The sequence below is a fragment of the Parabacteroides caeci genome (assembly GCF_023656795.1).
Taxonomy (GTDB): Bacteria; Bacteroidota; Bacteroidia; order Bacteroidales; family Tannerellaceae; genus Parabacteroides; species Parabacteroides segnis.
On the sequence record NZ_JAMOKT010000042.1, the window covers coordinates 1 to 57,671 of the forward strand.

46 protein-coding genes and 5 tRNA genes (1 of these 51 running past the window's edge) are annotated in these 57,671 nt (G+C 42.4%); 7 read left to right on the top strand and 44 right to left on the bottom strand.

What is annotated here, in order from left to right; genetic code table 11:
- Positions 1-1,237 precede the first annotated feature (1,237 nt).
- The 4 genes from NBH15_RS18990 to NBH15_RS19005 all read right to left on the bottom strand — a co-directional run bounded on the left by NBH15_RS18990 (position 1,238) and on the right by NBH15_RS19005 (position 6,685).
- Positions 1,238-3,295, bottom strand: a complete 2,058-nt coding sequence (locus tag NBH15_RS18990; protein ID WP_250823315.1) for an outer membrane beta-barrel family protein — start codon at positions 3,293-3,295, stop codon at positions 1,238-1,240.
- Positions 3,296-3,370: 75 nt separating this feature from the next.
- Positions 3,371-3,595, bottom strand: coding sequence for a hypothetical protein (locus NBH15_RS18995; protein ID WP_007654122.1), 225 nt, complete (start codon positions 3,593-3,595; stop codon positions 3,371-3,373).
- A gap of 158 nt (positions 3,596-3,753) precedes the next feature.
- Positions 3,754-5,418, bottom strand: a complete 1,665-nt coding sequence (locus NBH15_RS19000; RefSeq protein ID WP_007654123.1) for an AMP-binding protein — start codon at positions 5,416-5,418, stop codon at positions 3,754-3,756.
- 109 nt (positions 5,419-5,527) lie between these two features.
- Positions 5,528-6,685 carry a 6-bladed beta-propeller gene (locus tag NBH15_RS19005; protein WP_250823316.1) on the bottom strand — a complete coding sequence of 386 codons (1,158 nt, stop codon included), beginning with the start codon at positions 6,683-6,685 and terminating at the stop codon, positions 5,528-5,530.
- Positions 6,686-6,984: 299 nt separating this feature from the next.
- On the opposite strand from NBH15_RS19005, the gene mtaB reads away from it, so the two are divergent.
- From mtaB to NBH15_RS19020, 3 genes are read left to right on the top strand one after another with little or no spacing between them, the layout of a single operon-like run.
- Positions 6,985-8,313 (top strand): tRNA (N(6)-L-threonylcarbamoyladenosine(37)-C(2))-methylthiotransferase MtaB, encoded by a 1,329-nt coding sequence (gene mtaB / locus NBH15_RS19010; protein ID WP_044245730.1) that lies wholly within the window; start codon positions 6,985-6,987, stop codon positions 8,311-8,313.
- Between the two features lies 1 nt (position 8,314).
- The gene (locus NBH15_RS19015) at positions 8,315-9,196 is read left to right on the top strand and encodes a lysophospholipid acyltransferase family protein (RefSeq protein ID WP_007654137.1); all 882 of its coding nucleotides are present in this window, start codon (positions 8,315-8,317) and stop codon (positions 9,194-9,196) included.
- A gap of 57 nt (positions 9,197-9,253) precedes the next feature.
- Positions 9,254-10,306 carry a glycosyltransferase family 2 protein gene (locus tag NBH15_RS19020; RefSeq protein WP_250823317.1) on the top strand — a complete coding sequence of 351 codons (1,053 nt, stop codon included), beginning with the start codon at positions 9,254-9,256 and terminating at the stop codon, positions 10,304-10,306.
- 222 nt (positions 10,307-10,528) lie between these two features.
- Here the strand turns inward: NBH15_RS19020 and NBH15_RS19025 are convergent, their stop codons facing one another.
- The 5 genes from NBH15_RS19025 to folB all read right to left on the bottom strand — a co-directional run bounded on the left by NBH15_RS19025 (position 10,529) and on the right by folB (position 15,262).
- Positions 10,529-11,218, bottom strand: a complete 690-nt coding sequence (locus tag NBH15_RS19025) for an HAD family hydrolase (protein WP_128133152.1) — start codon at positions 11,216-11,218, stop codon at positions 10,529-10,531.
- Positions 11,218-11,862: a MarC family protein gene (locus tag NBH15_RS19030; protein ID WP_128133153.1), complete on the bottom strand. Its 645-nt coding sequence runs from the start codon at positions 11,860-11,862 to the stop codon at positions 11,218-11,220. Before NBH15_RS19030 ends, NBH15_RS19025 begins: the two co-directional genes overlap by 1 nt.
- A 296-nt stretch (positions 11,863-12,158) precedes the next feature.
- A complete protein-coding gene (locus NBH15_RS19035) occupies positions 12,159-13,400 on the bottom strand; it encodes a PNGase F N-terminal domain-containing protein (protein ID WP_250823318.1) in 1,242 nt (413 codons plus the stop codon).
- Positions 13,401-13,406: 6 nt separating this feature from the next.
- A complete protein-coding gene (locus NBH15_RS19040; RefSeq protein WP_186958325.1) occupies positions 13,407-14,843 on the bottom strand; it encodes a monomeric [FeFe] hydrogenase in 1,437 nt (478 codons plus the stop codon).
- A 56-nt stretch (positions 14,844-14,899) separates the two neighbouring features.
- Positions 14,900-15,262: a dihydroneopterin aldolase gene (gene folB / locus NBH15_RS19045; RefSeq protein ID WP_007654144.1), complete on the bottom strand. Its 363-nt coding sequence runs from the start codon at positions 15,260-15,262 to the stop codon at positions 14,900-14,902.
- A gap of 88 nt (positions 15,263-15,350) precedes the next feature.
- Between folB and NBH15_RS19050 the strand changes: the two genes are divergently transcribed.
- A complete protein-coding gene (locus tag NBH15_RS19050) occupies positions 15,351-15,731 on the top strand; it encodes a bactofilin family protein (RefSeq protein WP_186958326.1) in 381 nt (126 codons plus the stop codon).
- Positions 15,732-15,765: 34 nt separating this feature from the next.
- Here the strand turns inward: NBH15_RS19050 and NBH15_RS19055 are convergent, their stop codons facing one another.
- The 10 genes from NBH15_RS19055 to NBH15_RS19100 all read right to left on the bottom strand — a co-directional run bounded on the left by NBH15_RS19055 (position 15,766) and on the right by NBH15_RS19100 (position 29,924).
- Positions 15,766-18,459 carry a 4-alpha-glucanotransferase gene (locus tag NBH15_RS19055; RefSeq protein ID WP_250823319.1) on the bottom strand — a complete coding sequence of 898 codons (2,694 nt, stop codon included), beginning with the start codon at positions 18,457-18,459 and terminating at the stop codon, positions 15,766-15,768.
- Between the two features lie 87 nt (positions 18,460-18,546).
- On the bottom strand, positions 18,547-21,090 hold the full coding sequence (locus tag NBH15_RS19060; RefSeq protein ID WP_007654147.1) for an adenosylcobalamin-dependent ribonucleoside-diphosphate reductase: 2,544 nt from the start codon (positions 21,088-21,090) through the stop codon (positions 18,547-18,549).
- Between the two features lie 254 nt (positions 21,091-21,344).
- Positions 21,345-22,742, bottom strand: coding sequence for a chromosomal replication initiator protein DnaA (gene dnaA / locus NBH15_RS19065; protein ID WP_010800474.1), 1,398 nt, complete (start codon positions 22,740-22,742; stop codon positions 21,345-21,347).
- 367 nt (positions 22,743-23,109) lie between these two features.
- A complete protein-coding gene (locus tag NBH15_RS19070) occupies positions 23,110-23,994 on the bottom strand; it encodes an MlaD family protein (RefSeq protein WP_046147934.1) in 885 nt (294 codons plus the stop codon).
- A gap of 24 nt (positions 23,995-24,018) precedes the next feature.
- Positions 24,019-25,218 carry an N-acetylmuramoyl-L-alanine amidase family protein gene (locus NBH15_RS19075; protein ID WP_370686665.1) on the bottom strand — a complete coding sequence of 400 codons (1,200 nt, stop codon included), beginning with the start codon at positions 25,216-25,218 and terminating at the stop codon, positions 24,019-24,021.
- 247 nt (positions 25,219-25,465) lie between these two features.
- Positions 25,466-25,909: a 50S ribosomal protein L9 gene (gene rplI, locus NBH15_RS19080; protein WP_007654153.1), complete on the bottom strand. Its 444-nt coding sequence runs from the start codon at positions 25,907-25,909 to the stop codon at positions 25,466-25,468.
- Positions 25,910-25,930: 21 nt separating this feature from the next.
- The gene (gene rpsR / locus NBH15_RS19085; RefSeq protein ID WP_007654155.1) at positions 25,931-26,200 is read right to left on the bottom strand and encodes a 30S ribosomal protein S18; all 270 of its coding nucleotides are present in this window, start codon (positions 26,198-26,200) and stop codon (positions 25,931-25,933) included.
- Between the two features lie 2 nt (positions 26,201-26,202).
- A complete protein-coding gene (gene rpsF, locus NBH15_RS19090; protein ID WP_007654157.1) occupies positions 26,203-26,556 on the bottom strand; it encodes a 30S ribosomal protein S6 in 354 nt (117 codons plus the stop codon).
- Positions 26,557-26,675: 119 nt separating this feature from the next.
- A complete protein-coding gene (locus NBH15_RS19095; protein ID WP_250823320.1) occupies positions 26,676-28,184 on the bottom strand; it encodes a sulfatase in 1,509 nt (502 codons plus the stop codon).
- A gap of 519 nt (positions 28,185-28,703) precedes the next feature.
- Positions 28,704-29,924, bottom strand: a complete 1,221-nt coding sequence (locus NBH15_RS19100; protein ID WP_244050719.1) for an alkaline phosphatase family protein — start codon at positions 29,922-29,924, stop codon at positions 28,704-28,706.
- Between the two features lie 333 nt (positions 29,925-30,257).
- Here NBH15_RS19100 and NBH15_RS19105 point away from each other — a divergent pair, with 333 nt between their 5' ends.
- The gene (locus NBH15_RS19105; protein ID WP_250823321.1) at positions 30,258-31,265 is read left to right on the top strand and encodes an alpha/beta hydrolase; all 1,008 of its coding nucleotides are present in this window, start codon (positions 30,258-30,260) and stop codon (positions 31,263-31,265) included.
- Here NBH15_RS19105 and NBH15_RS19110 read toward each other — a convergent pair whose 3' ends face one another.
- Positions 31,266-32,651, bottom strand: a complete 1,386-nt coding sequence (locus NBH15_RS19110; protein ID WP_010800478.1) for a protein kinase domain-containing protein — start codon at positions 32,649-32,651, stop codon at positions 31,266-31,268.
- A gap of 141 nt (positions 32,652-32,792) precedes the next feature.
- Here NBH15_RS19110 and NBH15_RS19115 point away from each other — a divergent pair, with 141 nt between their 5' ends.
- Positions 32,793-34,280, top strand: a complete 1,488-nt coding sequence (locus NBH15_RS19115) for a capsule assembly Wzi family protein (RefSeq protein ID WP_007654167.1) — start codon at positions 32,793-32,795, stop codon at positions 34,278-34,280.
- A 2-nt stretch (positions 34,281-34,282) separates the two neighbouring features.
- Here the strand turns inward: NBH15_RS19115 and NBH15_RS19120 are convergent, their stop codons facing one another.
- The gene (locus NBH15_RS19120; RefSeq protein WP_044215226.1) at positions 34,283-35,020 is read right to left on the bottom strand and encodes a lysophospholipid acyltransferase family protein; all 738 of its coding nucleotides are present in this window, start codon (positions 35,018-35,020) and stop codon (positions 34,283-34,285) included.
- 139 nt (positions 35,021-35,159) lie between these two features.
- Here NBH15_RS19120 and NBH15_RS19125 point away from each other — a divergent pair, with 139 nt between their 5' ends.
- Positions 35,160-35,330: a hypothetical protein gene (locus NBH15_RS19125; RefSeq protein WP_007654169.1), complete on the top strand. Its 171-nt coding sequence runs from the start codon at positions 35,160-35,162 to the stop codon at positions 35,328-35,330.
- An 80-nt stretch (positions 35,331-35,410) separates the two neighbouring features.
- Here NBH15_RS19125 and NBH15_RS19130 read toward each other — a convergent pair whose 3' ends face one another.
- The 23 genes from NBH15_RS19130 to NBH15_RS19240 form a co-directional block, all read right to left on the bottom strand.
- A complete protein-coding gene (locus NBH15_RS19130) occupies positions 35,411-35,728 on the bottom strand; it encodes a DUF3467 domain-containing protein (protein WP_007654170.1) in 318 nt (105 codons plus the stop codon).
- Positions 35,729-36,113: 385 nt separating this feature from the next.
- Positions 36,114-36,977 carry an endonuclease/exonuclease/phosphatase family protein gene (locus NBH15_RS19135; RefSeq protein ID WP_250823322.1) on the bottom strand — a complete coding sequence of 288 codons (864 nt, stop codon included), beginning with the start codon at positions 36,975-36,977 and terminating at the stop codon, positions 36,114-36,116.
- Positions 36,978-37,112: 135 nt separating this feature from the next.
- On the bottom strand, positions 37,113-41,405 hold the full coding sequence (gene rpoC, locus NBH15_RS19140; RefSeq protein WP_250823323.1) for a DNA-directed RNA polymerase subunit beta': 4,293 nt from the start codon (positions 41,403-41,405) through the stop codon (positions 37,113-37,115).
- Positions 41,406-41,479: 74 nt separating this feature from the next.
- Positions 41,480-45,292, bottom strand: a complete 3,813-nt coding sequence (rpoB, locus tag NBH15_RS19145; RefSeq protein WP_010800482.1) for a DNA-directed RNA polymerase subunit beta — start codon at positions 45,290-45,292, stop codon at positions 41,480-41,482.
- A 107-nt stretch (positions 45,293-45,399) separates the two neighbouring features.
- Positions 45,400-45,777, bottom strand: a complete 378-nt coding sequence (gene rplL, locus NBH15_RS19150) for a 50S ribosomal protein L7/L12 (RefSeq protein ID WP_007654177.1) — start codon at positions 45,775-45,777, stop codon at positions 45,400-45,402.
- Positions 45,778-45,821: 44 nt separating this feature from the next.
- On the bottom strand, positions 45,822-46,352 hold the full coding sequence (rplJ, locus tag NBH15_RS19155) for a 50S ribosomal protein L10 (protein ID WP_007654179.1): 531 nt from the start codon (positions 46,350-46,352) through the stop codon (positions 45,822-45,824).
- A 17-nt stretch (positions 46,353-46,369) separates the two neighbouring features.
- Positions 46,370-47,068 (bottom strand): 50S ribosomal protein L1, encoded by a 699-nt coding sequence (gene rplA, locus NBH15_RS19160; protein ID WP_007654180.1) that lies wholly within the window; start codon positions 47,066-47,068, stop codon positions 46,370-46,372.
- Positions 47,069-47,083: 15 nt separating this feature from the next.
- Complete coding sequence (gene rplK / locus NBH15_RS19165; RefSeq protein WP_007654181.1) at positions 47,084-47,527, bottom strand: 50S ribosomal protein L11; 444 nt, start codon at positions 47,525-47,527, stop codon at positions 47,084-47,086.
- Between the two features lie 63 nt (positions 47,528-47,590).
- Positions 47,591-48,133 carry a transcription termination/antitermination protein NusG gene (nusG, locus tag NBH15_RS19170; protein ID WP_010800483.1) on the bottom strand — a complete coding sequence of 181 codons (543 nt, stop codon included), beginning with the start codon at positions 48,131-48,133 and terminating at the stop codon, positions 47,591-47,593.
- 12 nt (positions 48,134-48,145) lie between these two features.
- Positions 48,146-48,340: a preprotein translocase subunit SecE gene (gene secE, locus NBH15_RS19175; RefSeq protein ID WP_007654183.1), complete on the bottom strand. Its 195-nt coding sequence runs from the start codon at positions 48,338-48,340 to the stop codon at positions 48,146-48,148.
- Positions 48,341-48,359: 19 nt separating this feature from the next.
- Positions 48,360-48,432: transfer RNA gene (locus NBH15_RS19180), tRNA-Trp, on the bottom strand.
- A gap of 47 nt (positions 48,433-48,479) precedes the next feature.
- Positions 48,480-49,667: an elongation factor Tu gene (gene tuf / locus NBH15_RS19185; protein WP_010800484.1), complete on the bottom strand. Its 1,188-nt coding sequence runs from the start codon at positions 49,665-49,667 to the stop codon at positions 48,480-48,482.
- A gap of 51 nt (positions 49,668-49,718) precedes the next feature.
- A tRNA-Thr gene (locus NBH15_RS19190) sits at positions 49,719-49,790 on the bottom strand.
- Positions 49,791-49,801: 11 nt separating this feature from the next.
- Positions 49,802-49,874, bottom strand: a tRNA-Gly gene (locus NBH15_RS19195).
- Positions 49,875-49,925: 51 nt separating this feature from the next.
- Positions 49,926-50,008: transfer RNA gene (locus NBH15_RS19200), tRNA-Tyr, on the bottom strand.
- Between the two features lie 22 nt (positions 50,009-50,030).
- Positions 50,031-50,104 (bottom strand) — tRNA-Thr (locus NBH15_RS19205).
- Between the two features lie 97 nt (positions 50,105-50,201).
- On the bottom strand, positions 50,202-50,501 hold the full coding sequence (gene hpf / locus NBH15_RS19210; protein ID WP_007654185.1) for a ribosome hibernation-promoting factor, HPF/YfiA family: 300 nt from the start codon (positions 50,499-50,501) through the stop codon (positions 50,202-50,204).
- 2 nt (positions 50,502-50,503) lie between these two features.
- Positions 50,504-51,400 carry a tyrosine recombinase XerC gene (locus NBH15_RS19215; RefSeq protein ID WP_195437584.1) on the bottom strand — a complete coding sequence of 299 codons (897 nt, stop codon included), beginning with the start codon at positions 51,398-51,400 and terminating at the stop codon, positions 50,504-50,506.
- 73 nt (positions 51,401-51,473) lie between these two features.
- Complete coding sequence (gene rpsU, locus NBH15_RS19220) at positions 51,474-51,665, bottom strand: 30S ribosomal protein S21 (protein ID WP_007654191.1); 192 nt, start codon at positions 51,663-51,665, stop codon at positions 51,474-51,476.
- 163 nt (positions 51,666-51,828) lie between these two features.
- On the bottom strand, positions 51,829-53,247 hold the full coding sequence (locus NBH15_RS19225) for a TolB family protein (protein ID WP_007654197.1): 1,419 nt from the start codon (positions 53,245-53,247) through the stop codon (positions 51,829-51,831).
- Positions 53,244-54,926 (bottom strand): DUF6057 family protein, encoded by a 1,683-nt coding sequence (locus tag NBH15_RS19230; protein ID WP_250823324.1) that lies wholly within the window; start codon positions 54,924-54,926, stop codon positions 53,244-53,246. Before NBH15_RS19230 ends, NBH15_RS19225 begins: the two co-directional genes overlap by 4 nt.
- Positions 54,923-57,124: a hypothetical protein gene (locus tag NBH15_RS19235; RefSeq protein WP_250823325.1), complete on the bottom strand. Its 2,202-nt coding sequence runs from the start codon at positions 57,122-57,124 to the stop codon at positions 54,923-54,925. Before NBH15_RS19235 ends, NBH15_RS19230 begins: the two co-directional genes overlap by 4 nt.
- Positions 57,125-57,373: 249 nt before the next feature.
- Positions 57,374-57,671, bottom strand: the 3' portion of a protein-coding gene (locus tag NBH15_RS19240) for a DUF1735 domain-containing protein (protein ID WP_228100150.1). The gene runs 635 nt beyond the window's last position; 298 of the gene's 933 nt are visible here — the last part of the coding sequence; its start codon lies beyond the right edge, outside the window; the stop codon is at positions 57,374-57,376.

The window sequence follows — 57,671 nt, forward strand, 5'->3', positions numbered from 1 at the left end:
TTGGTGCCCATCAGACCGGGAAGAAAGTTTCCACGAGCAAGGAAAGGAAGGCCCAATTGTAAAAACTATACTCTAACTAATTACAAAAGAGCACTATGAACCTTAAATTGATGACATTGGGTTCTAACCCTGGGTCCCCTTGAATCCTTCTCTTTCTGAGGCACCCTGTAGGGGTGCGACAAGATTGAAAGGGTTGATATTTATCTTGTCCCGCCCCTACAGGGCGGAAAGACAGGAGCGGGTTTTCATAAACCCAGGGTTAGAACCCTGGGCTGGTTTGTTAAAGCCTTACAGGCTTACATTGACACCGTAAGGGCGGTTCGCGAATCGCCCCTACCAACGACGCTACATTCAAATTTGCCAAGAAGTGAGTTATCTGTTAATAGTGACAGGTTGTACCTGTTTCCCCTCTTGAGAGGGGGCAGGGTGTGTGTTATAGTCAGTAAATAAAACAAAACCGATTGCAGTCTCTCCTAATAAAAGTTTTTCCGTTTTCTGTATTCATTCCTTCATTTATGGTATATATGCATTATAAATCAAGCAATACAAGATGAACATAATGAAGGATCCGATATGATTTGTAATAGAATCGAGGTAAACGTCTCTATTTCTCCTCTATTTTCCTCTATCGCTTCATCATGAACAACCATTGGATACTGGCAAATCCAAAGGTATATCTTGTCTCTTTATTAGTGTATAGGTAGAGTGGAACTGATATACTTTTAGACCAAAAGTGCTGTATTCGTTCTTGTCCGTCATTTGTCAAATGCTTGTTCGATATCTGTCGGACGCTTATCCGATATCTGTCGAACAAGCGTCCGACAGATGACAAACAAGAAGTTGGATATGATTTTTGAATTAAAGAATAATAAGATAAATGCTTACAACATACGACTTATGACTTTACCTGAAAAAGGTATACAGAAAGTTTGCCTTTATTCATTATATTACACGGAAAATTTGAATTATATAGATGCTATAGGATGATATTCTTCATTATATTCATTTACAAACCATTATTCATCAGTACAGTAGCTTCAATATGAACAAATGAAGGAAAAAAACAGAAAAACTTTAGATGATAAAGATACTGTCTTGAATTTATATTGGGGGCATTAGTAGAAAGAACCAATTAAAAGTGAAAGAGCCAGCCGCGTATCTGGTTCTTTATTAAAGATAGTTCAAATATGATAAGATTTGAGCCTATCTATCTTTATCTACGCCATCAAAATACCATTTACAAACTATAGGTCAATGTCAGCCAGGTCACCCGTGCATCCCGGTTGCGTACTTGCTCCATGTGCATTTTGCTTGTATCGATAAGGGTCGTCTCTTCCAGGCCGTCAAAGATATTATTGATACTCAGATTTGCACGCAGTTTACGATGCATGAAATATTGAGAAAGCCCGGCATTCACACTGCTGTGGCTTTTGATTTTCCCCTGCGGAGTCAGTTGGTCCGAGATAAAGAAGCCATCCAGCTGAAACTCCGTAGTCGGGGTGATATAGATACTCACACTTCCTTTCAGGTCGGTGCAAACCATTGACTTCTTCTCCTCATAGCCAACCGTTCTGCCGTCAATCTCATCTCTGTACACATTACCGGAAAAACCGATATTCAGGATGCGGATAGGATTCCAATTTCCGGAAAGTTCAAAACCCAATGCCTGGCTGTGGCCTATATTCTCTTTCTGCCAGATAGACTCCTCGTTTATCACTTCCATAATCCGGTTCGATTTATTACGGTAATAAATGGCCGGGGAGAAACGGAAACGATTTGCAACCAACAGATAAGACAATTCCAATGAATGAATGAACTCATCCTTCAAATCCGGATTCCCCTGTGACAGATGAGTCGGGTCACTGTAATTGGTGAAAGGACTCAAATCCGCTCCATTAGGACGAATCACGCGTTGCAGATAACTCAATGACAAACTACCCGCATTGCCGGTCTGTAAAGAAAACTTTACCCGGGGATATACATGAAAACGAGTATTGCTTTTCTGTGTTTTGAATTTCTGCGCATTGACTTCCGCCTGTAAACCGGCTTCGGCAGAGAAACGGTCCCAACGTCTGTCGACCGAGGCATACAACAAATGGGTATTCCGGTTGAAAGAATAATCGTATGATTTATTGGCAACGGGAGTCCAGGTATTATCATCCAGGCCGATGTCGTTTGTCTCCGTCCTGTAAGTTTCATCCTTGATACGTCCGATATATCCGGCTTTGAAATACCATTCATCGGCAAACAACTTACTGAAGGCAGCAGAAAAATAATAATTATGCTTGTCCTGATTGATGAACATATTGTCTTTCTTCAGGATAGTTCCGGTTCCCGGCTTCTCATTTTCATAGTAATTGTCCTCATCATAACCGAAGTCATTATAATTGAATGTTACACTCAACTGATCCAACGGATTGGAAAAATGATGGTTCCAACGGGCCTCCAAGGCATAAGCATCCTGACGCTGGTCGTTATAACGATGGCGGGTCATCTGGTTCTTTACACTTCCATCCGGATTCAAGACCTTATTATTGATTCCCCCATAACGGTTGTAATCCATCAAATGATATAATCCGTAGACAGTCAGCAAGTCTTTTGAAGTCAGGTCATACCCCACACTCAGGTCGGCCAGATGAACATCCGGACGTGCCGATGCATTATTATTCATTATGGTTGTACCGGCATCCGTTTTTGTCGTCTTGTCAAACGAACGTTCGCGGTATTCCTTCCGGTAATTATATTTCCCAACGATATGAAATTTCCCCGGATGCAGATTTACGATTGCCCCGGCATTATACCGTTCCTGCAATCCCGCTCCCAACGTCACCGTCAGCGGCGAATCCGATTTTGTATAATTGGTAGAGGAAAGGTTCAGTACACCGGCATCCCCATCAGGCACCAGCGAAATATCAGGCAAGGCAGACATTGATATCCGGTTGAAAAATAAAGCAGGCAACTGGATAAGGACATCTCCGCTATATTCCTCCAGCAACCCGTAAGGAATACCATTAATCAGCATCCCTGCTTTCCCCGACCCGCGATAAGTGACTCCCCCTTCAATATCGGTCACCAGCGAAGGCATTTGCCGGAAGGCTTCGGATACCGTGCCCGTCATACTGCTCAGGTTCTTGTCTACCTGAAGACGTTTAACCTCACCGCCATTGAGACCGGCAATACGTTTACCCTGTATTTCCACATTCTGCAACTGCAAATTCATGTCAACCGGGGTCTGGGCATACATCGTATGACTCAACAATGCGACAACTGGGATAATGATTCGATTTCTTTTCATATTGAATACCGTTATAAACAAAAAAAGTCTGTATGTTTGAGCATACAGACTGTCCTTTTAACTGATTACTGAATATTATTCAGCAGGAGCAGCTTCTGTTTCAGTAGCAACAGCAGTTGAATCACCTTCAGCAGGAGCAACTTCTTCTGTTACTGTTTCTTCTTCAACAACTGCAGGAGTAGTTTCTTCTACTGTAGTTTCTGTTTCAGCTACTTCAGCATTTGATTCTGCAGATTTGTTACCACATGATGTGAAAGAAACGGCTGCAACGATAGCAGCAAATGCAACTAACTTTTTCATTTTGTCTTTAATTTAAACGGTCTATAATATCTTCTTGTTGTTGTAAAACGATGCAAATGTATGTATTAATTATATATGTTGTACAACATAAGATGCTTTTTTTTCAATTATTTTTCGCAACAAGCGTAATAGACTGTTAATCAAGACATGAATACCTATCAATAGTTGCTGTACAAATACCTCTTGATACTCTTCTTCGGTGTTTTTTCAAACTCTGTCGGGTATAATTGTATTTCTGAAACAACTTCATAGGAAGCCAGCTGCTTATTTAACTCAACCCGGTTCTGTTCCATAATGACCGGCAGGTCGGTATGGGATATTCCGGTACCGTCTACCGTGTCGTAATCTGGATAGACCAAAGCTACCAGCTTGCCGTTTTTCTCGATAACGATACTTTCCATGACGAAAGGCAGGTTATTGATTTTCGACTCAATCTCTTCCGGATAGATATTCTGTCCACTTGCACCCAGAATCATTGTCTTGCTACGGCCCCGGATAAAGATACGGTTATCCGCATCAATCGTTCCCAGGTCGCCGGTATGAAGCCAGCCGTCTTCGGTAAAAGCATTCTTTGTCGCTTCTTCATTCTTATAATAGCCTTTCATTACATTCTCACCCCGGACCTGGATTTCCCCTACCTTATTATAGGGGTCATCAGAATCGATACGTACTTCCATGATTCCTTTCAGGACTTGTCCGCAGGAACCGGGCACATATTCATAATTGTGGTCGTAGCTAATCAGCGGCCCACATTCGGTCATTCCGTAACCGATAGTAAACGGGAATTTGATTTTATACAGGAAATCGCTCACTTCCTGGTTCATAGCTGCTCCACCGACAATCACTTCACGGAAGCGTCCTCCCATAGCATCCACCAGATGTTTACGAATCTGGGCATAGATGCGCGAATCCAGCAAAGGAATATTCAACGCCAGTTTCATCGTTGTTTTACTCAACTGCGGAAGAATCATCTTTTTGTATATCTTTTCCAGAATCAACGGAACGGTGAGAATCAGGTTCGGCTTCACCTCTTCAAATGCTTTCAGCAAGATTTTCGGAGAAGGGACTTTCCCCAACATATAGACATGGGCACCCACCGCCATCGGTACGAGAAAGTTGAAAGCACAACTATAGGCATGTGCCAACGGCAGGAAGCATAATTCGCGGTCGCCACGATACATCAAATCGAGGGTCTTGGCATAAGTTACATTTCCCGCCAGATTATTTCCGGTCAGCATAACGCCTTTACTGAAACCGGTCGTACCGGAAGTATAGTTCAGCAGGACAACCTTATCGTTATCCAGTTCGGCATATTTTATATCGTTCTTGCTGAATCCTTTCGGATACTTTTCCGCCATCTTCTCATCCATCGACTTCATCAATTTCTGAATGCTTTCGCCGTCACGCTGATGCAGGCAACGGAAATCGGAAAGAGAGAACACACCGCGTATCTCTTCTATCTTATCCTCTTCCAGCGAATCCCAGATACGGTCGCTGACGAACAGGAAGACCGATTCGGAATGATTGATAATATGATGTACGTCGTTCGGGTTGAAATCTTGCAAGATGGGCACTATGATTGCACCATACGTAACAGCCGCCATATAGACAATACACCAGCGGGCACTGTCTTTACCGATCAGAGCGATTTTATCTCCCCGGCGTATCTGACATTCCTCAAACAGGATATGGATACGGGCTATTTCCTTCGCTACATCCTCGAATGTAAAAGTGACGTTCTTGCTGTAATCTGTCAGTGCGGGTAACGACCAGTTTTCCTTGAAACTGTTTTCGTATATCTTAATGAAGTTTTCTTGTATCATAGCACAGATGCTTATATTTTGTGCAAAAATACAGACTATCCGGCAGATACACAACAGACAGGCTGAGTTTAACCCTTATCCGGTCAAACTCAGCCTCTGTTTGATTTCTTTATTTCTTATGCTTTATCAGCATAATCACCGGATTCGCTTCCTCATCCAAGGTTGCTGCAATTTCTTTCAACCGGCCTTTCAGCTGTCCTTTTTCATAAGCCTCCGTAAGGTCAGAGGCTTCTAAAGATAGACTGACCGGTATTTCTTGATTTTTAGGCTTCGAAAAGAAAGAGACCTGTTTTTTATTCGAGTAATCAGCATTACATATAGTATAGTTGAAGATTGCTTTTTCCTGCTTGTCATATACCAAATCGGTACCGGGGAATCCTTTAAACGTTTTATAATCCAATTCTTTCTTCATAGTCCGCATGAAATAATAGCGGTCGGTGATAATGGTTGGGAAAAGAAAGACTTCTACTTCCATGGATTGTATGGTGGGAGTCCTGACAATAGAAGGAGTTAGATTGCCCTTCGACAAATAGTTGTACACAGTATCGGAAGATGTATTCACAAGCACCCAATGATCCTTGGCTGGAAATGTCATATGAAACTCAGGCGTTACAACCAATTCATCTTTCATCACAACCGGTGTCTTCATCTCTTTAAAGGGAATTGGTATTTCCCGGGTGACACTTCCGTCCTGCTTTGAAAACAGTATATGGCATGCCTGCCTGTTTTCTTCCGGCGTTCCGTAGTATTTCTTATAAGTAATCAGATGATCCCGGTCATAATTGAATACATCATCATAATAACTGTTATCTGCAAATTTGAAACTTCTTTTAAAGTTTCCGGATAAGTCATATGCCAATATATTCTTAGTATAGTCTACGACAAACAATTCGTTATTATCTTCATCCAGAATAATTCCTGAAATACCGGAATATTCCTCAGCACCTTGCCCCAGACGGTTTATCTTTCGCAGGCCCTTACCGGTTTTCCTGTCAAAGACAAAGATATTTCCATCGTTCCGGTTTCTTACCAGCAAGAATTCCTCACCGACAGCTTCCACAATACCATGAGTGATAAACTCGTCAGTGGTTTCCAGCGGAACGTATTCCACATCCATTATATCCTGGAGAATCAGTTCCTTTTCAGGATAGCTGGCAGTAACATCGACACTGATAATCTCGTCATTTTGGGAACCGGACTGTTGGCAACCAGTGCATCCCCCTATGAAAAAGAGGATAATTGCCAGATTTACATTTAGTTTCTTCATTTCTTTCTATTTGTTATGAATACTAATTACGAACGACCTCACGTTTGCACGAATAAATCGTACGAAATATACGTACTTTCTGGCGAATAAACAACTCAATCTATTTCTTCCTGTTTCTTATTCACAAAGAAAGGGCAATAAAACAGTAAGTCATCCATACCTTTAATCTTCACAAACACAATGTTCTCCTTCTAACTGTAAAGGGAAAGGAGAAATAACGAGATTACTGAAACCACAGAAAACACCAACAATCTACATGTCAATAATTTTAATTACATTTGCGCGATAATTCAATCGCAATGATAGACAAAACCGTATTTGAAAATAAAATAGCTGCTTATTATACCCTGGGCTGTAAGCTCAACTTCGCAGAGACCTCCACCATCGGGAAGGTATTGGCAGAGCAGGGCGTACGTAAAGCCCGTGCGGGTGAAAAAGCAGACATCTGTGTCGTAAACACCTGCTCGGTAACGGAACTGGCCGATAAGAAATGTCGCCAGGCCATCCGTCGCATCAGCAAACAGCATCCGGGAGCCTTTATTGTTGTGACCGGCTGTTACGCGCAGCTCAAACCGGAAGAGGTGGCCCATATCGAGGGGGTCGACCTGGTTTTGGGCGCAGAGCAAAAACTGGATATATTAATGTATCTGGATGACCTGAAAAAGAAAGAAGAAGGCGGCGCAGTCGTTGCCTCACAAACTAAAGATATACGGACCTTCTCCCCTTCCTGTTCGGCAGACGACCGTACGCGTCATTTCCTGAAAGTACAGGACGGATGCGATTACTTCTGCTCCTATTGTACCATTCCTTTTGCCCGCGGACGAAGCCGCAACGGCACAATCGCCAGTATGGTGGAGCAAGCACGGGAGGTAGCTGCCAAAGGTGGAAAAGAAATCGTGCTGACCGGAGTCAATATCGGCGACTTCGGCAAGTCGACGGGCGAGACTTTCATCGACCTGATTCGTGCACTCGACGAAGTGGAAGGTATCGTGCGTTACCGTATTTCTTCCATCGAGCCGAACCTCATTACGGACGAGGCTATCGACTTCGTAGCCTCCAGCAAACGGTTCGCCCCTCACTTCCATATCCCTTTACAGAGCGGAAGCGACGAGGTGCTGAAACTGATGCGCCGCCGTTACGACACGGCCCTTTTCCGTCATAAGATCGAGAAGATTAAAGAAATCATGCCCCACTCCTTTATCGGGGTGGACGTGATTGTCGGGACACGCGGCGAAACGGACGAGTTCTTCGAAGATGCCCGCAACTTCATCGACAGCCTGGACATCAGCCAGCTGCATGTATTCAGCTATTCGGAACGTCCGGGAACACAGGCGTTGAAGATTGCCCATTCGGTCGACCCGAAAGTAAAACATGCCCGCAGCCAGCAACTGCTGGATATTTCCGATAGGAAACTTCATGCTTTCTACGACGCCCATATCGGCAGTCAGGCGGAAGTTTTATTCGAACATACACGCAAAGACGGCCGGATGCACGGTTTCACAGAGAATTATATTAAAGTCGAGATACCTTACAACAGTTCGCTGGTAAACGAAACCCGACGGGTGACGCTGACCGGATGGAACGAAGACCGTACTGCATTAAATTGTGAATTAGTAACTATCGGTTGATATGTGGAATAAAATTCAATACGGATTAATCTTTGCATGGGCCAAGCTGCATGCATTTTTACCGATGTCGGTACTGTATGTACTGTCCGATATCCTGTATGTACTAATCTATTGGGTGATTCGTTACAGGATAAAAGTAGTGCGCCGCAACCTGGAAGCCTCTTTCCCCGAGAAATCGGAAATAGAATTACGCCGGTTGGAAAGGGCCTTTTACCATCATTTTGCCGACTATATCGTCGAGACAATCAAACTGGCGCATATCTCTCCCGAAGAAGTATTGCGCCGTGCCCATATCAAGAATCCCGAAGTGGCAACCCGTTTGCAGGCAGAAGGACAAAAAACAGTGATGATGCTGATGGGCCATTACGGCAACTGGGAATGGTTCAGCGCCTCCAGCCTGGTATATACCGATTCATGCCTGTGGCAAATCTACCGACCGTTAAATAACAAAGCTGTCGACCGCCTGTTCATTTATCTGCGCACCCGCTTCGGTTCTTATGGAATGAAGAAGAACGACACGGTACGCGACATGATGACGTTGAAGAAAGAAGGCAACAACAACATCGTTATCTTCATAGCCGACCAGACACCCAGCAAGGCAAACCTGCATTACTGGACAACCTTCCTGAACCAGGATACCGCTATGCTGAACGGTGCGGAACGTATCGCCCGTAAACTGGATTTGCCGGTCATCTTCCTGGATGTACAGAAAGTGAAACGCGGCTACTATACAGTCGAAATGAAGCTGATGACCGCCCATGCCAAACAGACTGCCGAGAACGAGATTACCGAATCATACGCCCGCATGACGGAAAAGATGATTCTCCGCAATCCAGCTTATTGGCTCTGGACACATAAACGTTGGAAATATAAACGGGAATAATCCCCTCCCCTCTCGAGAGGGGAAACAGTTACAACCAGTCACTATAATAAATATATCATGACAAATAATACGACTTCCTCCCCCCATCTGTCAACTAAAAAAGTAGCCATCGTCATCCTTAACTGGAACGGTGCGAAGCTGATGGAAGAATTTCTCCCGTCTGTAATAGCATACAGTCCGGCAGAAAGGACGGAAGTAGTCGTGGCCGATAATGGTTCTACCGACAACTCGATAGCCCTGTTGCAGAAAAAGTTCCCTTCCGTCCGCATTATCCGGCTGGATAAGAACTACGGTTTCGCCGAAGGATACAACCAGGCATTCAAACAACTCGACAACGAATATACCGTCCTGCTGAACAGTGATGTCGAAGTAACCCCCGGCTGGCTCGACGCACCATTGGCAGCCCTTGAGGCCGATGCCACCATCGCCGCCGCCCAACCCAAGATACGGGCACAGCGCAACAAGGAATATTTCGAATATGCCGGAGCTGCCGGCGGTTATATGGACATTTACGGGTATCCTTATTGCCGGGGACGCATGCTGCATGTCGTAGAAAAAGACGAAGCCCAATATGACACGCCTGCCGATATCCTCTGGGCAACAGGGGCCTGCCTGTTTATCCGTACCGCCGTCTATAAGGAAGTAGGCGGCCTCGATGCCGGTTTCTTTGCCCATCAGGAGGAGATAGATATGTGCTGGCGGTTACGTTCACGGGGGTATCGGCTGGTATGTACGCCCCAATCGGTCGTTTATCATGTCGGAGGGGCGACTTTGCAGGTGGAGAGTCCCCGCAAGACTTTCCTCAACTTCCGCAATAACCTGCTGATGCTTTACAAGAACCTTCCCGAAAAAGACCTGAAGCCTGTAATGCGTGCCCGCTTCTGGTTGGATTATATAGCTGCTACGAAATTTCTGTTATGCGGCCATATTCAAAATGCCAAGGCTGTATATGAGGCCCGCAAAGCCTTTTTCGATATGAAACCGAAATATGAAGAGAAACGCAGGGAGAACCTGGCAAAGACAACCCTTCCGATTATCCCGGAGCTGATGCGCAGCAGCCTAATCCTCGCTTTCTATTTGAAAGGGAAAAAGAAATACTCCGACCTTTAAGTACTTTCTTCATAATATCTAAGTGGAAAGGATATGATATCTAACCTTTTTTGTCAGGACTTTTAGAAAAGAAAGATTAAGTATACATATATGTAAGACATGCTTTACATTTCCAAAAGTCTAGCCTTACATATTTGCAACGTATATATTACATATTTAAAAGTCATAACAAAAAGGATTAATTGTCAGGACCCCAAAGGATAAAACCTGTAATGAACCGGTTTAAGGAAGCAGAGAGATAATATCCCACAACGAATCGACAGTAAAGAACCGCGGGTTTACGACAGGCTCATCCACCTTTTCATGTTCCCAGGTGGTGTGGTAAGGGATATGAACGGCATAACTGCCAAGTTCCAAAGGCGGGAGGATATCGGAACGAACAGAGTTACCAATCATCAGAAATTCTTCGGGACGAATATCCAAATGCTTCAACAGCAGACGGTATTCACGGTCGGTCTTGTCGCTCATTATCTCGACGTGATGGAAAAGATGCTCGATACCCGAGCGGCGCAGTTTCTGCTCCTGGTCGAGCAGGTCGCCTTTGGTCACAACAATCAGACGGTAACGGCCAACCAACGCATTCAGTGTCTCCTCCACTCCATCCAGCAGTTCTACCGGCTTGGTGAGTTGTTCCTTTCCCAGGGCCAGGATTTGCTCCAGTACGCTTGCCGGGACTTTACCGCCGGTGATACGGATAGCCGTTTCCAGGACAGACAAGATATAAGCCTTTACCCCGTAACCGTAAAGAGGCATGTTGCGACTTTCCGTGCGGAACAGTTCAGCCGAGACAGTTTCGCCATCTACATAGGGAGCAAGCAAAAGGCGGAGCTTCTGCTCTGTCTCCAGAAAATAAGTTTCGTTTACCCAAAGCGTATCATCGGCATCGAAGCCAATCACCTGTATTCCTTCCATTATAAATTAGCTTGTTGCAATATATCAATCATTATTGGTTTGAAACCGCTTACAAAACATTCCACGGCAATAACCATCAGGATAAGTCCCATCAGACGCATCATCACGTTATTACCCGTCTCACCCATATATTTGTTCAGCCGGGTGGAAGCACGGAGTATCAGGAAAGTGATAAAATAGACAGATGCTATCACACTCACCAGCAGGATTTTCTTTATCAACGTATCCGCATCTTCCATCAGCATGATACCGTTGGCAATCGCACCGGGACCACAAAGCATCGGAATGGCGAGCGGGGTGACGGAGATATCGTTTACATACGTCTTTACCTCTTCATCCTTCAGTTTTGCCTTGGAATAACGTGCCTGAAGCATGTCGAATCCGATGGTAAAGATAATAATACCGCCGGCAATACGGAAACCGTTTGTAGAGATACCGAAGAACTTGAACAGGAACTGCCCCGAGAAAGTGAAAACCATCAACGTGATAAAGGATACGATGGTGGCACGGCGCACAATGGTTTTACGCTCATCGTCACTCATCCCGTTAGTCATCGTCAGGAAAACCGGCATAGTGCCCAACGGGTTTGTCAGGGTAAAGAAAGAAGTGAAGCACAAAAGGGCAAAAGGTAATAGTGTATCCATAATAATAATGATTTAATGAAACGTTTCTGAAGTTGACAGTTGGTTCTGTGATTGACAAATATGAGCCCTCTTATCAATGTGGCTTATCTGTTACAGGTTCATTTGCCGTCTGCTTTAGCTGACGGTTTACAAGCTGTTTCTCTTTTTTGGCTTCAGCCACATTTCTCTTAGATAGAAACCTGTAAGAAATGGGACTAAAGTCCAAAAAGAGAGTTCCTTTACTAGTCCGTCAGCTAAAGCAGACGGCAAATAAACCTGTAATAGCCAAGTCTTATTGGATAGCTCAAATCTTTCCACTATTCATCCCAAACCAAATAAGCAGACACCAACCAATGATTCAGTTTATTGCCATCTATCTCCTGAGCTTCGGGGATGCTTACGGTAAATGCATGTTCGCCCGGTTGGATATCGGTCAATTCGACCTCCTCAGGCATCACATCGGAACCCGGACACCAGTTGGAACGGGAAAAATCGGAAGAAGCGACAGGTTCTTCCACTTCTTTCTCTGCATATCCTTTCTCTCCGATATAAGAGGCCAAACGTTTCTCCAGCCATACGCCCGTTGCCGGATTGAAACGGCGGAAAGAAGCACAGTCATTACGCCACGGGATAAAGTTCAGCACTTCCTTGCCATCCACAGAAATGATATTGCGCTTCTGTACAAACTCGTCACCTCCACTATGACCGCCATGTCCGGTAACGATATATTTCAGACGCACGTTCTTTGCTCCTTCCGGAACGGTAAAGCCGGTCGACACATCTTTACGGGCAAAAATATCAGGATAAGACTGACCGATATAGTAAACTGTATTCATCAACGGTTCCACATGTCTTTTAGGCAACGCGTCACAGGTTATATCCGATTCGTCCACATCAATGGTAACACTGGCAATATATCCTTCGGGAGTCCAGGTATCGATAAAGACACCCACATAAGCCCCGCCTTCCAGCAAAGGATACAGGTCGGTGATATTCTGCTCCCAGCTCACACTGTCGGCCCACTGGTCGATATAAACAGGCTTGCGTTTGCTACTCAGGCTATCGTCTGCACTGCTGTAATGACCAACACCGAACGGGGTCATAAAACGCATCAGTTCGACAGTCGGTTCATACCCCTCACCGGAAACAATACCAATCAAGTTTTCCAATTTCGTACTGTCTACTGCGGGAAATTGCTTCTCTCCTTTTGCTATGTTCAGCAGATTGATAGCCGATTCTTTGGGGAGGATGAAGCAGGAACCGGACTTATCCCAACGGTCACCGTTGGAGGCGATTGTCACTTTCAGGTTCACGGAGACATTGCGTTTATAGTCGGGCAATGTAACCTTCTTCAGGATGATACGTCCGTTTACCAGATGGTAGATACTGTCTGCTCCCGGTTCACTGTAACCGGCATACTGGTCCGGTGCGAACTTCACCGGAGTGTCGTGAAATACCTGCACGGAATAATCTCCCATCGCCGGTAATTCCCTGTGGCCGCATGCAGTCAACAGCATCGCACCGGCCAATGAGAATGATAATAAGATTTTCTTTGTCATTGTTGTTCAGAATTTAGTAAGTTCCTTAATCAGCTGTTTCTGTCCGGTTACTTTATCGGCATGGATACAAGGACCGGTTACACACCCGCCTTCGCAGGCCATCACTTCGATAAACTGTGCCGGAGCCTTTCCCGTCTTGGCATAAGCACGAAGCAGGGCAACGTTCTTCTTTGTCAGGTTGGCTACCTGTACGGCATTTACCTGTTCTTCTTTCAGATAGACTTTCACGGCATTTATCACACCGCCGCTCTGGGCAAAGCCATGTGCTTCACGCACGGAATTATAAAGGACGGAGAACGGTTTCGCTTCTTCCACCTTTATACCCAGGCCTTCCAGCACCGAACCGATTTCCTCGAAAGTCAGCGTAAAGTCGACTGCCGGGTCCATCTTTACTTCTTTACGTTTAGCAACGCACGGGCCGATGAAAACGACTTTGGCGTCCGGATGTTTTTCTTTCACGAGACGGGCCGTATAATACATCGGGGAACCGGTTGAAGAGATATATTTCTTCAGGTCCGGAATATGTTTCTCTGCCAGCTGGACATACGACGGGCAACAGCTGGTCGTCATGAACGGTTGTCCCTCTTCCAGCTTTTCCTTCAGTTCTTCCGCTTCCCGGCGGGTCGTTTCCATCGCTCCCTGGGCGACTTCCACAATCTCCTCAAATCCCATTGCCTTAATCGCTCCGTACACACTTTCCACCGGTGCACTGAATTGTGCCAGGATGGAAGGTGCCACAATGGCAACCATCTTCTCCTTATTACGCAAACGTTGCAGGATATCAAACACTTGTGAGATTTCGAAGATAGCACCGAAAGGACAGGCATTGATACATTTACCGCAGTAGATACATTTCGATTCATCGATATGCTCCACGCCGTATTCATCTTTGCTGATAGCCTTAACCGGGCAAACTTCTTCACAAGGAATCGGTATATAAACAATTGCATGGTAAGGACAGTTCTGGTGGCATTTGCCGCAACTGATACAAGTGTCATGGTCAATCCGCGCCTGTCCGTTCTTCTTGAACTGGATGGCGTCTTTCGGACAGTTCATATAACAACTACGCGCCACACAACCACGGCAGAGGTTCGTAATTTCATAGTTTACCTGTACACAGGAGGAACACGCTTCATCCACAACGCACATCAGGTTCTCTTTCTTGTTTTCCGGACGGAGCAGCGCCCGTTTAGCGTACTCGGAGAGCGGTGTCAGTTCGTCAACTTCGTCCTGCATATCAAATCCCAGAAGAGGAAGTGTCTTGTATTTCCATACGGCACGTTCTTTATGTACGCAGCAACGGCCTATTACTTTCGATTTACGGGGACTCAACTCTATGGGCAAACGGTCAATCTCGTCGAGCAGACGATTTTCCTTCCAAAGTTTAACTAACTTCGCCATCAATCCGTGGCGGACAATCATTACGTTGTTGGTAAATGCCATGGTGTTTTGTTTATTTGTGCTTTAATAATGCAAAGATAGAGAAAGTTATCCAAATACTAACCGTAGCTCTCCCTTAGAATTACAGAGGCGCTGTAAACATCGCCCCCAAAAGGCGGGTTCAACTTGGAGAGTTTCAGTTCGATAGCCAGAAGTTGCGGAAAAGTATCCTTCAAGGCTGCCAGGATACGTCCCGCCGCATGTTCCAGTAATTTGGAAGGGATAGCCATTTCACGCTTTACGACTTCGTAGACAACGGCATAATTTATCGTATCTTCCAGGTCATCGCTGGCTACCGCCTTTTCAAGGGGAGCCGTTAATACAAGGTTTACCACAAACGTATTGCCGACACGTGTCTCCTGCGGAGAGACCCCATGACAGGCGTAAAATTTCATGGTTTCCAGTTCTATTTGTACTGTCATTTTTCGTTATTTTATCTGTAAAAGTAGATAAAGTAAACCTTTCTGCAAAAAAATAGTCTATATTTGCGATTAAGCAAACAAACTATTTATGATGGGAATAAAACAAAAAGATGAAAACTCTGCCGGTGGCCTACATAATACCCTCGCCGCCGGAACAAACGTAAAAGGTAATATTATTACAGAAACTGATTTCAGATTAGACGGACAGGTAGATGGCGACATCAATTGCAGTGGAAAAATCGTAGTCGGTCCCAAAGGACGTGTAGTAGGCAACATTATTTCTACCAATGCCGAAGTCCTGGGCGAAGTGGAAGGTTCCGTACGTGTCACCGAAAAACTGGTACTGAAAGCTACCGCTAATATTAAAGGAGACGTGTTTACCCAATCGCTGGAAATAGAGCCGAATGCCCGTTTCAACGGTGTTTGCAACATGTCATCCGATATGACGAAGAAAACAAAAGCCCAGTAAATTTACCGGGCTTTTTAATTTTATATACTATTACTTATTTTCTTCCTGAAGCGACAATCAGTTGCGCAACCTTATCATTAAACTCATCTTTCATCAACAGCCTTTCCAATGGTATATGCATCCGGTAGCACCAATAATGGTTTGAGTTGGCCGGGACATTGATTCGTTCGGCTTCGATATCTTTCCTCTTCACTGTATCGTCGATAGCAAACCAGTCCTGTAAAGGAATAATGGTCAGCATAGAATTTGTTGCCAGATGGTTTGTTATAATCCGGACGGCAATTTCCGACGAACATTCCCCGGGAGCCTGCCCTTCATAATGCAATACATTATTATAATAGCGCTGTATCTTTTCGCGGTCTTCCTTCCACCAATTGCGGAGCGGTGACATATCATGGGTCGATGTAGTGCAAACAGAATTATACGGCAGACTGAACAAATCGGAAAACTCCCGCTGAGGAGTCTTTGGCATCCGTTCAATCTCCAGGCTCAGAATCTGTAACTTATTCATTACATCAGGCACCGATTCAGGAATCATCCCGAGGTCTTCCCCGCACACCAGCATGTTGGTACTACCCACCAAAGGAGTCAGCCGCTTGAATGCCTGTGCCTTCCAAAAGTCGTTATGCCGATGATAGAAGAAATCCCAATACAGTTGGTCGAAGGCATACTTTTCGGATGTATTCAATTCACTGTATATATAGGAATGGCTGGCTGAAATACGCGGATGGAATTTTTCCTTTTCCTGTGGGTCACGCAAAAACAGTACCTCATTAGCTATGGCAAACAATCCGTCTTTTATGCGTAAAGAGACTTCGTCTGTTTTCCCACCGAATATGGCTTCTATCTTCCGCTGCGTATCACAGAATGATTTCAGGACGAAATGATTGGATGAAGACTGTGCCAAATAAGTACCTTCTACCTCCTCTGCCAAATCGCCGAACAACTCGGACAGGAACTTTCTGTTAATATGCGGTGTAGTAAAACGTGCTTCATTGAAAGTTAATCCGTACTGTTCAATCTCTTCCCGGGTAAAAGGCAAAGCCGGATTAAAATGTCCGCAAAGACCTTGTATATAATCCAACGGGACTTCCCAAATACGGAAAAAGCCTAAGATATGGTCGATACGGAAACAGTCGAAATAGTCGCTCAACTTATGGAAACGCTTCTTCCACCAGGAAAAATGGTCTTTCTCCATAATATCCCAGTTATAAGTCGGAAATCCCCAGTTCTGCCCATTGACAGAGAAGTCGTCGGGCGGAGCTCCTGCCTGGCCGTTCATATTGAAATACTGTGGTTCTGTCCAGGCATCGATACTGGTACGGTTCACTCCGATAGGGAGGTCGCCTTTCAGGACAATGCCATTCTTACGGGCATAGTCGGATACCGACTTGAATTGAGTATGTAATATATATTGCAGGAAATAATAAAAGGATATCTCCGGATAGGCGTCACTGTCTTCCGAGCAAAGTTCGCGTATCTGAGACTTATTATAGATTGCATTCTTATCCCACTTCGTAAAATCGGAAGTCTGGTACTTCTCACGCAGATAACTGTAAGCGGCATAAGGCATCAGCCAGGATTGGCTTTGTTCAAAAAACTCACGGTATTCCGGACTCGACAGAATGGCTTTTCCTTCCTGACTAAAGAACTCACGGCAATAAGCCAGCTTATATCCTACCGCCGCTTCATAATCGACAAAATCCTTTGCATTCAACTCTTCCTGTTTTGCCTTGTAGAAGGCAGCCCTGTCCGCATCCTTCAATTCGCCCATCAAAGGCAAGCTGATATACATCGGATGGAGCGCATAAACAGAAATGGCACTGTAAGGATAAGAATCACTCCGGGTATGGCTCATAGTCGTGTCATTCATTGGCAACACCTGGATAATGCGCTGACGGGTTTTCTTTGCCCAGTCAACCAACATACGGAGGTCTCCCAAATCACCGACACCGAATCCTTGTTCCGAACGCAAAGAGAATACAGGGATAACTGTCCCAGCACACCGCCACAACGGTAAGTTATCACGAAAAGACAGACCGGAGACCACTACTGTTTCTCCGAAATCCTGCGGAGGCAAGTCCAGCTTCCTGTTTTCGTCTTCCTCCCAATATAATGGTTGGTGTTTGTCATTATCATATACCAGGAACTTATATTCCAACGGATAAATGATATCATTGGCATCCAAGTCGATATGCCAGTCGGGAAAGGTATCGCAACTAAGTATCAACGCTTTATCCGGATGCCAGTTTCCCAGACACTCCTGGTTTCCGGTGATGGCAACACTCTGCCATTTCTCCACCCGGGGAGCCGATATCTTGATTGTCAGTTTCTTTCCGCTCTTAACAACTCTTTCGTATGTATTACAGGGATGTGCAAACAGACTTTTAGTAAAAGCCGACGAGTAGAATGACAGATTAGCCGGACGTATCTGCCAGTAGTCATATAAAGTATAATGATTGGCATGTCCTTCAAATGTGACCTGATGATTTTTCTCCCACTCTTCAAATATCTGCTTATCGTTTATACTTAAAAAGTAGCGGTATTCTATGGTCTGTTGCGGCGATGTAAGTTCCAACTCCAGCTCAAGCTGCCAGTTTCCATCCCCTTTGTAGTTCATCTCTTTAGCCAAAGCAGGCTCCCATGAGCCAAGCTCCGGAATAGACCCTACTATACATAACTTCTGTCCCCAAACGGTATGGAAGTTTATATTAAAGGTGACTTTCATGTGTATCAAATTTAGTTCCGGAGACGAAGGTATAAAAAATGCGGGGAAAATCCCCGCATTCCTATAAAAATATTTGTTATGTTACGCTTATCCACACTTTGAAGCTCCACAGTTCGTACAGATCAGACACCCTTCCTGATAGATAAGGGTTTCCAGACCACAGTTCGGACACACCTGTCCTTTTACTTCCGTACCATTCGGCAGATACTTCTTCAATGCACGTTCAACCCCATTCTTCCAGGTATTGATCGATTCATTGTTCAGTTCCATTCCCTGAACCAACTTGATAACCTGGTCGATAGGCATGCCGTAACGCAATACGCCGGAGATCAGTTTCGCATAGTTCCAGAATTCGGGATCAAACTTTCCGTCCAGACCTTCGATAGTCATCTTGTAACCACGCTTGTTCTTGAACTGGAAATCATAATGTTTCTTGCCGTCTTCATCATAACTCTTGATGATCGTTCCTTTGGATACATTCTTCGGCAACATGATACCTTCGTCATCATCGGCAAGACCGGTAAAGATCTCATACGGACGACCGTTCAGCAAACCGACAAAAGCAATCCACTTTTCGCGGTTGTTCTGGAACTTCACTACATCAGCTTCCAGTTCACGCGGACGGGTGGAAACAATCACCGGCGGTTGCATGCAATTACAATCATCTTTCTTCTCTTTTTTCTTTTCTGTCGAGAGCAGTACACCTGAACGGGAACCGTCACGGTAAACCGTACAGCCTTTACATCCGCACTTCCATGCTTCAACATACAAAGAATCCACTAATTCTTCCGATACGTCAGCCGGCAAGTTGATAGTTACACTGATAGAATGGTCCACCCATTTCTGGATACGTCCCTGCATCCGGACTTTCTGCAACCAGTCTACATCGTTTGAAGTAGCTTTATAATAAGGTGATTTAGCTACCAACTCATCAATTTCTTCCTGGGTATATTTCTTGATAACGGAATAACCGTTAGCCTGCATCCAGGTTACAAACTTATGATGGAATACGACATATTCTTCGAATGCGTCGCCGGTTTCATCCACAAAATCGACACGCGTTTCCGCATCATTCGGGTTAACCTTACGACGACGTCTGTACACCGGAAGGAATACCGGCTCGATACCGGAAGTTGTCTGCGTCATCAAACTGGTTGTTCCTGTCGGAGCAATAGTCAGACAAGCTATGTTACGACGGCCGTACTTCAGCATATCTTCATACAATCCCGGATCAGCTTCACGCAAACGGTTGATAAACGGATTCTTTTCCTCACGTTTCGAATCATAGATTTCGAAAGCGCCACGCTCTTTAGCCATCATGACGGAAGAACGATAAGCCTCCAAAGCCAATGTCTTCTGGATTTCTTCAGCACACTCTGTTGCCTCATCCGTTCCGTAACGAAGTCCCAAAGCCGCAATCATATCGCCTTCAGCAGTGATACCCACACCGGTACGACGGCCTTGCAGAGTCTTCTTCTGTATCTTTTCCCACAAATGACGTTCCGTTTCCTTCACTTCCATTGATTCCGGGTCAGAATCGATCTTTTCAAGGATCTTCTCGATCTTTTCTGATTCCAGATCGATAATATCATCCATGATACGTTGTGCCAATGCTACATGTTTTTTGAACAGATCAAAATCGAAGTAAGCATCTTTTGTAAACGGATTTACTACATATGAATAAAGATTGATAGCCAGCAAACGGCAACTGTCGTAGGGACAGAGAGGTATTTCACCACACGGATTGGTTGAAACCGTACGGAATCCCAGATCGGCATATGAATCAGGAACAGATTCACGCAAAATAGTATCCCAGAACAAAACACCGGGTTCAGCCGACTTCCATGCATTATGGATGATCTTCTTCCACAAAGCAGCCGCATCGATTTCCTTTACTGTAGTCGGTTCATTTGAATCAATCGGATATTGCTGTTTATATGAAGTTCCGCTAACAACGGAATTCATAAAATCATCATCAATCTTCACCGAAACATTTGCCCCGGTAACTTTTCCCTCAGTCATTTTTGCATCAATAAAGGACTCCGAATCCGGATGCTTAATCGATACACTTAACATCAGCGCCCCACGACGACCGTCTTGTGCTACTTCGCGTGTCGAATTAGAATAACGCTCCATAAACGGCACCAAACCAGTAGATGTAAGAGCTGAATTTTTAACAGGAGAGCCTTTCGGACGGATATGCGACAAATCATGTCCCACACCTCCGCGACGCTTCATTAACTGAACCTGCTCTTCATCAATCCGGATAATTGCACCATATGAATCGGCTTCTCCATCCAATCCTATAACAAAACAATTAGAGAGTGAGGCAATCTGGTAATCATTGCCAATCCCCGTCATCGGACTTCCTTGCGGAACGATGTAACGGAAATGATCAAATAGGTCAAAAAGCTCCTGCTCTGATAAAGGATTAGGATACTTTTTCTCTACACGGGCAATTTCACTTGCCAGACGGTGGTGCATATCCACGGGAGATTCCTCATAAATATTCCCGAATGCATCCTTCAAAGCATACTTGTTTACCCATACTTTAGCGGCAAGCTCGTCGCCCGTAAAGTAGTCCAGTGAAGCCTTAAACGCTTCATCGAATGTGTAAGTTTTATGGTTCACGATAATTACTGTATTAATAATAGTGCAAGTTTAAGAATACTTTATTTATTGACCAAATTATTAAACAACTAAAATCGAAAAGAATATCAGGTTTTCCAATTCATTTCATACCACATATGAAAATCAACATATTAACATTTCGCAAATCCAAAAATATTTTCCAAAAAGAAAACCACTAACATTTCCATGTTTCCCAAAACAGAAAAAGGATGCCATATAAAACGACATCCTTTCCACCTATATAAAATGATTTATCAACTTCTTAATTTAACCTCGATCTCTTCAACAGACGAACGGAAAGACTTGCTCGTTTCCATCTGGTCCTTGATTGTTTTGCAGGCATGCAATACTGTGGCATGATCTTTCTTTCCTACAATCTTCCCAATATGGGAAAAAGAACAATCGGTATACTTTTTGGCAAGATACATCGTAATCTGACGAGCCTGCACAATCTCACGTTTTCTGGAACGTGTCTGAATGACCGCCTGATCCAGATTGAAATAATTACATACGATTTCCTGAATCATCTGAACAGAGAGCTGTTTTTTCTCCAGACGGACAGCCTGACTTACCACACGTTTAGTCAGAGGCAGATCTATTTCCTTATTATTAATAACAGCATTCGCCATCAATGAAACAAGGATACCTTCCAGGTCACGTACATTTTCAGTAACATTATTCGCAATGAAGTTGAATACCTCATCCGGAATAACAATACCATCATGGTTGATCTTATTCTTCAAGATCTTCTTTCTCAAATCAAGATCCGGACGGCTCAACTCAGCTGTAAGTCCCCATTTCAGACGGGTTATCAATCGCTCCTCCATTCCCTGCAAATCGACAGGTGCCTTATCCGAAGTAAGGATCAACTGTTTTCCCAGCTGATGAAGATGATTGAATATATGGAAGAATGTATTCTGAGTCTTATCCATACCGATCAATTCCTGGATATCATCCAATAGCAGAACATCGATATTCTGGTAAAAATTCAAAAAGTCATTCGTTGTATTCTTACGGATTGCATCAGTAAACTGAACACGGAACAGATGGGAGGAAACATACAATACCTTCTTTTCCGGATGAAGTTCACGGATACGGGTTCCTATGGCATGACACAAGTGTGTTTTACCAACCCCTGACGGTCCGAAAATAAACAATGGATTAAACGTCGTCTTTCCAGGATTCTGTGCAACAGCCTCACCTGCCGTACGTACTAATTTATTGCTGGTTCCTTCAAAATAGTTATCAAAGTTATACTTGGGATTTAACTGCGGATCCAAATCCTGAGGTGCAGTCTGTATAAATGGATTAGGAGCCTTATTCGCATCTTTGGGAGTTATCTTCTTTACTGCTACCGAACCATTCTCTGCCGGATAATCTACGGTACCACCAGTCGTCTTATCTACCATAACACGGTAGTTAAGAATCGTACCCTGACCTATTACACGATATAATGTAACTTTCAATACATTTACGTATTTCTCCTCAAGGTACTCATAAAAGAACTGGCTCGGCACCTGGATCGTAAACTTATTATCCTCATAGGATAAAGGTATGATCGGCATGAACCATGTGTTAAAAGCGGCCTCCGGCACGATGTCTTTAATGACAGCGAGGCATTTATTCCACAATGTCTGATATTCAGTCTGCATGATTTATTACTCTCCCAACTATACTTTTTTTATTTTTCCGACTACAAAGTTTAGAAATTAATTCGGAAAAAAAAAGTGCCGAATTATTTGGTTCTTTTGAATGTTTAATATAGCATTTAGTGTCAACAAGTTATAGAAAACAAGTCTGATTTACAAACACTTAAACACTTATACATCCAAGAGCCCTTTATTTTAGGACACTTTTAATTATTACGCTATCCCACTGTTTCTCATGCAAAAAGGCCCGTAGACTACGTTATTTTCCTCTATCTAAAGACCTTATGCATCTCTAAAAATACGTTTAGACAGTTTTTTCCTTAATTGGAAAAATTCTAAATAAGATTAGATGATTTAATATTCTTTTCGGTTAAAAAACAGAAAAATGAACATATCTTTTCGGATTCTGCTTCAGATCCAGTAACAACCTTGATGCATTTATCATCGTACTATCCAGATTATTATATAAACTTCTGTCATTCAGCAACAACCCTAATGTATTATCCTTCTGGTTCAACTTATCTGTTGTCAGTTGCAGATTTGCCAAAGTCGCATTAATGGAATTGACGGTAGTCGCCAGATCCAAACCTTTTAAACTGGTGCTCACTTCATTAAAATTACCGGTTATCACTTTCAAATCAGACATAATACCCGGCACGTCTTTACTCAGCATAGTATTCAACTGACGAGTAGAAGCCTCCAGGTTACCTGTAGTCCTCGCTATATGATCGAGAGACTGCGTGATAGCCGGATGATTGATCAGTACCTGCAAACCGCCCAGTATAGAATCCAGCTTAGGTAAAAGGGCTTCCACTCCCGGCAGAATCTTCTCCTGCACAGACTGCATCATATCCTCTTCCATCTTCCCTTCAATCGTAGCCCCGGGCTTTAAATAATCCTTTACATATTTATTCAGATGGATATGAAGTTCGCCACCACTCAGAAGCGTCTTTATAATCGTAATGTAACTTCCCGTCGTAAGTTTCATTTCATCATCCAAACTGATCTCTACCGTTATTTTATCTGTATTCTCATAATCATAAACAATACTCCTTACCAATCCCACTTTAAAACCATCGATATAAACAGGACTGGATACCGTCACATCCTTCACATTATGAAATGTAACGAAATAATGATTTACCGGTTTAAATAAATTTATACCTTTCAGATAATTAATCCCGAAATACAGCAACGCCAAACTAATAATACTTACAAGTCCAATCTTTGCCTCTTTGGTCAATATACTTTTCATCCTTTTAAATTATATGTTTCTCTTTTAATACTTTACCTTTTTGCCATCTTTAAATGCTACGATAAAAGCATCTTTAAAGTCTTTAGCAGCCTGTCGGCGCAACTTCCTGATCGAATCGAAATCGGTCGTTTCGCCATAGGTGTATTTATAGATTCCTTTCTCCACAAAGAAGTCTACATTCTTATATCCTTTAAACACTTTTGCCCCCGGAGAAAGTTTTTTATCCGAGGTAAGAATTTGCACTTTATAGACAATTTTCCCTGTTGCATTCGATTTTGTCCGAGTCGCAGCAGTAGTTTGTTTCTTTTGTGAAGAAACCGAAGCATTTTTCTTTTTATTCAGAATATCCTCTTCACTACCGGCAGGCACAGCCTCTTCCGTTGCTTCATATTCAACATAAGACACCTCCGAGCTTGTTATACCCTGCACAGATCCGGATAACCCTCCCTGCTTTCTGTCGTATTCTTTCTTATACCTGCTGAATGCGTCATACAAAGCACTCGCCAACCGGTTTTGCCCATCCGAAGATTTCATAAAACGCTCCTCATCCCGATTCGAAATATACCCCAGTTCGACCAAAACACTTGGCATACTAGTCTTCCTCAAAACCAGGAAACCGGCTTGCCTTACCCCTCTATCTGCCCGTTTTGCCGAGACAAAGCATTTTTGTATCTCTGAAGCAAAACTAACGCTCTGCTCCATATGCTTGTTCTGCATGAACTCAAAAATAATATAGGATTCGGATGAATTCGGATCAAAACCTTCATACTTCTGCTGATAGTCATCTTCCAGCAAAATAGCAGAGTTTTCACGCATAGCCACAGCCAGGTTTTCGTCGGTACGAGCCAAACCTAACGTATAAGTTTCCGTTCCACGAGCAGTGCTACCTTTTTTGACTGAGTTCGTATGGATGGATATAAAAAGATCCGCCTTATTACGGTTAGCTATATTCGCACGTTCATCCAGTTCTATAAAACGATCTGTCTTACGGGTATAAATAACTTTTACATCGTCATGACCGGCGGCTATCTTATCCCCAAGTTTTAAAGCCACAGAAAGATTAATAGCTTTTTCATTAATAACAGTACCGCGAGCCCCAGGGTCCTTTCCTCCATGACCGGCATCAATCACGACAGTAAAAGTCTTCTCTCTCGCCTGAAGTACAGGAAGAGTCAAAAACAAGGCCATCAACAGATTAATATATAGAAAAGATATTCTAGCCACAGTAAACGATTTTATGCAAATTCGGGGCAAATGTAGCATTTTTTTACTGATAAAGAGAAGTCTTTTTCTATAAATAATTAGTCATAGCCGGTTTAACGTCGTTCATTCCGGTATCCGGCTCATAGGATAACAGAACAAAACCAGATGAATCTTTATACAATATAAAAGTAGTCCACCCAACTATATAAAACCACAAAAGGGCAAATCCCGAAGGACTGCCCTTTTCAACTTTATATCGTTTACTGAATTATTCAGAAACCACTTCGAAAGGAATTTCAACAGAAACTTCCTTGTGAAGTTTAAGGATTGCTTTGTAGTTACCTACTTCCTTAACAGCATCCTTAATGTAGATAATCTTACGTTCTACTTCGAAACCAGCTTTTGCCAAAGCTTCAGCAACCTGGATATTTGTAACAGAACCGAAGATTGTACCAGTTGAGCTGGTCTTTGCACCGATAGTCAATGCAACGCCTTCCAACTTTGCAGCCAATGCCTGAGCATCTTCTTTGATCTTAGCCAATTTGTGAGCACGCTGTCTCAGGTTTTCAGCTAATACTTTCTTAGCAGACTCAGAAGCGATTACTGCCTTACCCGTGGGGATTAGAAAGTTACGTCCGTAACCGTCTTTTACTGTTACGATATCGTCTTTGTAACCTAAATTGATTACATCTTCTTTCAAAATAACTTGCATATTCTGTCTCCTCTCTTTTTATTATTTCATTAAATCGGTTACGTAAGGAAGCAACGCCAGGTGACGAGCTCTTTTTACAGCCTGAGCGATACGACGCTGGAACTTCAAAGAAGTACCTGTGATACGACGCGGAAGAATTTTACCCTGTTCGTTCAGGAATTTCTTCAGGAATTCAGGATCTTTGTAATCGATATACTTGATACCGTTCTTTTTGAAACGGCAATATTTCTTTTTCTTAACGTCTACTGAAGGCGGAGTTAAATATCTGATTTCTGATTGAGTTGCTGCCATGATTAATTCTCCTTTACTGTTTCTTTTGATGATTTCAGATTTCTTCTCTTAGCGGCATATTCTGCTGCATATTTGTCCTGGCGGAAAGTCAGGAAGCGGATCACACGTTCGTCACGACGGAAGTGAACTTCCAAAGTAGCGATAGTTTCCGGATTTGCCTTGAATTCAACCAGCTGATAGAAGCCTGTTGTTTTCTTGTCGATAGGATAAGCTAATTTGCGCAATCCCCAATTTTCTTCGTTCACGATTTCAGCACCCTGTTCTTTCAGGAGGTTCGTGAATTTTTCTACCGCTTCCTTCATCTGTGCGTCAGACAAAACGGGAGTTAAAATGAAAACGGTTTCATAATTGTTCATAAAACGCTGTTTTATATTTGTTAGTACTTAAAAATTTGCGGGGCAAAGGTAAGAAGTTTTTCCGAGTATACAACACATTACGTGTTATTTTTTACTCTAAACGTCTGCTACTTCCTCTTTTAATAAACCGGTCTCAGCACATTTCCGTTCGCATCTTCCGGATAAAGCGCACCTTCGGCATCGAGTTGTGCCGTCATTGCTTTTACCATCTTGACCAGTAATTTTGGATTTCTTTCCGACACGTCCAATGATTCGCCCGGATCTTTCTTTAGATTATACAGACGGTAACGGGGTTCGGACGGATTTTCCGGATTATAATAATAAATCAGTTTCCAATCTCCTTCTATATAAGTAGTAAAGTAACTTCCCCGATGCTCATGTGGGAAATGCATCAGCACAGTTTCCGGACGGCTATTGTTTCTCTTTCCTTCCAATTGGTCCCGCAGGTCGACACCATCGATAATATGGTCCTTCGGATTTTTTGCTCCGCTCAACGAAACAAGTGTCGGATAAATATCCATAACAGTCCCCATCTGTAACTGGACACCACCGACTTCAATCGGTAATTGTTTTTGAAGCGGATTATTCATATCCGGCTTACCCCAGCAGGCAATAAACGGAACGCGGACACCACCTTCAAATTCAGAGCCTTTCTTTCCACGCAAAGGAGCAGAAGAAGTGTAACCTTTATCATCACCCAAAGGGGCATCGGAACCATTGTCACCCAGAAATATAATTAATGTATTCTCGGCAATCCCTAATTCTTCTAGATGATCCATAATATCACCCAGCGATTTATCCATTCCTTCGATCAACGTAGCAAAATCAGCCGCGACTTTCGGCCTTCCCGTATAACGGTAATGATCGGCAAAACGTTTATCTGCTTCAAAAGGAGAATGAACAGCATAATGGGACATATATAAGAAGAAAGGCTTCTTCTCCCCTACAGCCTCAGTGATCTGCTCATTGGCTTCCAATGTCAGAGCTTCGCTCAGGAATGTATCTGTACCATGATACTTTTCTAATCCCGGTACGGCACGAGCCTTCTGTCCTTTGATATGTCCGTATCCGTTCTCCCCGTAATAACTACCCGGATGCCCGATGGAAGAACCGGCAATATTCACATCAAAACCTATATTCTGAGGCAGTTCACCGTCGCTGTTCTGGCAACTGAAATGAGCCTTGCCGACATGGATCGTTTTATATCCGGCATCGTGCAGCACACGGGGCAATGTTACATCATTCTTCGAGATACCTTTCCAGTTCCAGTCTGTCGGCCCGAAAGGTGTTTTGTTATTTGTTTCAGAATTGATCCAGTTGGTCGTTCTATGTCGGGTCGAGTTCTGGCCGGTCATGATAGATGCACGGGAAGGAGAACTGACACTTTGCGCATAGAAAGTAGAAAAACGAATTCCCTGACGAGCCATACGCTCCATATTCGGAGTCTGATACCAGTCATTCAGCGGATAACGGACCGGATTACCTGCCTCATCCGTCAGAAACGGAAGCGAAGTATCCATAAGGCCCATATCATCGACCAGAAAAACAATAACATTCGGACGTTCCTGTGCCACGAGCGGCTGTCCGGCTAAACATAAAAGAGTTGATACACAAAGAGTTTTTTTCATGATATTTTATTTTAATAATATAAATGAAATCTATTTCCACATGACATATATTCCAACTAGCACTATAGTCTCCCCTGACATAGCATAGCTGTCTAAACAATGATAGCACAGTAGTGCTAATGGGGGCAACACTATAGTGCTATCAGTCACACAGCTTCTTTTTTGACCACCTATAAGAACTTTTTTGTAATCACCTTTCAGCTTTCAGTTCTCTACTACCGATTTATTTTCAATGGATAGAGACTGAAAGATCCGGTAAAAAGAAATACATCCTTGTCTTTAGGCCAATAAACAAATATACACTTTTCTTTGTACCGATGCCTGTGTTTTTCTCAATAGGCTGGCAGCGAACAAACAACGGATGCCTACCCATTCGGAAGAACAACACTATCTTCTCCGGAAGGTATGTTATCACCACCATTCAGCACAAAACTCCTAAACATCAAGTAATTAAAAGAACATGAAGGCTGAAACTTGACTATAAAAAGTCTCTGGAGAAAACAACCGACATAATTTCTTTTATTTCTGTAACCAACGGTTCAGATGATTGCCCGGAGACACGACAACGAACTTATAAAACTGCGATGCCGGTAAAACCTGCAGATCGACCGTATAACTTTTCACGCCGGCCGGAAGTTCCGCGAGCTTAGTCCACTCATCCTTTCCGCCTTCCCTGAACTTATTAGCGGAAGCGGCATAGACTGTGACCGGGGCATTTCCTGTATAGGATTTCCAGGACAACTCCACCGTATTATCATAAGGCAGGGTTTGCAAATCATAAATATCGGTCTGCCCGATAAACGGCATGCCGTCCTGCTCCCAAAGTACAGCCTGCGGAATTTCAAATCCCATATAACGGCAAATGGAAGGAGCGATATCCGTGATAGCCAGGGAGCCTTTTGTAAAATGACTGTTTACAGGGATATTGGTCGAAATCCAAGTAGTACGTTCGCGCCAGGACTGTCCCCCGTGACCGTGACCATTCTCTCCGCGTCCGTGATCGGTGGTAACAACAACCATCCATTCTTCATCAAAGTTTGCTTCGCGGTACTTGACGGCTTCCCAGATACGGGCAACCTGATTGTCGGCCTTCCGGACATATTCGTCGAAGAAAGCCCCGTTTCCGGCAATATGCCCTGCGTCGTCGGTGTACCACAGATAAACCCAGCTCAGGTCGGGTGCCTCTTTACGAATACCTTCTGCGGCATCCTTCGATATTTGTTCATCTATATCGAAGATATGCAAATCCTTCTCCTTTTTAGGGAAACGGACTGTATCCAGGTCGTAACCGTCTTTTACATAATCTATTTTAAGATTGTTTGTTTCCTTCTTCCCCTCCCCGATCAACACGGTACGGTTATCCGTCCAGCTGGAATAAATGGCTGTTTTATACTCTTTGGGTTGTTCTTTCGCGATCCTGAAGATAGTCCAGTAGTTATAATTAGGTTTCAGGTCCGAATTGCCGCCCACATTATGCTTATTAAACCAAGTAGATGTCAGCAAATTGGTATATCCGATCGCCGATATCGTAGCGGTCTGGGAATATCCTCCTATCTCACCTCCGGTATAAGCCCTGCCATAGGCTCCCCTCGACGCTATATCAAAAATCGCCGGAGTATGCAGTCTCTCGATCTGGTCGGCAGGAACCCCATCGATGATTATATACACTGCCTTCTTCGTCTTGGCAAACAAACCGGCGCAACACAGCACCATCAGTAACAAAGAATAAAAACGTCTCATAACTATCTTCCTCTATTGGTTATTAATGAAGTCCTAAAAGTACACAATTATTTTATTTAATGAAATAAAGAGCAGCATAAATCAAACTAACCGGAAAGACATGACTATTTAGCTTGTTTGTCATAGACTTTTCGTATTTTCTCCCTTATTCTATTTCTTTTGAGCAAGCTAAAAATCAATTTATGCATGCCGGAATGAATAAAAATACAAGAGGAAAGAACTAAATAGTAATATAGAAAAGATTAAAATACGATGTCTTCCGTTTTAATTGTTTACCTACCTTTGCGACCGGAACAATGATATACCCGTCGTGGTTATAAAAGGAAAACGATTATGAGACGCAAACTTTATTTTACATCTTTACTTATTCTGCTGGCAGTCAGCCTGTATGCCCAATATATACCCGATGTACTGGGAGACGGATACCTGCGTCGTACTTTTCAAATGCCTGACGATTACGAAGGGAAAGTGGTCTGTACGCTGGTCAAGAAGCCCCAGTTGCCCGATGTAAAACAGGCGGTCCTGTATATTCATGGTTACAACGATTACTTTTTTCAGAAGCAACTGGGCGATAGCGTGAATGCACACGGCTACAACTTCTATGCGATGGACCTGCGAAAATACGGGCGTTCCATCCTCCCCAACCAGAATCCGTTTTTCTGCAAAAACCTTACGGAGTATTTCGCGGATATTGATACGGCACTGGCAACCATACGTTCGGAAGGGAATGACAGGATCTTGTTGATGGCCCATTCCACGGGAGGATTGATCACACCATTATACCTGAATAGTAAAAAGGATAACCTTCCAGTCGACGGGTTGATATTGAACAGTCCTTTCCTCGACTGGAACTTCGGATGGTTTATGGAAAAGGTCGCTATTCCAGCTGTGGCATTTATAGGGAGATTCTTGCCGAACCTGACCGTACAAGGCTATGGCATTGCATCTTACGCACACAGCCTGTTGAAGCAGTTCAAAGGGGAATGGGAATACGATACAAACTGGAAGATGATTAACGGGCATCCTAAAAAGGCAAGCTGGATAAAGGCTATTCAAGAAGGGCAACGAAAAGTAAGGAAAGGCCTGCACCTGGATTGTCCGGTTTTGGTCATGTCGTCCGACAAGTCATATCCGGAGACCAAAGAGTGGCATAACGAATATCTATCTTCCGACATAGTACTGGATGTACACGATATCCAGAAGTATGCTCCGAAGCTGGGAGAGTATGTGACCCGCGACACGATACCGAACGGCATCCATGACCTGATACTCTCCGAAAAAGAACCCCGCGACCACACCTACCGGACGGTTTTCGACTGGATGAACCGGAAAGGCTTCTGATTATTTTCTTCCGAGAGCCGAGATATGTTGCTTCATCTGGTTATTCATATCTTCCAGAATGTAACGGTTGACATAACTAAAGCTAAAACGGAAAAAGTAATCGCGTAACGTCCCGGCATTGGCGGGAGAAGCCAGGCTATGCAGATGGTTCAGCGCGATAAAAGTATACCCCTCACGGGAGATGCGGTTGTAAAACTCAATTTTAGTCCGGTCCAGTGCGATAATATCCCCGTCGCTTTCGGCGAAACCGTTCATCGCTTCCTCCCAGGTGATCTGCGTACGTTCTTCGTAAACGGCCCAGCGGTACACATCCTTGCCGTTTACCTTTTCGGGCAGTGTGTTCGAATGGTGAACCAGGATATAGTCGTTCCGCATATCGCTGTCACTGTGAATCCAGATATCCAACACCTTATATTGTGCTGAGTTATCGAACTTGATATATCCGTTCTTGCATATCTGAGGAGAAAAGACATTCCGTTCCACATCCGTGAAATAGATCAGGTTGCCGCCAAAGAAGTCTTTTCTGGAGACAAACTCGGAAAAGAGTTTTATGATCTTTGCCTGGTCCGAACAATGAACAAACTCGGGAAGTTCCTTAGGAAAGTTCTTCCGGCAGATCAGGCTGAACTCTTTCAATAATTCACTCGGATCACGTTCTTTCTGGATCTCTACAAAAGCCAATATCTCATCCACCGAACGGAAGCGCCGGCTGTTATCCTGTGTCAGACAACGTTCCACGATCTGGTCATACAGTTTCAATGCCGGGAAAACCTTGCTTATGCCAGCATCGTTACTGATATTTCCGAAAGCATACCATTGCAGTACCTCTCCGATCGCGGTGATATCTGAATAACCGGCATCGTTATTCTCCAGAATAGAGACATCCGTCAGGACAAAATCATTATGATCGTCCACCAGGATATTACGGGGAGTTATAGCTCCATGGCTGATTCCCATGCTATGCAGGAACTGTACGGTGTTCGTCAGGAAACGGAACAGCTTCAAGAAAGTATCCATCGAAAGTATACTCCGGTATTCTTCCAACGAACATTTATACAATTTCATCACAAGGACCGGTATTTCCTCCCCTTCGACAGTTACGATATCAAAGTCGGCATACTGGACAATGTTATTTCTTGTCTCCAGAAGCGATATTTCCAGGTATCTTGCTTTAAGTTTATTTAACCACTTCCCTTTTCTTGAGTCATCGCCATTAAACAAAAAGAATTTCAAGGCAACATCTTTTCCATTCATTCTCGCTTTGAAGACTATGCCTGCCTCATTCCTCCCTAAAGGTTTGGAATCTAACTGACATTCCCCCAAAGATAATGAAATTCTATACTTTTCAGCATCAAGAAATTCAAACAAAAGTAGCTTATCATCCATATCAAACGTTGTAAATCAAGCAGTGACAACAAAGATACAATTATATTTGTATTTTTATAATGCTTAAGCTTCTTTTTTAAATGAGTCTCTTGAAGCATTATATTTATCATTACCTTTGTTGCGGACAAAAAAGTAAATTAAATGAAAGCCTTACATATTATATTAATAGGAATAAGTTTGCTTAGTATTTCTGTTCGCAGTTATTCCCAGATCAACAAGATACAAGATTCCACAATTTATAAAGCCGAGCTGTTCGGTTCGGCAGCAACCGGTTCGAACACCCCGTTCTGGATGGTCAGCAACCGCTATGGAGTTGTTCCGTTGGATGCAGGAAACGGGCTTTTGAATGCAGGAGTTTTTCATAACCAACATTTCGGTTCGAAGTTCTACTGGGGCGCAGGGTTGGATCTCGTTGCAGCCGTACCACGCCACCGTAATGTTTTCATTCAACAGGCTTATGCGGAAATAGGATACAGAAGCATGCTGCTCAGCATTGGAAGTAAGGAACGGTATAATTCGTTATGGGACCGTAACCTGAGTTCGGGTGATATGACTCAATCGGCTAATGCCCGTCCTATCCCGGAAATTAATATCAGTATGCCTGAATTTACATTAGTTCCCTTAACTAAAGGGTGGCTACAGGTGAGAGGTGATTTTGCCGTAGGTAAGTCATTCGATACCGATTACCTGAAAGATTTCGCCAACTCGAAACAGACTTACGTGAAGAATGTATTATGGCATCATAAATCCTTCTTCTTCCGCATTAAGGACACAGAAAATAATTTTCCTTTATCCTTCACAGCCGGTGTTCAGCATTTTGCCCAATGGGGAGGTACTTCCACTAATCCCAGAATCGGCAAGCAACCACAATCTTTTAAAGATTTCATAAGAGTAGTTTTCGGACAAAAGGGTGGCGACGACGCAACAGCATCCGATCAGATCAACGTACTGGGCAGCCATTACGGTTCTTACGATTTCAAATTAAGTTACACACAAAAGGACTGGGGAGGACATTTTTATTATCAACATTATTTCAATGATAAGTCGGGGATGGAGTTTGCCAATAAAACGGACGGCTTATGGGGTATTCAAGTCGATTTACCGACTATTCCCTGGCTAAATAAAATTGTAGCCGAATATCTGGTAACAATGAATCAAAGTGGACCGATGCACTTTATCACATTCGACCGTGATAAATGGAAAGGCGGCCGCGGAGGTGGAAACGATGATTATTATAATAATGGAGAATACCGGACTGGTTTTTCTTATTTTAACCGTGGAGTAGGTTCACCGCTGATTCCCGCACCGGAATATAACACAGACGGTACTTTAGGCTTTGAGAACAACCGTGTTAAAAGCTGGCATTTCGGAGCAGAAGGCAATATTAACGCACTCCTGTCCTACCGCGTATTATTCACGGCAATGAACGGTTGGGGGACCTCTTATATCCCATACCTGAATAAGAAATACGGAACTTCCAGCCTGGTCGATATCAACTACACGCATCCCCGGTTAAAAGGATGGCAGTTTACCGGATCAGTTGCAGCCGATACCGGAACGATGCTGGGCAAGAGTGTCGGGTTCAGTCTGGGTGTAACCAAGACTGGTTTATTGAAAGCATGGAACTAATTTCACTTATACTTCTCCCATAAGGCAGAAGCAATGATCGCCTGCGTCCGGTCTGCAAATTGCTGCATCCCTTTATGGGAAGGGTCCATATCTTCGGTTGAAATAGCCGGATGAATGATCATCTCCATTTTATGCCGATGCACATTCAGCGATCCGATCGGCAAAACATCAAAAGGTCCGTTCAATGTAATCGGCACAATCGGCAAATGTTGATCGAGAGCCATCTGGTAAGCGCCTTTTTTAAAACGGATCATTTTCCCGGTATAGGTCCTTGAACCTTCCGGAAAGACAACAACAGAGGCACCGTTTTTGAGACACCGTTCCGCCTCCTGCACACTGCGGGCTGCTGCTTTAGGCGTAGAATTATCCACAAATATAAAACCAGCAGCACGACAGGCGGCTCCCACAAAAGGAATCTTTCCGATACCAGCCTTCATCACCCACTTGATCGGGACGCCCAGAAAACCATAAATAAGAAAAATATCAAATGCCCCCTGATGGTTTGAGACAAACACGTATGATTGTTTACGATCTATATTTTCCCGACCTCTTACTTTTACGGGACAGAGTGCCAGATAACATGTCAGCCGGGACCAGATCATACCCGGATAATAAGCAAAAATCTTTTCTCCCCCCAGCAAACAACCAGCGATGACAGTTAAGGCTGTAACGATCGTGAGCACCAGAAAGACAGGCACAAAAAACAGCCATAAATAAACCAAGTAAAGTATTCGTATCATATATAACTGTATTGATCCTACAAATATAACCGCTAAATTTGATGGATTCATTATTTTTATTCTAAAATATTTTTGCAATCGGGTTATTATTACTTTATTTGCGGTAGAAAAGAAAATTATTATAAAAACATCTATAACCATGAGCGAATTAGTCAAAAATCTTGGGGTAATCGTACTCCTAATCGGTGTAATCATCCTTGCTGTACCGGCTATTACCGGAGGTGTAACCAACACTATCCTTATCGCAGGTTTGGCAGTTATCATCCTTGGTTACGTCGGTCACATTGTTATCAACAAGAAGATGGAGTAACACACACAAGCTTCAAAAAATTAAAAAGGGATCGTTTCTGATAATTGAAACGATCCCTTTTTAGTTTAAAACACGATAAATCAGGCTTCCCCCTGAACGCCTCCCATCGGTGGAATAAAATCTTCAAAATTAGCCGTCTTATTTCCTCCTTTCAACTGTTCTTCATATTTTGCCAGGTTATCCTGCAATGCAAAAAACAAGCGCTTTGCATTATCCGGAGTCAGGATCACACGACTTTTCACCTGTGCCTTCGGAGCTCCCGGTACCACACGGATAAAGTCGAGTATAAACTCTGATGTTGAATGTGAAATAATTGCCAGGTTTGCATAAGTACCCTGTGCCATTTCTTCTGACAGTTCTACCTGTATCTCGTTAGAAGGTTTGTTATTGTTCTCCATTTTCTTTATGTTTTATGTTTAACAAATCGAACGCAAATATACTGATATAAGAAGTATCCATGAAATATATTGGAAATAAAAAGGGCCACCTTCACAGGCGACCCTTTTCCAGTTGTGTTTTTAATTCTCAATTCTTTAGACCAATGTAAAAAAAATACCTTATTGTGTTTAATATTTATTATCCTGACTTTTAGGCTAAGGTTTTTTCTGTTCAGACGTATATCTACATTCAGAACGATACAAAGATACAAACTGTAGAAAAAAACACCAAACACAAATTAGTCATTAACTAATATTCCTCCGATAATTAACAAAATAAAACACATATAAAATAGGTTATAAATAGATTTACTCCGAAGTGCATTCCATTACAGACCAATATTTTCTATTTAATTACCAAAGTTGCAATAACCGGACAATGATCGGACGGATACAGATGATTAAGTGTATCTGTAAGCACACCGTTAATCAAAACCTTTATGTCTCCTTTCATGAAAATATAGTCGATCCATTCTCTCTTTTCAAGAGGAATACGTCCGTAGTCATGGAAAGTCCATTCCGGGCCATATTTCAAATCTGCCACTTCACGGGTATGGATCACATGGCGCGGATCGCTTTTATCTGTCAATACTTTTATCGGATCATCATCCGGAGTCGCATTAAAGTCGCCTGTAACAATAACCGGTAAGCCTTTAGATAGCTTATGTGCTTCTTCAAGCACTAAAGAAGCTCCCTCATGGCGGGCTACTTTTCCCATATGATCCAGATGAGTGTTCAGGAAGAAAAACTTTTTCCCGGATTCTTTATCTTTAAAGATACCCCAGGTAGCAACACGTTCGCAAGCTGCATCCCAGCCTTTTTTACCTACGGCATTCATATCTTCGGCCAACCAGAAATTACCACTGTCTTCAAGTTCGAAACGGTCTTTTTTATAGATAATCGGAGCATATTCACCTTTGGTCTTTCCATCTTCCCTACCAACACCGACATAGGCATATTCCGGCAGACGTGTCAAAAGATCCGTAAGCTGGTGATTCAATACTTCCTGCGCTCCAAAGATATCCGTATTATAAAATTCAACCAGATTAGCTGCTAAATCCTTTCGGTTACTCCACTGATTATCTCCGTCAGCATTCGTATCCATACGAATATTGAACGTCATTACCTTCAAAGGAGCATCCGGCTGTTTAGCCGACAAAAAGCCTGCAAACAATAATACAGACAGAATACTTAACAAAATCTTTTTCATGATACTTTATATATTTAGTTAATATAGGCGACAGACAAAAGTAAGATATCTATACTGATTAAGCAAATTACTAAAAACAAAAAAGGCTTCCGGAAATAAACCGAAAGCCTTCTTTTATATTATATGATAAGCTATTTACTCACCATCTCTGTCCATCGCATTAAAATCTACAACATTCTTGCGGTTGGCAAAGATACGTTCAAATTCATCTTTAGCGCCGACAACCAACTTGTCGAAATCTCTCTGACCTGTACCAGCCGGGATCAAGTGACCGCAGATAACGTTTTCTTTCAAACCTTCCAGACGGTCTACCTTTCCGTTGATAGCAGCTTCGTTCAACACCTTCGTAGTCTCCTGGAAAGATGCGGCAGACATAAAGCTGTTTGTCTGCAATGCAGCACGTGTAATACCCTGAAGGATCTGATTTGCAGTAGCAGGAACAGCGTCACGAACTTCTACAAGTTTCATGTCACGACGTTTCAACATACTGTTTTCGTCTCTCAACTTACGGGCAGTTACGATCTGACCAGCCTGCATTGTCTGAGAATCTCCCGGATCCATAACAACTTTCTTGCCCCAGATACGATCGTTCTCATCCATTACTTCCAACTTATCAACCACCTGCTGTTCCAGGAAGCGAGTATCTCCCGGATCAACCACTTCTACCTTACGCATCATCTGACGAACGATAACTTCGAAGTGTTTGTCGTTAATCTTCACACCCTGCAGACGGTAAACGTCCTGTACTTCGTTCACGATATATTCCTGAACAGCCGTCGGGCCCTTGATAGCAAGGATATCCGATGGAGTGATAGCACCGTCGGACAATGGCATACCGGCACGGATATAGTCATTTTCCTGAACCAAAAGCTGTTTTGACAATGGCACCATGTACTTCTTCACTTCACCCAACTTAGAGGTTACAGTGATTTCACGATTACCACGTTTGATCTTACCGAATCCAACTTCACCGTCGATTTCAGAAACGACAGCCGGGTTAGACGGGTTACGAGCTTCAAACAACTCGGTAACACGGGGAAGACCACCGGTGATATCACCAGCCTTACCTACTGCACGCGGTATCTTAACCAAAACTTCACCAGCCTTAACAGGATCGCCGTTCTCTTTGACAACGTGAGCGCCCAGCGGCAATGAATAGTTTTTCAGATAATTACCGTTTTCATCAACGATGTGAGCAGCCGGAGCTTTTGTCTTATCCTTAGATTCGATAATGATCTTTTCTTTCAAACCTGTAGTTTCGTCACTTTCAACTTTGTAAGTAACACCTTCTACAACGCTTTCAAATTCGATCTTACCGGAAACTTCCGATACGATAACGGCATTGAACGGGTCCCATTCAATAATTACGTCCCCCTTGCTAATCTTGTCTCCGTTATTGAAGAACAATTTAGAACCGTAAGGGATATTATGAGTCAGTAATACAATCTTCGTATTCGGATCAACGATACGCATTTCAGCCAGACGGCTTACTACTACCTGATACTTCTTACCTGCTGATGCATCATCAGCTTCTACGGCACGAAGTTCGTCGATTTCCAGAATACCGTCGTATTTAGATGTAATACTGTTTTCTGTTGCAATGTTAGATGCGATACCACCGACGTGGAATGTACGCAGTGTCAACTGTGTACCCGGCTCACCGATAGACTGTGCTGCGATAACCCCGACAACTTCACCCTTCTGAACCATACGGCCTGTAGCCAGGTTACGTCCGTAACACTTAGCACAAACACCTTTCTTGGATTCACAGGTAAGTACCGAACGGATTTCCACACTTTCGATAGGAGAATCCTGGATCAGCTTAGCAGCGTCTTCGCGAATTTCTTCACCGGCAGCAACAATCAATTCACCAGTCAACGGATGCTGGATATCATGAACAGATACACGTCCCAGGATACGTTCATACAGAGAAGCGATAACTTCTTCGTTATTCTTCAATTCCGTACAAATCAGACCACGAAGCGTACCACAGTCTTCTTCATTGATGATAACGTCATGCGATACGTCTACCAGACGACGAGTCAGGTAACCAGCATCGGCAGTCTTCAACGCGGTATCGGCCAAACCTTTACGAGCACCGTGGGTAGAGATGAAGTACTCCAACACTGACAAACCTTCTTTAAAGTTTGAAAGGATCGGGTTTTCAATAATCTGACCACCTTCAGCACCACTCTTCTGCGGTTTTGCCATCAAACCACGCATACCGGACAACTGACGAATCTGTTCTTTAGAACCACGGGCACCGGAGTCCATCATCATGAATACAGAGTTAAACCCGTCATTGTCATTTGTCAGCTGTTTCATCAGGATATTAGACAACTTACTGTTGACATGTGTCCATGTATCAATAATCTGGTTGTAACGTTCGTTGAAGGTAATGAAACCCATGCTATAGTTAGCCAGAATCTGTTCCACTTCATCGTAACCTTCTTTTACCAGGTCATCTTTTTCTGGCGGAATAAGCACGTCGGCCAGGTTGAATGACAGACCGCCCTTAAATGCCATGTAGTAACCCAGGTTCTTGATATCATCCAGGAACTGAGCCGTACGGGCAACACCACATATCTTGATTACTTTACCGATAATATCACGTAAAGATTTCTTTCCTAATACTTCATTGATATAACCAACTTCGAAAGGAACGAATTCATTTACCATCAAACGACCGATAGATGTTTCGATCATTTTACGCACCAGCTTGCCATCTTCTTCTACGTTATCAACGTAAACCTTGATAGGTGCATGGATATCTACTTTCTTTTCGTTATATGCAATAGTCGCTTCTTCCGGTCCGTAGAATACCAGACCTTCTCCTAATGTACCCTTACGCATCTTGGTGATATAATACAGACCAAGCACCATGTCCTGAGAAGGAACGGTGATAGGCGCACCATTAGCCGGGTTCAAAATGTTATGAGAAGCAAGCATCAGCATCTGTGCTTCCAGTACAGCTTCATTTCCTAAAGGCAAGTGAACAGCCATCTGGTCACCGTCGAAGTCGGCGTTGAATGCCGTACAAGCCAACGGGTGCAACTGGATAGCCTTACCTTCGATCAGTTTAGGCTGGAATGCCTGGATACCCAAACGGTGCAGTGTCGGTGCACGGTTCAGCAACACAGGGTGACCTTTCATTACATATTCCAGGATATCCCAAACAACCGGTTCCTTACGGTCCACAATCTTCTTGGCAGACTTAACCGTTTTAACGATACCGCGTTCGATCAATTTACGGATAACGAAAGGTTTATAAAGTTCGGCAGCCATATTCTTCGGCAGACCGCACTCATGCATTTTTAATTCAGGACCTACAACGATAACCGAACGGGCAGAGTAGTCAACACGTTTACCCAACAAGTTCTGACGGAAACGACCTTGTTTACCTTTCAAACTGTCGGACAATGACTTCAACGGACGGTTAGCATCTGTCTTAACGGCACTCGATTTACGAGAGTTGTCGAACAGAGAGTCCACAGCTTCCTGAAGCATACGTTTTTCATTACGTAAGATTACTTCCGGAGCCTTAATATCGATTAATCGTTTCAGACGGTTATTACGGATAATAACACGACGATACAAATCATTCAAGTCGGATGTAGCGAAACGTCCGCCATCCAACGGAACCAACGGACGCAATTCCGGCGGAATAACAGGAACGACCTTTACGATCATCCATTCCGGTTTGTTACGGCCTCTGGATGCACGGAAAGATTCAACAACCTGCAAACGTTTCAACGCTTCGTTCTTACGTTGCTGTGAACCGTCCGTACTTGCACGGTGACGCAGTTCGTAAGATAGAGAATCCAAATCCAGACGAGCCAGCAAATCATAAACGGCTTCAGCACCGATCTTTGCAATGAACTTGTTAGGATCCGTATCTTCCAGCATTTGGTTTTCCTTTGGCAGGTTATCCAGAATCTGCAAGTATTCTTCTTCCGAAAGCAGGTCTAATTCAGCAACAGTGTCTACACAACCCGGCTGAATAACCACATAACGTTCATAATAAATGATAGAATCCAGTTTCTTGGTAGGCAAGCCTAACAGATACCCGATTTTGTTGGGTAGAGAACGGAAATACCAGATATGAGCGACAGGAACAACCAGATGGATATGTCCCATACGTTCGCGACGCACTTTCTTCTCTGTAACTTCTACCCCGCAACGATCGCAGACAATACCTTTATAACGGATACGCTTGTATTTTCCGCAATGACACTCATAGTCCTTGATCGGACCGAAGATACGTTCGCAGAAAAGACCGTCGCGCTCAGGTTTGTACGTACGATAGTTAATCGTTTCCGGTTTCAGAACTTCACCACTAGAGTTTTCAAGAATCTCTTCAGGAGAAGCCAGACCGATGGTTATTTTTGAAAAGTTACTCTTTATCTTGTTTTCTTTTCTAAAGGCCATATTGTTTATTTATAAAGAGTTATCAATAGATAAAGTAGATGAGCCGAAACCCACCTACTTATATTGTTGTTGAATTAATCCAGAGTAAAGCTTAAACCTAAACCTCTCAGCTCATGGAGCAATACATTCAGAGATTCCGGAATACCCGGTTGTGGCATCGGATCACCCTTCACAATTGCTTCGTAAGCTTTAGAACGTCCTACAACGTCGTCAGACTTAATTGTAAGAATTTCCTGAAGAACATGTGCGGCACCGAAGGCTTCCAGTGCCCAAACTTCCATTTCTCCGAAACGCTGACCACCAAACTGAGCTTTACCACCCAGAGGCTGTTGAGTAATCAAAGAGTACGGACCGATTGAACGGGCGTGCATCTTATCATCAACCATGTGACCCAGTTTCAGGAAGTACGTAACACCTACGGTTGCCGGCTGGTCGAAACGCTCACCGGTTCCACCATCGTACAGGTAAGATTTACCATACCGAGGAATACCAGCTTTGTCAGTCATCTCGTTCAGGTCATCCAGTGATGCACCGTCGAAAATCGGAGTAGCAAACTTCACTCCCATCGTTCTACCGGCCCAACCTAATACTGCTTCAAAAATCTGTCCCAGGTTCATACGGGAAGGCACACCCAGCGGGTTCAAGCAGATATCAACCGGAGTTCCGTCTTCCAGGAACGGCATATCTTCCTGACGAACGATCTTGGAAACAATACCTTTGTTACCGTGGCGACCGGCCATCTTATCACCTACCTGAATCTTACGTTTCTTAGCAATGTAAACCTTTGCCATCTGAACGATACCTGTCGGCAGTTCATCACCGATAGTAAGGTCGAATTTCTTACGTCTCAGTTCGGCATCCAGTTCTTTATATTTCTTCAGATAGTTCAGGATCACCTGCTTGATAAGTTCGTTCTTATCAGCATCGGCAGTCCATTTACTAACCTGAACAGCATTGTAATCCAGATCTTCCAAAGCCTTGCGACCAAACTTAGCGCCCTTCGCAATCACTTCAGTATTCATGTAGTCTTTAACACCCTGAGAAACTTTATTGTTAGTAAGCGTCAATAACTTTTCTACCAGTAAGTTCTTCAGGTCGGCCATCTTCATTTCGTATTCTTCATCCAACTTCGGAAGAATAGCCTTATCTGTCAATCTAGACTTACGTTTCTTAACAGCTTTAGAGAATAAAGCCGTATCGATAACAACACCACGAAGAGACGGAGTCGCTTTCAAAGAAGCATCTTTCACATCACCAGCCTTATCACCGAAGATTGCACGCAGCAATTTTTCTTCAGGAGAAGGATCCGATTCGCCCTTCGGAGTAATCTTACCGATCAGAATGTCACCCGGTTCGATACGGGCACCCACACGAACAATACCTCTTTCATCCAAATCTTTGGTAGCCTCTTCACTAACATTAGGGATATCGGATGTAAGCTCTTCCATACCACGTTTAGTTTCGCGCACTTCTAGGATATATTCATCCACGTGAACAGAAGTAAAGAAATCCTCACGAACCATACGTTCGTTCAGTACGATAGCATCCTCATAGTTGTAACCTTTCCAAGGCATGTAAGCCACTTTCACGTTACGTCCCAAAGCAAGTTCACCCAGTTGAGTCGAATAACCCTCAGTCAGGATATCACCAGCCTCTACACGTTGGCCACGGTGACAAATCGGACGAAGGTCTACAGTCGTACTCTGGTTAGTCTTACGCCACTTCGGAATAACATAGGTCTTAACCGCATCTTCGAAGCTTACGAAATCTTCGTCTTCAGTACGGTCATATTTAATCTTGATACAAGTTGCATCAACAAAAACAACTTCACCGGCACGTTCTGCCATAATCTGAGTACGGGAGTCGCGAGCAACCTGTGCTTCGATACCTGTACCAACGATCGGAGCATCCGTACGCAACAAAGGAACTGCCTGGCGCATCATGTTAGATCCCATCAATGCACGGTTAGCATCATCATGTTCCAGGAACGGAATCAAAGAAGCTGCGATAGAAGCAATCTGCTGCGGAGCAACGTCCATCAAATCTACTTCTGAAGGCGGCACAACAGGGAAGTCTGCTTCAAAACGAGCTTTAACCCTTTCTAGAATAAACTTACCGTTTTCATCCAACGGAGCATTACCCTGTGCAATGGTCATTTCTTCTTCCTCTTCCGCTGTATAATATTGCAAAGAATCTTCTGAAAAATCTACCTTACCATCCACAACTTTACGATATGGGGTAGATATAAATCCCAGGTCATTGATTTTTGCATACACACAAAGAGAAGAGATCAAACCAATGTTCGGTCCTTCCGGTGTTTCAATCGGACAAAGACGACCATAGTGTGTATAGTGAACGTCACGAACCTCGAATCCGGCACGCTCTCTTGACAAACCACCCGGTCCAAGGGCAGACAGACGACGTTTGTGAGTAATTTCAGCCAACGGGTTTGTCTGGTCCATAAACTGCGACAAAGCATTCGTTCCGAAGAAGGAGTTAACCACAGAAGAGATAGTCTTCGCGTTAATCAAATCGATCGGAGTAAATACTTCATTGTCGCGAACGTTCATACGCTCACGTACAGTACGTGACATACGAGCCAGACCGATACCGAACTGATTGTATAACTGTTCACCTACAGTACGAACACGACGGTTACTTAAATGGTCGATATCATCCACGATCGCTTTTGAGTTAATCAATTCGATCAGATACTTGATGATCTCGATTATATCTTCTTTTGTCAAAACCTTAACATCATCACTGGTAGTAAGGTTCAACTTTTTATTAATCCTATAACGGCCTACTTCACCTAAATCATAACGTTTTTCAGAGAAGAACAGGTTCTGTATAACTTCACGGGCACTTGCTTCGTCTGCAGGTTCTGCATTACGCAACTGACGGTAAATATATAATACAGCCTCTTTTTCAGAGTTACTGGGGTCTTTCTGAAGCGTATTATAGATGATTGCATAATCTGAAAGATTCTGGTCTTCACGATGTAACAATACATTTTGTGTACCAGATTCCAGAATTGCTTCAATACTGTCGCTATCCAACACCGATTCACGGTCGATGATAACGTCATTACGTTCAATAGAAACAACTTCGCCAGTATCTTCATCTACGAAATCTTCCACCCAGGTTTTCAATACACGGGCAGCCAGCTTACGACCGATCAGTTTCTTCAGGTTTGCTTTTGAAACTTTTACTTCTTCAGCCAGGTTAAAGATTTCAAGAATATCTTTATCGCTTTCAAAACCAATAGCTCTTAAAAGGGTAGTTACAGGTAATTTCTTTTTACGGTCGATATATGCATACATCACATTGTTAATGTCTGTTGCAAATTCGATCCATGAGCCTTTAAACGGAATGATACGTGCTGAATACAATTTCGTTCCGTTGGCATGTGTACTCTGACCAAAGAATACACCCGGAGAACGATGTAACTGTGAAACAACAACACGCTCAGCACCATTTATCACAAAAGTACCGCGATCAGTCATATAAGGGATCGGGCCCAGATATACATCCTGGATAACCGTATCGAAATCCTCATGATCCGGGTCTGTACAATACAGTTTTAACTTTGCTTTTAAAGGCACACTATAGGTTAATCCGCGGGCAATACATTCATCTATGCAGTAACGGGGCGGATCGATATAGTAATCTAAGAACTCCAACACAAAGTTGTTTCTGGTATCTGCAATAGGGAAATTCTCTGCAAACACCTTATACAAACCCTCCTTCTTTCTCTTCTCAGGAGGTGTGTCAAGTTGAAGAAAGTCTTGGAATGACTTCAATTGAACTTCGAGAAAGTCCGGATACGGAAACTGATTCTTAATCGAAGCAAAATTAACTCTTTGGTTTTCAGCTGTTGAAGACATCTAGTAAGGAATTTATTGAACTTATTGAAATTATAGACACAAAAAGGTTAAGAATCTCCTTTTAGGGAGACTCTTAACCAAATCACCTGGAAACCAGGTTATAAATACTATTTAAGCTCAACTTCAGCTCCAGCTTCTTCCAACTGTTTCTTTAATCCTTCAGCGTCAGCTTTAGCGATTCCTTCTTTGATTGCGCTAGGTGCACCGTCAACTAAATCTTTAGCTTCTTTCAAACCAAGACCAGTTAATTCTTTTACTGCCTTAACAACAGCCAATTTATTAGCACCAGCTGCTTTCAAAATTACATCGAAAGAAGTCTTTTCTTCTTCTGCAGCAGCAGCGCCACCAGCAGCAGGACCAGCAACAGCAACAGCTGCAGCAGCAGGTTCAATACCATATTCTTCTTTAAGGATTGTAGCCAGTTCGCTAACTTCTTTTACGGTCAGGTTTACTAATTGTTCTGCAAAAGCTTTCAAATCTGCCATTTTTGTATGATTTAAATGATTGTTTACTGTAAAATATTAAATAATTATCTTTCTTCCAAAGTCTTCAACAGACCATGGATAGTTTGTCCTGATGACTGAAGAGCAGAGATAACGTTCTTCGCCGGAGATTGCAACAATGCAATAACGTCGCCGATAAGTTCGTTTTTGCTCTTGATATTTACAAGGGCTTCCAGGTTTTCAGCACCGACATAGAAACTTTCCTGTACATAGGCAGCTTTCAATTCCGGTTTAGCCACTTCGCCTTTCTTGGCACCTTTAGTAAATTCTTTTATCAGACGAGCAGGAGCGTTAGCTGTCTGTGAAAACATAACAGCTGTATTGCCTTTCAAAGCAACCTGCAGCGGTGAGAAATCACCACCTACATTTTCCAGTGCTTTTTTAAGCAAGTTGTTCTTAACAACAACCAACTTGATTTCCTGTTTGAAACATTCTCTTCTCAATTTGCTTGTTTTCTCAGCATCCAATGCTTCGATATCAGTCAAATAGAAATTAGGATATTCCTTTACAGTTTCTGTAAGCTGGCTTATAACTATGCCTTTATCTTCCTTTTTCATTGTCCAACAATTTTAAATTAGTTTTCTTCAACTGATTTCGGGTCAATCTTAATACCCGCGCTCATTGTACTAGAAAGATAAATGCTCTTTATATATGTACCTTTAGCTGCAGACGGTTTCAACTTCAAAAGAGTTGAAATAAATTCCTTAGCGTTATCACGAATCTGATCGGCATTGAAAGATACCTTTCCGATTGATGTATGAACGATACCAGATTTGTCTACTTTAAAGTCGATCTTACCTTGCTTAACTTCCTTCACTGCGTTGCCGATTTCATTGGTAACCGTACCGCTCTTAGGGTTAGGCATCAAACCACGAGGGCCTAATACACGACCTAAAGCACCGATCTTACCCATGATAGAAGGCATAGTGATGATAACGTCAATATCAGTCCAACCACCTTTAATTTTGTCTATATACTCATCCAAGCCAACATAGTCAGCTCCAGCAGCAGTTGCTTCAGCTTCCTTGTCTGGTGTACATAATGCGAGAACCCTAACTTGTTTTCCTGTTCCGTGAGGCAATGAAACCACGCCTCTAACCATTTGATTGGCCTTACGGGGGTCAACTCCTAAACGAACATCCACATCTACAGATGCATCAAACTTAGAAGTAGTAATTTCTTTTACTAATGCTGATGCTTCTTTTAATGTATATGCTTTCCCAGCTTCAATCTTGCCCAAAGCCAACTTTTGATTTTTTGTCAGTTTACTCATTTCAATTGAAGTTTATTAATTATTACCCGGGAATGTCCCTTTAACAGTTATACCCATACTTCTAGCTGTTCCGGCAACCATTTTCATGGCAGCTTCAACAGTAAAACAGTTCAAGTCGACCAGTTTGTCTTCTGCAATAGTTTTTACCTGATCCCAAGAGATTTCTGCAATCTTCTTACGGTTCGGCTCAGCAGAACCACTCTTCTGTTTAGATGCTTCCAATAACTGGATAGCAACAGGAGGGGTTTTAACGACAAAGTCGAAAGACTTATCAGCATAGTAAGTAATTACCACAGGTAATATCTTACCAGCCTTGTCTTGGGTTCTGGCATTAAATTGCTTGCAAAACTCCATAATATTAATACCCTTAGAACCTAAGGCAGGTCCTACTGGGGGAGAAGGGTTTGCTGCTCCTCCTTTAATCTGCAATTTGATTTGTCCAGCAACTTCTTTAGCCATTTTTCTAAAATTTAGATATATAACATCAATAACAGAAAGAAAATACTTCTCGTAACAAAAGTATTACTCCTTCTCAACTTGCATATAACCCAACTCAAGCGGGGTTTTACGTCCGAAGACCTTCACCATCACTTTAAGTTTCTTTTTCTCGGCGTTGACTTCTTCGATTACACCAGTAAAACCGCTGAACGGTCCGAAGGTGATCTTAACACTCTCGCCAACATAAAATTGGACATCCAGTTCTTCCTGTTGATCCTGCAATTCGTCAACCGTACCTAAAATACGATTCACTTCAGAAGGACGCAACGGAACCGGGTTATCAGACCCGCCCAAAAATCCGATTACATTGGGAATGTTTCTTAATCGATGAGCGACTTCTCCGACTAATGCAGCTTCTACCAATACATAACCCGGCAAGTAAGCTCTTTCTTTCATCACTTTCTTACCATTACGCACCGTAAAAGTCTTCTCCGTAGGTATCAGAACCTGGTTGACATATTCACCCAGATCTGTGTTCTTCAACTCAGCCTCGAGATACTCTCTGACTTTATTCTCCTTACCACTGATGGCACGCAGAACATAAAATTTCTTTTGGATATCAGACATATCTAAAACTGATTAAAAGATTTTCTCGTAGAAGAAACGCATTACGCTTTCGAAGCCTAAGTCCACAACAAAGATTACTGCTGCAATTATAAGGGAAGCAAACATAACAACCACAGCACTATTGGAAAGCTCTGTTCTAGTAGGCCAAGAAACTTTATAAACAAGTTCGTTATAAGATTCCTTAATATAAGTAATTATCTTTTTCATCGAATCTATAGATTTTTAGCACGGAAGGAGAGGCTCGAACTCCCGACACCTGGTTTTGGAGACCAGTGCTCTACCAACTGAGCTACTTCCGTAAAATAGCCAGTCCTGTTACAGACTGGCTACATGATTTATGTATGAATTAGTTTTCTAATTCTGTAATCTGACCAGCACCTACTGTACGTCCACCTTCGCGGATTGCGAAACGAAGACCTACGTTACAAGCTACCGGGTAGATCAGTTCAACGTCGATTGTTACGTTATCACCAGGCATAACCATTTCAGTTCCTTCCGGAAGAGTAATTTCACCTGTTACGTCCAATGTACGGATATAGAACTGAGGACGATATTTGTTGTGGAACGGAGTGTGACGACCACCTTCTTCTTTTTTCAGGATATAAACCTCAGCTTTGAAGCGAGAGTGTTCTTTAACCTTACCCGGATGGCAGATAACCATACCACGTTTGATTTCATTCTTGTCGATACCACGAAGCAACAAACCTACGTTGTCACCAGCTTCACCCTGATCCAACAGCTTACGGAACATTTCAACACCAGTTACAACTGATTTCTTTCCGTCAGCACCCAGACCGATGATCTGAACTTCTTCACCAACTTTTACGATACCTGCTTCAATACGACCTGTTGCTACAGTACCACGACCAGTGATAGAGAACACGTCTTCAACCGGCATCAAGAAAGGTTTATCAACATCGCGCGGAGGCAGAGGAATCCATGTATCAACAGCTTCCATCAACTCCATAACTTTGTCTTCCCATTTCGGGTCGCCATTCAATGCACCCAGAGCAGAACCACGGATGATCGGAGTGTTGTCACCATCGAAATCATAGAAAGAAAGAAGTTCTCTCATTTCCATTTCAACCAATTCCAACATTTCTTCGTCGTCAACCATGTCACATTTGTTCATGAAAACAACCAGCTTCGGTACGTTTACCTGACGAGCCAACAGGATGTGTTCACGAGTCTGAGGCATAGGACCATCAGTTGCAGCAACTACGATGATAGCACCGTCCATCTGAGCAGCACCAGTTACCATGTTCTTTACGTAGTCGGCGTGACCCGGACAGTCTACGTGAGCATAGTGACGGTTTGCAGTCGAATACTCTACGTGAGAAGTGTTAATTGTAATACCTCTTTCTTTTTCTTCAGGAGCGTTGTCGATAGAATCGAATGAACGCAGTTCTGAAAGACCTTTCTTTGCCAATACTGTTGTGATAGCAGCTGTCAAAGTTGTTTTACCGTGGTCAACGTGACCAATCGTACCAATGTTCACATGTGGTTTCGATCTGTCAAATTTCTCTTTTGCCATAACTTAATTGTTCTTTATTTGATTAATGATCATGTTCTAAATATCATCTTGAGCCGGTGCCGAGACTTGAACTCGGGACCTCTTCCTTACCAAGGAAGTGCTCTACCGCTGAGCTACACAGGCGAAATAAAAAGAGCGGAAGACGGGGCTCAAACCCGCGACCCTCAGCTTGGAAGGCTAATGCTCTATCAACTGAGCTACTTCCGCAATTTTAAATCTTTCACGAACCAATTCTCGCTTAGAATTGTTCCTTAGTAGTGGGCAGTGATGGATTCGAACCACCGAAGTCGAAAGACAGCTGAGTTACAGTCAGCCCCATTTGGCCACTCTGGTAACTGCCCATTTCAAATTTCAATTCTTTTGAGCCTCTTGTCGGATTCGAACCAACGACCCCGAGATTACAAATCACGTGCTCTGGCCAACTGAGCTAAAGAGGCAAACCTTCTTTCTAAAAGAAGCCGTTTCGTCGGGTAGGCGAAACGGCTGCAAATTTAGATATTATTTCTTACATACCAAATTTATCTACCGTTTTTTTTATTTGGCTCTGATTTTTTCCTTGAATTTAACTAATTGCTTTTCCAAAGCTTCAACACATTCGTCAATTGACTCTTCAAAAGTGTCGTTTACCTTCTCCGCAAAGCAATCGCCATTCTTTATTTTTAAACGTACAGCAGCCTCTTTATTCTTAGCAGCTTCAGGCTTCACGACCTTTAATGTTACTTCTGCCAATATTATGCCGTCGAAGTATTGCTCCAACTTACTAACTTTCTTCTGAATAAACGCTTCTAACTGCGCTGTAGCGTCAAAATGGATTGCTTGAATTCTAATGTCCATAATTAACCTCCTTCTTTTTTAGCTCTTGGATGAGCATGATACACTTTTTTTAATTCCTCAAAGGTTGTATGTGTGTAAACGCTGGTTGAAGCCAAACTACTGTGTCCGAGCAACTCTTTCACAGCGTTCAACTCTGCTCCATTATTCAACATACTTGTTGCAAACGAATGTCTCAATACATGAGGGCTACGTTTCGCCAATGTTGGGATCTCCGACAGTTTCTTCTTTACTATAGTATATACGATACCTGCCGACAACTGCTCCCCGTTTTTTCTTACAAAAAACCATCCGCTCTCCGAACCAACTTCACGATTTCGAACTTCAGTGTATGCTTGTATCAAGTTCTTTAACCCTTCTGCAAATGGAATCAACCGCTGCTTGTTACGCTTACCTGTCACACGTATCTGCATCGCTCCGAAATCCACATCGGAATCTTGTATTCCGATCAATTCCGAACGGCGGATACCTGTATCATACAGCATTTCAAGTACCAGACGATCCCTTACACCTTCAAAATCCTCATCAAATCCATCTCCATCCAACAACAACTCCATTTCCTTATCTCTTACAAAATAAGGCAACGGCTTTTTTGTCTTCGGTCCGGTTATTAACCTTAATGGATTCACAGAGATGCTTCCCTGCTTCATAAGGAATTTAAAAAAAGACTTCAAAGAACTTAATTTCCGATTGACCGACACCGGAGAAATCTTCTCGTCCATTAAAGAAACGATCCAACTTCTGACTAAATCCGCATCGACATCTCCCGGAACAAATACGCTTTCCTTATTCAATTTCACATATTCTTCGAACTGACGCAAATCTTTCGAATAAGCCTCTATCGTATAATTGGAGTAATTCCTTTCATACCGAAGATAATCTAAAAATGAATCTATCAACATATCTGCGTTGCATCAACTATTATGCAACGAAAATAGGAATAAGAATTCAATAAAACAAGCCTGACAGGATATTTTATTCTTCTACCTGCTGCAATTGCTGAACGTAAACCGCACGCATGTTTTGTTTTCTCTTTTCAACAGAGGGTTTTATAAAAGCCTGACGACTTCTCAGTTCTTTTACCACACCTGTCTTTTCGAACTTTCTTTTAAATTTCTTAAGCGCTTTTTCAATGTTTTCGCCTTCTTTCAATGGAACTACGATCATAATTTAATTTATTATATTGTTTTTAATTACATCCTCAAAATGGGCAGCAAAATTACTGATTCTTTCGTTATTAGCAAAACTTTCCGGAATTTATTTTACGAAGCCTCCACAAAATAAGCTAAAACCCGATCCGTTATAAAACTCTTTGTAGCAGCAAGACACATCATCTCTCCATAACCGCCTCCAGATCCTTTTCGCTTGTGCAGACCGGCCCCTTCATAAATTCGGGTACATTATAAGACTTATATTGAAAAAAATAAGAATCACTCCTTTTTTGTGGTAATAAAAAAGGCTTTCCTGCATGTCCGGAAGAATCTATATGAGCCAGATACAAGCAAGTAAAAAGCCCTGTCATCCGACGGCTACTAAAAACGATCCAATGACCTTCCGACGACCAGGAATGATAACTTTCCGTTTCTTCCGAATTTAAGATCGATGTATCTACTTCTCTTTGGTTATGCAAATCAAACATACATAAGTCCGCATCCCGATGCCAGATAGAAAAATTACCATAAGCATGTCGCGTGTATAGCATAAAACGCCCGGAGGGTGATATTTTAGGGAAAGAGATACTGGCATTTAGTGTATCGACTCGTATCACCGTATCAATTTTACTTCCCAAAGTCCCTTTCTCCAAATCCACATCCAGGCTACATAAATGATATCGTACGTAATTAAATGAATCCGGTAACGATATTGCAGGAGCAGAGCAAAAGTATAACTTTTTTCCATCGGAAGAGAAACAGGGAAAAGTCTCATAAGCATCAGCCGACGATAATAGAGAACTGGTTAAAAGTATATTCTTTTGTACATCCAGGATCACAATATCCGAGTGCAGATCCATCACCTCAATGCGATTCCTGTGCTGTGAATGTACTGCCTGTACCGTCTTGTTTACTGAAAAAGCTATATATTTACCTGATGAATGCCAAGATGGATAAACTAAAGTTTTTATTTTTTCGGAATAATCCGTATTCAATTTACTAACAACTCCATCTTTAACTAAAATAGTTCCTGCCGGTTTAGGGCGCTGATGGAATATATACTCTTCCGGGTTTCCTTGATTGGTCGCATGACAATTCACACAAATTTCTTTTACTCTTGAATTTTCAAAAATGGCATCCTCTTCATAATTAGCCAAACAACGTTGATAAATCCCCATATTCCCCCACACCTCATATCCTGGCTCAATCAGGCGATATGAAAGATAAGGATCTATCGGATCCGAGGATATATATATCTTAAAAGAATCAACGCAGTTCCACAAATGGTCAGTCTTTTTCTGAATATAAACATTCATTACACTATCAGATGTCACTAACTCTCTCCATTCGAGTGAAGAAAAACGCACCTCTTTACCCCGGCGATTTAACTGTTTGGTTCGTGTACATAATAATACCTGAACATTCTCATTCACTTCCGGCAGATTTACATAAAAAGATAACGGTGCAATATCAACCGGAATTGTAACATTTCTGTAATCAGGAAATATAAGTTCTCTCGTTGCATAACCAGGTCTCTCTTCTTCACAACAAGACAAAAACAAAATTACATACCAGCAAAACAATAAATATTTAATCATAAACGAACAGGATTAAAATCGTAATAATACCAATAACTACTTGTATAACAACGAATATCCCTATTCTCCATATTCATAGATATATCCAAGTGATTCGTCTTACAAAAGGATTGATAAGCCCAAAAACGCTCTTTCAACGAATCCGGTATAAAGAAATAATCAAGTATTTGAGGGTTGCTTTGTGCTCCCAGAAAAATTGCCTCCTGATAAATAACCGGGACATTTTTCTCATTTTTATAGAAATAGTAAAATGCTTTCAAAAACTCATTCAGGTTCTTATCCAACAAATATGAGCATAGAACAAAATCTGCCAACTTCTTATTATGCACATTATCATAAGCCAACAGGTCTATGTCTTGGAGATATACAAAATTATCGGCCTGAGATTCAACTCGTCTCAAACAGAGAGTGTCCACCTCCCAATTCCGATAAACCCATGTTTTGTGCAAATAGGAAAGATATTTATCTACAACTGCATACTCTCCCATCTCCCAATTACATGTTGCCAGCATTTTTAAAGTCTGTGGATATCCGACTGATCGTGCACAAACATTACATTCAAAAGCATACTTCCGAGCCGATGCTATATCTCCATAGTAATAACATATCTTTTGTAGTGTCATAGAAACAAACGGCGTCATATTCCAATCGACAAACAACCCTTTACTCCCCTGCTGTGTATACATAAGCAAAGAGTCTGCCAAAACGCCCTGTTCTGCCAAAGCCAAGTTTTGATAATTAAGACATAATAAATCCGTAGGTTTCTGTTTCTTACAACTATGTAATATCTTTTCCCATTTTTTGTGATCTGCATAATACGCATATTTTTTTACCGGCAAAGACTTTCTATCATCATATTCTGACAATAAAAAAGCACCACAGAGTAAAAATATAACGACCTGAGTACCTATCCTCCAATATTTATTCTCTATCGCAACAAAGACTAAGTCAAATAATGGACTCAACAATGGACTGAAAGCCAATAAAAACCACGGAGCATAAATCACCCATCCGGCTTCCCCTTTCAATACATATATCCCATCAGCAAAACATATGATCTCCGAATAATACAGATATCCGGCATAATTCAAATAAAACACCAGTAATATTGTGAATAGCGCAGGAATAAGAAGCAGACCGATTTTTAGCCTGTACACCTTTATTTCCTGGATCAATAAAGAAACAGCAAAGGCGACAAAAACCGATCCGGCTATCAGATATAGCAAGCAGATCATTAAACATCCGGTCAGGATACGTACGGACTCTTTTTGAATACGCTTATAAACCAACAGAAAAACCACACAAAACAAATAAGCAACGACTCCTGCATAAAGAAAATTAAAATCAAGAATATCAATCAGTAGAAATAATAAAATGAAACCCTCCAATAAAAAACAGTTTTTATTGAAAGAGACGTATTGCTTTATTAACCCGGCTATACATACTAATAATAATGTTGAAACAAACTCACCTACCAGCGGATAATAAAAAAACTGTACCAGAAACTCACCCAAGTACACTGATAAGCCTCCAGGATGAGAAACCGTTTCAAACAGATAGTCCTCCGAAAACATAAACAACTGAAACTGCTCGATATAGAAAAAATGATAACTATATCCAATCTGCAACAATAAAAATAATAGAATGAACAGGCTTATATAAAACAATTTACTCATCATTCTGCATTTTTCAATAAATTACCCGAATACCGATACAACTGTCCGCTCTCATCCACGCCCTCAATTACCACATGATATGAAGCCGGGAGATCCGAAGCATAAAATTCCACACTTCCTTCTCCCTGAGAGTCTATTTCCAAAGTAGGATTCCAATAAAGAGTACTGCGTATATCCATTTTTTCCGATTTTTTTTCATCAGGTGTCTCATATACCGGATGATAGAATTGATCCGGTTTCACATACCCTTGCGAATGAAATAAAGCTACCCCCTTCCTCTTGCGATTCATTGCTTCCGGTTTCAATGTAATTACTACGGCAGGAGTCGACTTACTTATAGAACCGTATTTACACCGTTTCTGATCCCTAAACACATCAAAGCTCCTCATATCATCCGGATAAATTGTTTCCAATATATAATTATCATCCCAACAGCACATCCCATCAATCACTACAAGTGGATCACTTACATCTGCGCCTCCCATAGCTTGTCTGAATAAATCTTTTGCAGTCCTGGACACCGACTTTCCAAGCATATCTTCTGTCATGGAATAATCAGCCCACACACGTTCAGCCTTTTCTTTGGCTGTCTGAGTCCGTTTTCCTTCAATCACGACATCTTCCAGATTGATTACACGCATACCACCGGCGTCCATTGCAGAAGATAGATAATGTGGATTAAAAACAAACAATGAATCAGGGAATAAATTTTTGTCTTCTACAACAGGAACGGTTTCTTCGTCCATCTTTATATCGACAACTGCCAGACCTTTTTTACTTCGGGCTTGTACGACAAAAGTCGTTGAGTCACAATAATCAATCCCATCCAACAAAAAACAACCTTTTTCATCCGACTCCAACGTCCTGACTAGATTATTTGCAGGATCGACTGCGACTATTGCCGCATCTTTTGCCTCTTTACCGAAAAAATTCAAAATCCTTCCACTTATATATTGCCCCTTCTCCACAAAATAATCAGGCATTAACGATTGCTCTGCAAAAGGAGTAATATCAAACCGACTCCAGCCATGTGTCAACATCAATAAATCCAACCCTCTTATAGTTGTTCTGGACTTCTCTTTAAAATACCATCCGGGATTCTCCACAAATCCCTTCAAATCCGACACAAGTAACAGATCAGAGTAAATATTGCTTGACAGTGAATCCACAGAAACCGAATTATTATCCGTAATGCATAATGAAAAAGAGCCTTTTGCCGGCAATCCCGATTCATTATCCAACCTGATATTTATTTTTATTTTTTCCCGACGCTCATATGTATCTTTATCAGTTTGTAAAGTCCAATAGCTTTCCTTCTTTGGATAATTAAATATCAGTCGTTCACTCAATTTATTACCAGCCTGATCCATCAACAGAAAATGAGAAATACCATCCGGAAAATAAGAAGAACTAATAACACCCGTATGATTCTCTTTACTTATCGGCAATAAAAAACGAAGTAATCCTCGCGTATGACCAATCAAATATAGGGAATCCGATTGTTGACTATCCGGCAGTGATGAAAATATCTGATAACGTATTTTTCCGGCCGATTGATTTAATGATAATGTAATGCCTGAATCTTCAGCTTTTGGTAATTGTATCTTTTTCTCTTCACATCCGGGAGAACGGACTAATGCGTAATATGAATTATCCTTCGCCGGAAGAAAAGAAAAAGTTCCCATTCCATCATGCTCGCTCTTCACTTGTGTTAGCGTATCCCCTGACTGATTGACTATATATCCTTCCAACATTCCACTATAACCATTTGAACGCTGACATTTAAAAGCCATTTGCTGACGATATCCCGTTAATAAATGTCCTCCCTCCGGAAAAAAAGAAACACTAAAATCATTTTTACTTATATCTTTCTTCTTTAGTTCCAAAGTATCCGGCCTATCCAAAGTATTGGCTATCGGAATATTTTTTTGAAAGAAAAAGTTTACATTAGCATTACGCATCCAATTTGTATATCCCCTCAATGTATATTCTCCTACAATCATATCCGTTGGTAATAGTAAATTACCCCAAAAGCCACCTTCATTTTTCTTTACTTTTTGCCTACAAACAATTTTATTATTCTGATTTACCAATTCCACATAAATAAAATTATCCGGCATATCCGGAGCATGGGTAGACGAGTTCACCAGATATCCTTTAAACCAAATTTGCTCTCCTGCAGCATAATAAGGTTTATCCAAATGCAAATACAACTTTTCCTGTTGAACTGTTTGAAGATTTAAAAAAAAGGAGATTATCTGTTCACTTGTTGTTTTTTCCCGAAACAAACGAAATGACATTCCATTCAATAGGACACAGACGATAGTTATAAATAGGTATTTCATAAATCAACTGATATTTTTCATCATTCTCTCACTGTGTTTTATAGTAGGTCCAAAAAACAAAACCATCGTTCCCGCCTTTTGGACCTACCGATAATCAGTATGATACTACTTCGCTAACTGTTTCATATTTTCAGTAACAACAACCCAATCACTCCATTCTGCCTCCAATCCTTCCGAAGCAGGAGTAACTAAAGTCCGATATCGATAAGAAATATGGAATCTCATTATTCCCAGTTCTTCTCCGTACCGATTCGATTCAGCCACTGTCAGGACTTCTTTATCTTCCTCACTTCCAAGCATCTCAACTTGTATATTTTCCTTATTATAAGGATAGACTGTCAATGGATAATAAGAAACACCTTTATAATTCAGCGTTTTTTCTTCGCCAATCTTTACAATAACG

What these genes read in the sequence shown, in the direction of transcription:
- NBH15_RS18990 (WP_250823315.1), bottom strand. Translation starts at nt 3,295, where the DNA reads ATGAAAAGAAATCGAATCATTATCCCAGTTGTCGCATTGTTGAGTCAT.
- NBH15_RS18995 (WP_007654122.1), bottom strand. Translation starts at nt 3,595, where the DNA reads ATGAAAAAGTTAGTTGCATTTGCTGCTATCGTTGCAGCCGTTTCTTTC.
- NBH15_RS19000 (WP_007654123.1), bottom strand. Translation starts at nt 5,418, where the DNA reads ATGATACAAGAAAACTTCATTAAGATATACGAAAACAGTTTCAAGGAA.
- NBH15_RS19005 (WP_250823316.1), bottom strand. Translation starts at nt 6,685, where the DNA reads ATGAAGAAACTAAATGTAAATCTGGCAATTATCCTCTTTTTCATAGGG.
- mtaB (WP_044245730.1), top strand. Translation starts at nt 6,985, where the DNA reads ATGATAGACAAAACCGTATTTGAAAATAAAATAGCTGCTTATTATACC.
- NBH15_RS19015 (WP_007654137.1), top strand. Translation starts at nt 8,315, where the DNA reads ATGTGGAATAAAATTCAATACGGATTAATCTTTGCATGGGCCAAGCTG.
- NBH15_RS19020 (WP_250823317.1), top strand. Translation starts at nt 9,254, where the DNA reads ATGACAAATAATACGACTTCCTCCCCCCATCTGTCAACTAAAAAAGTA.
- NBH15_RS19025 (WP_128133152.1), bottom strand. Translation starts at nt 11,218, where the DNA reads ATGGAAGGAATACAGGTGATTGGCTTCGATGCCGATGATACGCTTTGG.
- NBH15_RS19030 (WP_128133153.1), bottom strand. Translation starts at nt 11,862, where the DNA reads ATGGATACACTATTACCTTTTGCCCTTTTGTGCTTCACTTCTTTCTTT.
- NBH15_RS19035 (WP_250823318.1), bottom strand. Translation starts at nt 13,400, where the DNA reads ATGACAAAGAAAATCTTATTATCATTCTCATTGGCCGGTGCGATGCTG.
- NBH15_RS19040 (WP_186958325.1), bottom strand. Translation starts at nt 14,843, where the DNA reads ATGGCATTTACCAACAACGTAATGATTGTCCGCCACGGATTGATGGCG.
- folB (WP_007654144.1), bottom strand. Translation starts at nt 15,262, where the DNA reads ATGACAGTACAAATAGAACTGGAAACCATGAAATTTTACGCCTGTCAT.
- NBH15_RS19050 (WP_186958326.1), top strand. Translation starts at nt 15,351, where the DNA reads ATGATGGGAATAAAACAAAAAGATGAAAACTCTGCCGGTGGCCTACAT.
- NBH15_RS19055 (WP_250823319.1), bottom strand. Translation starts at nt 18,459, where the DNA reads ATGAAAGTCACCTTTAATATAAACTTCCATACCGTTTGGGGACAGAAG.
- dnaA (WP_010800474.1), bottom strand. Translation starts at nt 22,742, where the DNA reads ATGCAGACTGAATATCAGACATTGTGGAATAAATGCCTCGCTGTCATT.
- NBH15_RS19070 (WP_046147934.1), bottom strand. Translation starts at nt 23,994, where the DNA reads ATGAAAAGTATATTGACCAAAGAGGCAAAGATTGGACTTGTAAGTATT.
- rplI (WP_007654153.1), bottom strand. Translation starts at nt 25,909, where the DNA reads ATGCAAGTTATTTTGAAAGAAGATGTAATCAATTTAGGTTACAAAGAC.
- rpsR (WP_007654155.1), bottom strand. Translation starts at nt 26,200, where the DNA reads ATGGCAGCAACTCAATCAGAAATCAGATATTTAACTCCGCCTTCAGTA.
- rpsF (WP_007654157.1), bottom strand. Translation starts at nt 26,556, where the DNA reads ATGAACAATTATGAAACCGTTTTCATTTTAACTCCCGTTTTGTCTGAC.
- NBH15_RS19095 (WP_250823320.1), bottom strand. Translation starts at nt 28,184, where the DNA reads ATGAAAAAAACTCTTTGTGTATCAACTCTTTTATGTTTAGCCGGACAG.
- NBH15_RS19100 (WP_244050719.1), bottom strand. Translation starts at nt 29,924, where the DNA reads ATGAGACGTTTTTATTCTTTGTTACTGATGGTGCTGTGTTGCGCCGGT.
- NBH15_RS19105 (WP_250823321.1), top strand. Translation starts at nt 30,258, where the DNA reads ATGAGACGCAAACTTTATTTTACATCTTTACTTATTCTGCTGGCAGTC.
- NBH15_RS19110 (WP_010800478.1), bottom strand. Translation starts at nt 32,651, where the DNA reads ATGGATGATAAGCTACTTTTGTTTGAATTTCTTGATGCTGAAAAGTAT.
- NBH15_RS19115 (WP_007654167.1), top strand. Translation starts at nt 32,793, where the DNA reads ATGAAAGCCTTACATATTATATTAATAGGAATAAGTTTGCTTAGTATT.
- NBH15_RS19120 (WP_044215226.1), bottom strand. Translation starts at nt 35,020, where the DNA reads ATGATACGAATACTTTACTTGGTTTATTTATGGCTGTTTTTTGTGCCT.
- NBH15_RS19125 (WP_007654169.1), top strand. Translation starts at nt 35,160, where the DNA reads ATGAGCGAATTAGTCAAAAATCTTGGGGTAATCGTACTCCTAATCGGT.
- NBH15_RS19130 (WP_007654170.1), bottom strand. Translation starts at nt 35,728, where the DNA reads ATGGAGAACAATAACAAACCTTCTAACGAGATACAGGTAGAACTGTCA.
- NBH15_RS19135 (WP_250823322.1), bottom strand. Translation starts at nt 36,977, where the DNA reads ATGAAAAAGATTTTGTTAAGTATTCTGTCTGTATTATTGTTTGCAGGC.
- rpoC (WP_250823323.1), bottom strand. Translation starts at nt 41,405, where the DNA reads ATGGCCTTTAGAAAAGAAAACAAGATAAAGAGTAACTTTTCAAAAATA.
- rpoB (WP_010800482.1), bottom strand. Translation starts at nt 45,292, where the DNA reads ATGTCTTCAACAGCTGAAAACCAAAGAGTTAATTTTGCTTCGATTAAG.
- rplL (WP_007654177.1), bottom strand. Translation starts at nt 45,777, where the DNA reads ATGGCAGATTTGAAAGCTTTTGCAGAACAATTAGTAAACCTGACCGTA.
- rplJ (WP_007654179.1), bottom strand. Translation starts at nt 46,352, where the DNA reads ATGAAAAAGGAAGATAAAGGCATAGTTATAAGCCAGCTTACAGAAACT.
- rplA (WP_007654180.1), bottom strand. Translation starts at nt 47,068, where the DNA reads ATGAGTAAACTGACAAAAAATCAAAAGTTGGCTTTGGGCAAGATTGAA.
- rplK (WP_007654181.1), bottom strand. Translation starts at nt 47,527, where the DNA reads ATGGCTAAAGAAGTTGCTGGACAAATCAAATTGCAGATTAAAGGAGGA.
- nusG (WP_010800483.1), bottom strand. Translation starts at nt 48,133, where the DNA reads ATGTCTGATATCCAAAAGAAATTTTATGTTCTGCGTGCCATCAGTGGT.
- secE (WP_007654183.1), bottom strand. Translation starts at nt 48,340, where the DNA reads ATGAAAAAGATAATTACTTATATTAAGGAATCTTATAACGAACTTGTT.
- tuf (WP_010800484.1), bottom strand. Translation starts at nt 49,667, where the DNA reads ATGGCAAAAGAGAAATTTGACAGATCGAAACCACATGTGAACATTGGT.
- hpf (WP_007654185.1), bottom strand. Translation starts at nt 50,501, where the DNA reads ATGGACATTAGAATTCAAGCAATCCATTTTGACGCTACAGCGCAGTTA.
- NBH15_RS19215 (WP_195437584.1), bottom strand. Translation starts at nt 51,400, where the DNA reads ATGTTGATAGATTCATTTTTAGATTATCTTCGGTATGAAAGGAATTAC.
- rpsU (WP_007654191.1), bottom strand. Translation starts at nt 51,665, where the DNA reads ATGATCGTAGTTCCATTGAAAGAAGGCGAAAACATTGAAAAAGCGCTT.
- NBH15_RS19225 (WP_007654197.1), bottom strand. Translation starts at nt 53,247, where the DNA reads ATGATTAAATATTTATTGTTTTGCTGGTATGTAATTTTGTTTTTGTCT.
- NBH15_RS19230 (WP_250823324.1), bottom strand. Translation starts at nt 54,926, where the DNA reads ATGATGAGTAAATTGTTTTATATAAGCCTGTTCATTCTATTATTTTTA.